This window comes from Escherichia sp. WS568 (assembly GCF_046486085.1).
Taxonomy (GTDB): Bacteria; Pseudomonadota; Gammaproteobacteria; order Enterobacterales; family Enterobacteriaceae; genus Escherichia; species Escherichia coli.
Genome location: NZ_JBJQMC010000017.1, coordinates 57,672 through 112,111 on the forward strand (window position 1 = coordinate 57,672; position 54,440 = coordinate 112,111).

Consider the following 54,440-nt stretch of genomic DNA (forward strand, 5'->3'; position numbering starts at 1 on the left):
TGGCCTGCATCGCTTTGTAGCGCACGCGCGGCATCGGCAATAAGATTCAGATACTCAGACTCTTCCGGGGCCTTCGCCAGCATAAAAGAGGAGGATGCTCGCGTATGCAGCAACTGCTCCAGCGCAAATTGCAGTCGCGGTTGAGTATCACTGAATAAAGGATCGTTTTCGTCAATCAAATGTGGCTGAGCAAATATTTCCTGATAGCTATCGGTATCAGGAACCAGGTCACGCCATGCAAGTTTCGTAATGGTCAAAGTTGATGTTTTTTAGTCTGTTGTCAAAGCCGCGATTATACCGTAACCGGCACTGCAGCACACGTAGAAAGCACCGACAATACTCCTGGCATGGGCGTTAAAGCTCACAGGATGGAGATTCTTTTCTTCACTGGCCCAAAAAGCTGATATTCTGTAAAGAGTTACACGGTAACATTGAGATCGCTATGAAATATCAACAACTTGAAAATCTTGAAAGCGGTTGGAAATGGAAGTATCTGGTGAAGAAGCATCGCGAAGGGGAGTTAATCACCCGTTACATAGAAGCCAGTGCCGCCCAGGAAGCCGTCGATGTGTTGCTCTCGCTGGAAAATGAACCCGTGCTGGTAAATAACTGGATTGATAAGCATATGAATCCGGAACTGGTCAATCGCATGAAGCAGACCATTCGGGCCAGACGGAAGCGCCATTTTAATGCGGAACACCAGCATACGCGCAAAAAATCGATCGATCTGGAATTTATTGTCTGGCAACGTCTGGCTGGTCTTGCGCAGCGTCGCGGTAAAACGCTTTCTGAAACGATTGTTCAGCTGATTGAAGATGCGGAAAACAAAGAGAAATACGCGAATAAAATGTCTTCTCTGAAGCAGGATCTGCAGGCATTGCTGGGTAAGGAATAACTGTCAAAAGTCACTTCAATTTACTAAAGGCGAAAAAAAACCCCGCAGCTGCGGGGTTTTTTACCAGACGAGAACTTAAGCCTGCGGCTGAGTTACAACGTCTTTGATACCTTTAACTTCGATCTCTACGCGACGATCCGGAGCCAGGCAGTCGATCAGTGCAGCACGCTGTTTCACGTTGTCACAGGTGTTGCCAGTAACCGGGTTGGATTCGCCCATACCACGTGCGGAGATTTTGTCTGCCGGGATACCTTTAGAGATCAGGTAATCAACAACGGACTGAGCACGACGCTCGGACAGAGCCTGGTTGTAAGCGTCAGAACCGATGCGGTCGGTGTAACCCAGAACAACTACGGAACCGTCTTTCGGATCCAGGTTGCTCAGCTGGCTGTACAGCTGATCCAGAGCAGCCTGACCTTCCGGTTTCAGGGTTGCTTTGTTGAAGTTGAACAGAACGTCAGACTTCAGAGTGAAGTGCTTGGTCTGTACTTCCGGTGCCGGAGCTGGAGCCGGAGCAACTACTGGAGCTGCTTCGCCCTGACCGAAACGGTAGGAAACACCCAGGCTCAGCATGCCGTTGTCCGGACGAGTACCGATGGTGTGTGCGTCACCGATGTTGTTGGTCCACTGGTATTCCAGACGGGTAGCGATTTCAGGAGTGATCGCGTACTCAACACCGCCAGCGAAGACCGGAGAAACGCCGGTGTCGTGGTCTTTAGTGGATGCGCCACCAGGTACGTTAGACTTGGTGTCTGCACGCCATACCATACCACCCAGACGAGTGTAAACGTCCAGATCGTCAGTGATTGGGTAACCCAGTTTAGCGGTCAGCTGAACGCCCTGAGCTTTGTATGCGCCGTTGATGTTGTCGCCTTTGTACGGCATACGACCTAACCAGTCGTAACCCATTTCAAAGCCAACATACGGGTTAACCTGGTAACCACCAAAAGCACCTGCACCCAGTTGGTTTTCGTGGGTCGGACCATTGTTAGGAATAAAACCAGTGTCATGGTACTGGGACCAGCCCAGTTTAGCACCAGTGTACCAGGTGTTATCTTTCGGAGCGGCCTGCGCTACGGTAGCGAAACCAGCCAGTGCCACTGCAATCGCGATAGCTGTCTTTTTCATTTTTTGCGCCTCGTTATCATCCAAAATACGCCATGAATATCTCCAACGAGATAACACGGTTAAATCCTTCACCGGGGATCTGCTCAATATTAACTCTACCGATATCTTCGGCTTATGCCGAGCACCCCTGGCGATGTAAAGTCTACAACGTAGTTGAAAACTTACAAGTGTGAACTCCGTCAGGCATATGAAAAAAAAGTCTTGTATAAGGTACGTTTAATCTTTTTTGTCAGCGACAATTTACAGAAGAAAATCGCGGAAACCGCTTCAGACAAGCCTCTGCAAGGAAAATTAGTCACGACTGAAAGCATTGGCTGGGCGACAAAAAAAGTTCCAGGATTAATCCTAAATTTACTTAATGATACAAATTAGAGTGAATTTTTAGCCCGGAAAGTTGTCTCGTTGCGTGAGAGGAAGCGCTTACCGGACGCATAATAAACCCCATAGCGTTACCTTCATTTGCCGCATCAACAAGTTCAGCATGCTCTTCTTCAGTCAAATCATCTGCCAACCAACCGATCACCACACTGTAATTGCCCGTGCGTAAAGCGCGAACCATTGACTCCACGGTGTGGCAAGGGGAGAGCTGGCTAATCTGCATTACTTTCGTTAAGGGTAGCCCAGATGCCTGAACCCATTCGCGACTCAGTTTTTGTTGCGGTGTTAACCAGAGTTGCCAGCGCGATTGCTGACCGAGTTGCTGTAACAATGGCAACAGTAGAAGTTGCGTCATCATGGGCTGATCTTCGCGATAGACAACTTCACTGATAAGCCCGGCTGTAGTGTTTTCCGTAGAGACACGCGCAATTTTACTTGCTGCGGATGAGAACGACGAAGAACGATGTGCATAGCCTGAAGTGTACATAATCAATCCAGCCCCTGTGAGTTACTGTATGAATGTACAGTACATCCAGTGACAACAAAGATCAACCCTATTTTCGGAAAGAGCCTCGCAAATTTTGTCGTTGGTGACGGGAAAACATAAATTAATCTTGCCCCTTAAGAATAAGTTGCCTATTTTCGTAGTTAACGGATCCGTTAATGTGAATCATTCTTTTATGTTATGATTTTAAAAGGAATTTTATGAAAAGCCTCTCCTATAAGCGGATCTATAAATCACAAGAATACCTGGCAACGTTGGGCACAATTGAATACCGATCATTGTTTGGTAGTTACAGCCTGACTGTTGACGACACGGTGTTTGCGATGGTTTCTGATGGTGAGTTGTATCTTCGGGCTTGTGAGCAAAGTGCACAGTACTGTGTAAAACATCCGCCTGTCTGGCTGACATATAAAAAGTGTGGCCGATCCGTTACCCTCAATTACTATCGAGTTGATGAAAGTCTATGGCGAAATCAACTGAAGCTGGTGCGTCTGTCGAAATATTCTCTCGATGCAGCGCTGAAAGAGAAAAGCACGCGCAATACCCGGGAAAGACTGAAAGATTTGCCCAATATGTCTTTTCATCTGGAAGCGATTCTCGGGGAGGTGGGGATTAAGGATGTACGGGCGTTACGTATACTTGGGGCAAAAATGTGTTGGTTGCGACTGCGGCAGCAAAACAGTCTGGTGACAGAAAAGATTCTGTTTATGCTTGAAGGGGCCATTATCGGCATTCATGAAGCTGCGCTCCCGGTGGCTCGCCGCCAGGAGCTTGCAGAATGGGCTGACTCTCTTACGCCGAAACAGGAGTTTCCTGCGGAACTTGAGTAATCTGGCGTTGCAGACGACCAATCTCTGGCAGTAATGCAATCAATAACCCAACTTGTTGTACGACCAGAGGTTCTTTGCTGTCTGCCCGTGGTTCAAGTTGCTGCATCCGCTGTTTCAGGCCAGCTAATGCCTGATTGACGCGTTCTTCATCAGCAGGTTGATGATGTAACGCGTCATCAACATAGCAAACTGCGTCATCAAGAAACGCCAGAATTTCAGGATTAGTTAACTGCTCCCGGTGAGCACCGAGGGCTGAGATATAGCTGGTAAACGTATGGTTAAGGCACAGCAACCGAAACGCGGCCTCGCGAATTTGCGGGGTAACGTTCGGCTCGCTGGACATATTTGATACCACCGACGCCAGTTCAGCATCACGGTTGTGTGCATCGCGGCGGGCAATACGATACGCCAGACGGTTATCACGCCCCTGATGGTATTGCTCCAGTATGGCATCGAGATAGCGACAGTTGGCCTCGGTGGCACGTTCGAGCATGCGCGGCAGATTGCGAAACTTCCAGTCAGGCCAGATGTAGCTCACCGCCGCCCACGCAATGGCACAACCAATCAGCGTATCGATTACGCGAGGTAACGCCACTTCAAAACCTTCACCCAGCAAGTTAAAACAAAGTAGCACCAAAAGTGTGATGAACATCGTTGCATGGGCATATTGCACGTTACGGAAGGCAAAAAAGAGCACGCCGGTAATAACCAGCAGCACCAGCTGCCCTTCCAGTGACGGCACAAACCACAGCACAGGAATGCCAATCGCGATACCTACCAGCGTACCAATAATCCTTAATTTCAGGCGGTGGCGCGTGGCGTTATAGTTTGGCTGGCAGACAAACAAACTTGTCAGCAAGATCCAATACCCGTGATGCAGTCCGGTTATCTGAATGATGGCGTAGCCGAAGCACAACACCAGCGACATTCTTACCGCATGACGGAAGAGGGCGGATTCCGGCGTGAAGTGACGGCTAAGACGCAGCCAGATATCACTCAATCCGTGCGGGCTGTCATCAGCGAGCTCATTTTCGTCATCATTATGGGGCAGTGCCTGGGCCTGTTCTGATTCAATTGTTGCCAGTTGGGCATCAATGGCACGTAAATTGTTCAGTAAAAATCCCAGTGTTTTGAGTAAATCAGCAGGCGCGCCGTTATCGCGCATCCGCTCCAGCGCAGCATCAATATGCGTAAAAGCGCGCTCAAAATGCGGATCATGTTGATAAGGCTGACGCAGCAAAATACAGCGTGACAGTTGCTGGCACGCCTGGCCCTGCATCGACATCAGCCGCTGAAAACGGAACAGCACGTCGCTGTGGCGAAAATGTTCACGCAATGTTTGATACTGAATATGAGAAGAGCTGGCACGCTCGTGAATATCCTGCGCGACAAAGTAATAATGCAGTGTGCGACGCGTTCCCCGTTGACCACGATCGCCACGTAAGCGGGTCAGCAGCGAGAGTTTCGTCTGATTCAATGTCGCCATCAGCTGACCGTTGGCGAGAGCCAAATCGTACAGCGGTGCCTGGCTTTCATCTTCAATATCAGGATCAAACATGCGCGACTTGAGCTCAAGATAACGCGCCAGTTGTTCATAGCAACGCGCCAGGTTGTCCTGCAGCGGGCGGACCGGGAACAGTAGATGACCAATAAGTGTCAGGACGTTGTACCAGACGGCACCGGCCAGCAGATACATCGGCTGCTGATACCAGTGCTCATACAGTGACGTCCCCAACATAGTGTAAATGGCGATCAGTAACGCACCGAAGGCAATTGTTGCATAGCGTTGACCCAGACCGCCGAGCAAAATGAAGCCGCTGGTTGAGAGCGTTAAGCCAATCGCAAATAGCCAGGGCCAGGGAAACAGCAGTTCTACTGAGGCCGAGGCGATAAAAAAGCAGAACAGCGTAATGATGAGGTTACGCAAACGTCCCGCCAGTCGGTCATCGAGATCGGTCAGCGCCGCTGCCACCATCCCCAGCGTCAGCGGAATCGTCAGTTTTACATCACCCAGCCACCACGGAAACGCTGTGGTTCCACAAAGCGCAATAAAAATACGCGCGTAATACAGCCAGGCGCTGTTCCAGGTATAGCGTTTGAGCAAAGGACTTAGCATAAAGGCCATATTAGTGGATTATTCAAAACGACGACGTGCATTGGCTTCACGCGCAGCTTGCGCTGTTTCTACCGATACCACGCGACGACCGACCGGCCATAGTGCAATAGCGGCAATTTTAAAGTTCGCAATGCCGACAGGAATGCCAATGATGGAAATACATTGTGCGATGCCCGTTGCAATGTGCATCAGGCATAACCACCAGCCAAAGAAAATCAGCCAGAAAATATTCAATACCGTACCGCCAGTATTTAGCAGCACATTTTTGCCAGCCGGGTTCAGTTCATCGACATGAATAGCTTCATTGCCATAAGGCACCAGAGACAGTTTAGTGATCTCCCAGCAGGATCGTGTCAGCGGTAAGGTAAAAATCAGCACAATACTGACCAGAGTCGCCAACAGCCAGCCCAGAGTGGTGGCAAATCCGCCAAGCACAAAGTTCAGAATGTTCAAAACGGTACGCATAAAACCTCGCTTTACTGTGGTTTTCAGTAATGGGCGGCAATTGTAACGTTTTTTTGGGCTGGAGCACGTTTTCTCTGACGGTTACACTGATAAGAAATCATTTCGTGTGGATCTACAGAGTCATGGAACTGAAAGCGACAACGCTTGGAAAACGTCTGGCACAGCACCCTTACGATCGGGCGGTGATCCTCAATGCCGGGATTAAAGTCTCCGGCGATCGCCACGAATACCTTATTCCTTTTAATCAATTACTGGCGATTCACTGTAAGCGCGGTCTGGTATGGGGCGAGCTGGAATTTGTACTGCCGGACGAAAAAGTGGTGCGTCTGCACGGCACCGAATGGGGCGAGACGCAGCGTTTTTACCATCATCTTGATACTCACTGGCGGCGGTGGAGTGGGGAGATGAGCGAAATTGCGTCTGGCGTTTTACGTCAGCAACTGGATTTGATTGCCACGCGCACCGGAGAAAATAAATGGCTGACGCGTGAGCAAACCTCTGGTGTGCAGCAACAAATCCGCCAGGCTTTGTCGGCGTTGCCGTTGCCGGTTAACCGACTGGAAGAATTCGATAACTGCCGTGAGGCGTGGCGTAAATGTCAGGCCTGGTTGAAGGACATTGAAGGCGCTCGGTTGCAGCATAATCAGGCGTATACCGAAGCCATGCTTACCGAGTATGCGGATTTTTTCCGCCAGGTCGAGTCTTCACCGCTGAATCCGGCGCAGGCCCGGGCAGTCGTTAATGGCGAGCATTCTTTGTTAGTGCTGGCTGGTGCAGGAAGCGGAAAAACGTCGGTGCTGGTGGCCCGTGCAGGCTGGTTGCTGGCACGTGGTGAAGCGTCCCCTGAGCAAATTTTATTGCTGGCGTTTGGTCGCAAAGCCGCTGAAGAGATGGACGAGCGTATTCGCGAACGGCTACATACCGAAGACATTACCGCACGCACATTTCATGCGCTGGCGCTGCATATTATTCAGCAGGGCAGCAAAAAAGTTCCGATAGTCAGCAAACTGGAAAATGATACCGCTGCCCGTCATGAACTTTTTATTGCTGAGTGGCGCAAGCAATGCAGCGAAAAGAAAGCGCAGGCGAAGGGCTGGCGGCAATGGCTGACGGAAGAAATGCAGTGGTCAGTGCCAGAAGGTAACTTCTGGGATGATGAAAAATTACAGCGTCGTCTTGCCTCACGCCTCGATCGTTGGGTAAGTCTGATGCGGATGCACGGTGGTGCACAGGCAGAAATGATTGCCAGTGCACCCGAAGAGATTCGCGATCTGTTCAGTAAACGTATCAAGTTGATGGCTCCGTTATTAAAAGCCTGGAAAGGTGCGCTGAAGGCAGAAAACGCTGTCGATTTTTCGGGCCTTATTCACCAGGCGATTGTGATTCTGGAGAAAGGTCGCTTTATCAGCCCGTGGAAGCATATTCTGGTTGATGAATTTCAGGATATCTCGCCGCAGCGCGCAGCGTTGTTAGCGGCATTACGCAAGCAAAACAGTCAGACGACGTTGTTCGCCGTTGGTGATGACTGGCAGGCGATTTATCGCTTCAGCGGTGCGCAAATGTCGCTCACCACCGCTTTCCATGAAAACTTTGGTGAAGGTGATCGCTGCGATTTAGACACGACTTACCGTTTTAACAGTCGTATCGGTGAGGTGGCAAACCGGTTTATTCAGCAGAACCCAGGCCAGCTGAAAAAGCCGCTAAACAGCTTAACCAATGGAGACAAAAAAGCCGTCACGTTATTGGATGAGAGTCAACTTGACGCTTTGCTGGATAAGCTCTCTGGTTATGCCAAACCGGAAGAGCGCATTCTGATCCTGGCGCGTTACCATCACATGAGGCCTGCCAGCCTGGAAAAAGCGGCAACACGCTGGCCGAAGTTGCAAATCGACTTTATGACCATTCATGCCAGCAAAGGGCAACAGGCGGATTACGTCATCATCGTTGGCTTGCAGGAGGGGAGTGATGGTTTTCCGGCTGCGGCGCGGGAGTCGATTATGGAAGAGGCGCTACTGCCACCGGTTGAGGATTTCCCGGACGCTGAAGAACGGCGGTTAATGTACGTGGCGCTGACCCGGGCACGCCATCGGGTATGGGCACTGTTTAACAAAGAGAATCCCTCTCCCTTTGTGGAAATACTGAAAAATCTGGATGTGCCGGTGGCGAGAAAACCGTAAGAAACAGGTGGCGTTTGCCACCTGTGCAATATTACTTCAGACGGTCCGCGAGATAACGCTGATAATCGGGGATCAGAATATCGACCGCGTCGTTGAAATGCGGCGACTGGATAATGAAGTCTGCCGTTGCCACGTTGGTGGCAACCGGAATGTTCCATACCGTCGCCAGACGCAGCAAGGCTTTCACGTCAGGATCGTGCGGAACGGCATTTAGTGGGTCCCAGAAGAAAATCAATACATCAATTTTCCCTTCTGAGATCAATGCGCCAACCTGCTGGTCACCCCCCATTGGGCCACTCAACATCGCGTTGACGTTCATGCCGGTTGCACGGGAAATCAAGTTACCGGTAGTGCCTGTTGCATACAGTACGTGTTGTTCCAGTAACGGTTGATGTCGTTCCACCCAGCTCATCAGCATTTGTTTGCAGTGATCGTGTGCCACCAGCGCAATATGTTTCCGCGCAGGTAAAGTGCGTGTCGTCAGTTCCATAATGTTACATCCGTAGTTAACTTTCCTACAGATTACTGTAAGCACTTATCGCTGCAAGATAAAGACCGAAAAAGCCTGCGCACAGGCACAAAAATCTCAGGAAGATGGTTGTTTTTCCGCCCATTGCAGGAAAGTATTTCGCGTTTGTGGGTCAGCCAGTTTAAACCAATACTTCAGCCGTTGTTCTGTGAGCACCTGAGACTGCGGTGGAATAGCATCCAGCTCGGAAACACCCGAAAGCAGCGTACTGTCATCTGCCATCATCGTGGCAAATTGCGGTAGTGAAGCGCGTTTCGCGGATTTGTTATAGCGTTCAACCTCGACCTCATAATCAATCGTTTTTGCCGTTGAGGTAATGGCGAGAATATCCAGCTTTACCGGAATCGGCGTCGCATCGCCATCCAACAATTCAAGGCGCGGCGCGGCATCAAAATGGTTAGCTTCCCGCTCATTCTCCAGACGAGGCAGGCGAAAATTGACCTGGTTGATGAGCTGGGTATTAAAACTGACCACCAGCGGTGGGGAGATATACAGCCGTTCTTCACTATTGGAAAGATGAATCGTCTTCTCAACGCGAAACACTAACTGATGCGGTCCGTTATCCAGTTCAATGCTGTCCGCACCGCGCAGCAGAGAGCTGGAAACCTTTTTACCGTCGAGTACCAGAAGATCGACATCGGTTGAAAGCCGCAGCGTGGTGGCAAAAACGGATACCGGCAAACATAATGCAATCAAGGTGGTCACGATGCCGGTTTTCATAGGTAGCTCCTGTCAAAAGACCGCCCGAATAATAATGTGTCAAAATTTTTCTTTAATCATACTTACTAACATATAGACATATTTCCCGCTTTTGCTCTCATTCATTCGTATTAGCTGCATGGTTGGCATGTCGGCTTTGTCGTACACTTTGTTAAACAGTCTGGAGGAAATAATGAAAGAAACCGATATTGCAGGCATTTTAACGTCCACTCACACCATTGCGCTGGTGGGGGCAAGCGACAAACCCGATCGTCCCAGCTATCGCGTGATGAAATATCTACTCGACCAGGGGTATCACGTCATTCCGGTTTCGCCAAAAGTTGCCGGCAAAACACTGCTGGGCCAGCAGGGGTATGGCACGCTGGCAGAAGTTCCTGAAAAAGTCGATATGGTCGATGTTTTCCGGAATTCAGAAGCGGCGTGGGGCGTAGCGCAGGAAGCTATTGCCATTGGCGCGAAAACCCTCTGGATGCAACTGGGGGTGATTAATGAGCAAGCGGCAGTACTGGCACGGGATGCCGGGTTAAATGTAGTGATGGATCGCTGCCCGGCTATTGAGATCCCTCGCCTGGGCCTGGCCAAATAAAAAATCCCCGGAAGGCAAAAACCTTCCGGGGATTTGTTCAGGGATTAGTTACGCAGACGCGGGGCCTGGAGTTGTTTGCGGATGGTCTGCGCCAGCTCATCCATGGATGGCTGTTCAGGATGTTCATCCTGCAATTCGCTACTTAGCTGGGCTTCAGCCAGGTAGGTATGAACCGGTAGGCCGTTATCGTCCTCCATCACCACGTGATACCACGGAGCGGCGCGAAGCTCGTCATTCACCGCCAGCTCATCAGGCGACGGTTCAGAGAGCGAATAAACCGGGTCGATATCCACGACCACTCCGAGATAACCTAACAGGGAATGGCGGACCTGCTGGCCGATACCGAATTTGCTGGCAATCATAGTCACCTCCCGGGAAATCTTTACCTTTGATATAAGGGTAAAATTCCACATTTCAAGTTACATGACGCGACAGGCAAACCCTTTCAGATATAGCCCTTCCGGATAGGTAGCGATCACCGGATGATCGGCTGCCTGACGGAACTGCTCTATAAATTGTACATCACGACCGGCATCAATTGCGGCATCTGCGATGATTTTCTGAAATAAATCGCTGGTCATCAGGCCAGAACAGGAGAAAGTCAGGAGAACTCCGCCTTCATTCAGCAACTGAATCGCCAGCATGTTGATGTCTTTATAGCCACGACACGCGCCCATCAACTGGCTTTTATTCTCAACAAACTTCGGCGGGTCCATCACGATAACGTCAAATTTTTCACCGCGATCGCGATAGGTACGCAGCAATTTAAAGACATCATCACGGACAAACTCAGCCTTGCTCAGATCCAGTTTGTTCAGCTCAACGTTCTGCCGTGCAATATCCAGGGCTTCCTGGGAGGTATCAACGCTGACAACCTGGCTGCAACCGCCCATCAGTGCCGATACGGCGAAACCACCGGTATAGGAGAAACAGTTCAGTACGCGTTTATTTTCAACGTAGCGGCGGGTAGCCAGGCGGCTATCACGCTGATCCAGGTAGTAGCCCGTTTTGTGTCCGTGCTGTATGTCCACCAGCAGCTTCATGCCGTGTTCTTCAATCGGCAGCAGGGCAGGCGGCAACTCGCCGGTGACGGGGCCCTGGGTCAGCTCCATCCCTTCTTTTTTACGTACCGCAACATCGCTGCGATCGTAAATCGCACATTCCGGGTACAGCGTTTGCAGGGCACTAATTAATGCCGCGCGCTGATACTCTGCGCCAGCACTCAGCAGTTGCAGCACCAGAAAATTACCGAAACGATCGATAGTAATACCCGGCAGGCCATCAGATTCTCCGGCGATTAAACGATAGCTGTTGAGGCCATCTTTTTGCGCCAGCCAGTCACGCCATTTTTGTGCTTGTTGTAAACGTCGGGTAAAAAAAGCAATGTCGATAGACTCAGACGGGTCAAACGTCCAGACGCGCGCCCGGATTTGCGAAGCTGGCGAATAAGCGCCGCGTGCTAACCATTTTCCCTGATGATCAACAATATCGATGGTTTCACCGAGGCTGGCTTTACCTTCCATGCGGGCAACGGCCCCGGAAAAGATCCACGGATGGCGACGAAGTAATGATTTTTCGCGCCCTTTGGCTAACACTAAACGTACACTCATAATTTACTTTTCTGTCGATGCAAAGAAATGGGCGTCATTGTCCGGAGTTTTCCATGGATTTGCAACGCGTCCATTAAGGATAAGGAGAGCAGCAATGTCGAAAGTCTGCATAATTGCCTGGGTTTACGGGCGAGTTCAGGGCGTAGGATTCCGCTACACCACGCAGTACGAAGCGAAAAAACTGGGACTAACCGGGTACGCCAAAAATCTTGACGATGGCAGCGTGGAAGTGGTTGCCTGCGGTGAAGAAGGGCAGGTAGAAAAATTAATGCAGTGGTTAAAAAGTGGCGGCCCGCGTTCTGCGCGTGTAGAACGGGTGCTCAGCGAGCCGCATCATCCCTCGGGGGAATTAACCGATTTTCGTATCCATTAAATACATTTTACCGGTTTTGGCAGGCCAGCAATTTTGGTGGCTTGCTTAGCCGGACCTTTCGGAAACAGTCGGTATAAATAGCGGCTGTTACCTTTTTCTTCGCCAAATTTATTCGCCATCGCTTTTACCAGCATACGAATCGCCGGAGAAGTATTGAATTCCAGATAGAAATCACGCACAAAACGCACCACTTCCCAGTGTTCTGGCGACAGCGCAATCCCTTCGTTCTCTGCAATCACCACCGCCAGTGGCTCACTCCACTGGCTGCTTTCTTTGAGATAGCCTTCGGTATCCGTTTCTATCTCTTTACCTTCGAAGATCAGCATAATTCTTTACTACCTTAATCAGACTGGCGGCAGTGTAACAAAAAACAAAGCCCCGCATAAAGCGAGGCTATGAAAGTGTTAGCGGGTGAGATTAATCGCGGCTGGCGAAGCCCAGAATGCTCAGCAGGCTGACGAAGATGTTGTACAGCGAAACATACAGGCTAACCGTGGCACGAATATAGTTCGTTTCACCGCCATGAATGATGTTGCTGGTTTCAAACAAAATAGCGCCAGAGGAGATCAGAATGAAGACCGCGCTGATCGCCAGATGCAGGGCAGGCAGCTGCAGGAAGATATTAGCAACCATACCAATCAGCACCACCACAATACCCGCCATCAGCATACCGCCAAGGAACGACATATCTTTGCGGGTGGTCAGCACATACGCAGAGCAGCAGAAGAACACTAACGCCGTTCCGCCCAGTGCCATAGCGATTACGTCACCCATTCCGGCAGACAGGTAGGTGTTCAGAATTGGTCCGAGGATATATCCCAGAAAACCGGTAAAGGCGAATGCGGAGATAATCCCGGTCGGCTTATTCGCCGTTTTATAGGTCAGGAACATCAAACCATACATACCCACCAGCGTCAGAATCAGACCCGGAGATGGCAGCATCAGCACCGTACTGGCAGTTGCGGTAATCGCCGAAAAGGCCAGCGTCAGGCTCAGCAGAAAATAGGTATTACGCAGCACCTTATGGGTGCTAAGCAGTGATGTACGGTCATGTGAAGAACTAACAATACGATCCATTGAGTCACTCTCTATGACAGATGTAATTAATTAAGCAGCATAATGATAATGCGTAAGGGCACCCAGAAGTTTTACCCATCTTTACGCATTTGATCTGGAACAGGTTTAACAGCGGATTATCAGGTCATTAAGCAAATATAACGCCCTGAGAATTTCGACAGGCAAAAGAAAAAGGGGTTAGCATTTAGCTAACCCCTTATCTTATTTGGCGGAAGCGCAGAGATTCGAACTCTGGAACCCTTTCGGGTCGCCGGTTTTCAAGACCGGTGCCTTCAACCGCTCGGCCACACTTCCGGAATGACGCGCACTATAAACATCCCGATGCGGCGTGTAAACCCCTAATTTGTTTGTTTGCCTGAAAAACAGCCAAAAGTGCATTGATAGCGTGAAATAACAGCAGATTGATCATTTCATCACCATGAATTCCTTCTCTTTTACTCGTTTGGCAACCGGCTAAACATCCCCACTGCCCGGCAAAAAGAAAAATAGGTCCATTTTTATCGCTAAAAGATAAATCCACACAGTTTGTATTGTTTCGTGCAAAAGTTTCACTACGCTTTATTAACAATACTTTCTGGCGACGTGCGCCAGTGCAGAAGGATGAGCTTTCGTTTTCAGCATCTCACGTGAAGCGATGGTTTGCCTTGCTACAGGGACGTCGCTTGCCGACCATAAGCGCCCGGTGTCCTGCCGGTGTCGCAAGGAGAAGAGACGTGCGATATGAATAACGAGGAAACATTTTACCAGGCCATGCGGCGTCAGGGCGTTACCCGGCGCAGCTTTCTCAAATATTGCAGTCTGGCTGCCACGTCGCTGGGATTAGGCGCGGGAATGGCACCAAAGATTGCCTGGGCGCTGGAGAACAAACCGCGCATTCCGGTGGTATGGATCCACGGTCTGGAATGCACCTGCTGTACCGAATCTTTTATCCGCTCCGCTCACCCGCTGGCAAAGGACGTCATCCTTTCCCTGATTTCCCTCGATTACGACGATACTTTGATGGCTGCCGCCGGAACCCAGGCGGAAGAAGTCTTTGAAGACATCATCACGCAATACAATGGCAAATATATCCTCGCAGTAGAAGGTAATCCGCCGCTGGGCGAGCAGGGGATGTTCTGTATCAGCAGCGGACGACCGTTTATTGAGAAACTCAAACGTGCCGCTGCCGGAGCCAGTGCGATTATCGCCTGGGGAACCTGCGCGTCCTGGGGCTGCGTGCAGGCCGCGCGACCCAATCCGACGCAGGCAACGCCTATCGACAAAGTCATCACCGACAAACCTATTATCAAAGTACCTGGCTGCCCGCCGATCCCGGATGTGATGAGCGCCATCATTACTTACATGGTGACCTTTGATCGCTTGCCAGATGTCGACAGAATGGGCCGTCCGTTGATGTTCTATGGTCAGCGAATCCACGATAAATGCTATCGCCGCGCCCACTTCGACGCCGGAGAGTTCGTCCAGAGTTGGGACGATGACGCTGCCCGCAAAGGTTACTGCCTGTACAAAATGGGCTGCAAAGGGCCTACCACCTATAACGCCTGTTCCTCCACACGCTGGAATGATGGCGTTTCTTTCCCAATCCAGTCTGGTCACGGCTGCCTGGGCTGTGCGGAAAATGGTTTCTGGGATCGCGGTTCGTTCTACAGCCGCGTGGTCGATATTCCGCAAATGGGTACTCATTCCACCGCCGATACCGTCGGCTTAACCGCGCTTGGCGTGGTGGCAGCGGCTGTTGGTGTGCACGCAGTCGCCAGCGCCGTTGACCAGCGCAGACGTCATAACCAGCAACCTACAGAAACCGAACATCAGCCAGGCAATGAGGATAAACAGGCATGAGCACTCAGTACGAAACTCAGGGATACACCATCAATAATGCCGGACGCCGCCTGGTGGTCGACCCGATTACGCGCATTGAAGGCCACATGCGCTGCGAAGTGAATATTAACGATCAGAATGTGATCACCAATGCCGTCTCCTGCGGCACCATGTTTCGCGGGCTGGAGATCATCCTGCAAGGGCGTGACCCGCGCGATGCGTGGGCGTTCGTTGAACGTATCTGCGGCGTCTGTACTGGCGTACACGCCCTGGCTTCGGTTTACGCCATCGAAGATGCCATCGGTATTAAAGTGCCGGACAACGCCAATATCATCCGCAACATTATGCTGGCAACGCTCTGGTGCCACGATCATCTGGTGCACTTCTATCAGCTTGCCGGGATGGATTGGATCGATGTGTTAGATGCGCTGAAAGCCGACCCGCGGAAAACCTCCGAACTGGCGCAAAGCCTCTCCTCATGGCCGAAATCATCCCCTGGCTATTTCTTCGACGTACAAAACCGCCTGAAGAAATTCGTTGAAGGCGGGCAGTTGGGGATCTTCCGCAATGGCTACTGGGGGCACCCGCAGTACAAACTGCCGCCAGAAGCCAACCTGATGGGCTTTGCCCACTATCTCGAAGCTCTCGATTTCCAGCGTGAAATTGTCAAAATCCACGCGGTCTTTGGCGGTAAAAACCCACATCCAAACTGGATTGTCGGCGGGATGCCTTGTGCCATTAACATTGACGAAAGCGGCGCGGTCGGGGCGGTCAATATGGAACGCCTGAACCTGGTGCAGTCAATCATTACCCGTACGGCGGATTTCATTAACAACGTGATGATCCCCGACGCCTTAGCCATCGGTCAGTTCAACAAGCCGTGGAGCGAAATCGGCACTGGCCTTTCGGATAAATGCGTTCTCAGTTACGGCGCGTTCCCGGATATCGCCAACGACTTTGGCGAGAAAAGTCTGCTGATGCCTGGCGGCGCGGTGATTAACGGCGACTTCAACAATGTGCTGCCAGTGGATTTGGTTGATCCGCAGCAGGTGCAGGAGTTTGTCGATCACGCCTGGTATCGTTATCCCAACGATCAGGTCGGGCGTCATCCGTTCGATGGTATTACCGACCCGTGGTACAACCCCGGCGATGTCAAAGGCAGCGATACCAACATTCAGCAGCTGAATGAACAGGAACGCTACTCGTGGATCAAAGCGCCACGCTGGCGCGGTAACGCGATGGAAGTGGGGCCGCTGGCACGCACGTTAATCGCTTATCACAAAGGCGATGCGGCGACCGTTGAGTCGGTCGATCGCATGATGTCGGCGTTGAACCTACCGCTTTCCGGCATCCAGTCAACGTTAGGCCGCATTTTGTGTCGCGCGCACGAAGCGCAGTGGGCCGCAGGCAAGTTGCAATATTTCTTCGACAAGCTGATGACCAATCTCAAAAACGGCAATCTCGCCACCGCCTCCACTGAGAAGTGGGAACCAGCAACCTGGCCGACAGAGTGCCGTGGTGTCGGCTTTACCGAAGCGCCGCGCGGAGCGTTAGGCCACTGGGCCGCCATTCGCGATGGCAAGATTGATCTCTACCAGTGCGTGGTGCCGACCACCTGGAACGCCAGCCCGCGCGATCCTAAAGGGCAAATTGGCGCTTATGAAGCGGCGCTGATGAACACCAAAATGGCGATCCCCGAGCAACCGCTGGAGATCCTGCGTACTCTGCACAGCTTTGATCCGTGCCTCGCCTGTTCAACACACGTGCTGGGCGACGACGGTAGCGAGCTGATCTCCGTGCAGGTGCGTTAACAGCGAAGGAGAATCATCATGCAACAGAAAAGCGACAACGTTGTCAGCCACTATGTCTTTGAAGCGCCAGTGCGTATCTGGCACTGGCTGACGGTGTTATGCATGGCGGTGTTGATGGTCACCGGTTACTTCATCGGCAAACCGCTGCCTTCGGTCAGCGGTGAGGCGACGTATCTGTTTTACATGGGCTATATCAGGTTGATTCACTTCAGCGCCGGGATGATTTTTACCGTGGTCTTGCTGATGCGGATCTACTGGGCTTTTGTCGGCAATCGCTACTCACGCGAGCTTTTCATCGTGCCAGTATGGCGTAAAAGCTGGTGGCAGGGCGTGTGGTATGAAATCCGCTGGTATCTGTTTCTGGCAAAACGTCCAAGTGCCGATATAGGCCATAACCCCATCGCCCAGGCGGCGATGTTCGGCTATTTCCTGATGTCAGTTTTTATGATCATCACCGGCTTTGCGCTGTACAGCGAACACAGCCAGTACGCTATTTTTGCGCCGTTCCGTTATGTGGTGGAATTTTTCTACTGGACGGGTGGCAACTCAATGGACATTCACAGCTGGCATCGGCTGGGGATGTGGCTGATTGGCGCGTTTGTGATCGGTCATGTCTACATGGCGCTGCGTGAAGACATCATGTCCGACGACACGGTGATCTCCACTATGGTCAACGGCTACCGTAGCCACAAATTTGGCAAAATAAGTAACAAGGAGCGTTCATGAGCGAGCAACGCGTGGTGGTAATGGGGCTGGGCAACCTGCTGTGGGCCGATGAAGGTTTCGGCGTGCGGGTGGCGGAACGGTTGTATGCCCATTACCACTGGCCCGAGTATGTGGAGATTGTCGATGGCGGTATTCAGGGACTGAACTTGCTGGGGTATGTCGAAAGCGCCAGCCATCTGTTGATTCTCGATGCCATTGACTACGGGCTGGAACCTGGAACGCTGCGAACCTATGCCGGAGAACGTATTCCGGCTTATCTCAGCGCGAAGAAAATGAGCCTGCACCAGAACAGTTTCTCCGAAGTGCTGGCGCTGGCAGATATCCGCGGACATCTGCCAGCACATATTGCCCTCGTCGGTCTGCAACCCGCAATGCTCGACGACTACGGCGGCAGCCTGAGCGAACTGGCACGGGAGCAACTGCCCGCAGCGGAACAGGCGGCGCTGGCGCAGTTGGCTGCGTGGGGAATTGTGCCGCAACCGGCTAATGAATCGCGCTGTCTCAATTATGACTGTCTGTCGATGGAAAATTACGAAGGCGTTCGCTTGCGCCAGTACAGGATGACGCTGGAGGAGCAGGAATGAGCAACGACACGCCATTTGATGCGTTGTGGCAACGTATGCTGGCGCGCGGCTGGACGCCGATCAGTGAATCCCGTCTTGACGACTGGCTTACGCAAGCGCCAGACGGCGTGGTGTTATTAAGTAGTGACCCGAAACGCACGCCAGAAGTCAGCGATAACCCGGTCATGATTGGCGAATTACTGCGCGAGTTTCCCGACTATACATGGCAGGTAGCGATTGCTGATCTTGAGCAGAGCGAAGCCATCGGCGATCGCTTTGGCGTCTTTCGCTTTCCCGCCACATTAGTGTTTACCGGCGGAAACTATCGCGGCGTGCTGAATGGTATTCACCCGTGGGCGGAACTGATAAACCTGATGCGTGGGCTTGTCGAACCACAACAGGAGCGTGCCTCATGAGCGAAACTTTTTTCCATCTGCTGGGGCCAGGAACGCAACCGAACGATGACAGTTTCAGCATGAATCCACTGCCGATCACCTGTCAGGTGAATGATGAACCGAGTATGGCGGCCCTGGAGCAATGTGCTCACAGCCCGCAGGTGATTGCGCTGTTAAACGAGTTACAACATCAACTAAGCGAACGCCAGCCGCCGTTGGGCGAGGTGCTGGCAGTCGATCTGTTAAATCTCAACGCCGACGATCGTCACTTTATCAATACGCTTCTCGGGGAAGGGGAAGTGTCAGTGCGCATACAGCAGGCTGACGACAGTGAAAGTGAAATACAGGAGGCGATCTTCTGCGGATTATGGCGGGTGCGCAGACGTCGCGGCGACAAGTTGCTGGAGGACAAACTGGAGGCTGGCTGCGCGCCGCTGGCATTGTGGCAGGCGGCAACGCAAAACGTCTTGCCGACAGATTCGCTGTTACCGCCGCCCATTGATGGCCTGATGAATGGCCTACCGTTGGCGCATGAGTTACTGGCGCATGTACGTAACCCCGACGCGCAGCCGCACAGCATTAATCTGACGCAATTACCCATCAGCGAGGCTGATCGGCTTTTTCTCTCACGTCTCTGTGGGCCGGGAAATATTCAGATTCGTACCATTGGCTATGGCGAGAGCTATATCAACGCCACGGGGTTACGCCATGTCTGGCATTTACGCTGTACGGACACCTTAAAAGGCCCGTTACTGGAAAGTTATGAAATCTGCCCAATACCGGAAGTGGTGCTGGCAGCGCCAGAAGATTTGGTCGACTCTGCGCAGCGGCTTAGCGAGGTATGTCAGTGGCTGGCGGAAGGTGCACCGACATAAAAAGACGGTAAGTATCGCTTTCAGTCTTATGAATATCGCAATCGGCGAATACCTCTGGTCGTAGAGTTTCAGGATAAAGAGGGAGATCTACCATTATCGGGTTATTTTTCTCTCTTCGCCTACAGGAGTGCGCATGTGGGATGTCATTGATTTATCGCGCTGGCAGTTTGCACTGACCGCGCTGTATCACTTTTTATTTGTACCCCTTACCCTGGGGCTGATTTTTTTGCTGGCTATCATGGAAACCATTTACGTGGTCACCGGCAAAACAATCTACCGCGATATGACGCGCTTCTGGGGTAAGCTCTTCGGTATCAACTTTGCTCTTGGCGTGGCTACCGGCCTGACCATGGAGTTTCAGTTTGGTACTAACTGGTCATTCTATTCCAACTATGTGGGCGATATTTTTGGCGCACCGCTGGCAATGGAAGCATTAATGGCCTTCTTCCTCGAATCCACCTTTGTCGGGCTGTTCTTCTTCGGCTGGCAGCGGCTGAATAAATACCAGCACCTGCTGGTGACGTGGCTGGTGGCGTTCGGTTCAAATCTCTCTGCATTGTGGATATTGAATGCCAACGGTTGGATGCAATACCCGACCGGTGCGCATTTTGATATCGACACCCTGCGTATGGAGATGACCAGTTTCAGCGAGTTGGTCTTTAACCCGGTCAGCCAGGTGAAATTTGTGCACACCGTAATGGCGGGATACGTGACCGGGGCCATGTTTATTATGGCGATCAGCGCCTGGTATTTACTGCGCGGACGGGAGCGCGATGTCGCATTACGCTCGTTTGCCATCGGTTCCGTCTTCGGTACTCTGGCGATTATCGGTACGCTGCAACTCGGAGACAGTTCTGCGTATGAAGTCGCGCAAGTACAACCGGTAAAACTGGCGGCGATGGAAGGGGAGTGGCAAACAGAACCTGCACCTGCACCGTTCCATGTGGTTGCCTGGCCGGAACAGGATCAAGAGCGTAACGCCTTTGCCATCAAAATTCCCGCGCTGCTAGGGATCCTCGCCACTCACTCATTAGATAAACCCGTGCCGGGTCTGAAGAATTTGATGGCTGAAACCTACCCACGCTTGCAACGCGGACGTATGGCCTGGCTGTTAATGCAGGAAATATCGCAAGGCAATCGTGAGCCGCATGTGTTGCAGGCATTCCGGGAGCTGGAAGGCGACCTGGGTTACGGCATGTTGCTCTCCCGCTATGCGCCGGATATGAATCATGTCACAGCCACACAGTACCAGGCGGCGATGCGTGGCGCGATACCTCAGGTTGCGCCGGTATTCTGGAGTTTCCGCATCATGGTAGGCTGTGGTTCCCTGCTGTTACTGGTGATGCTGATTGCGCTTGTCCAGACGCTGCGTGGCAAAATCGACCAGCATCGCTGGGTGCTGAAAATGGCGCTCTGGAGTTTGCCGCTTCCGTGGATTGCGATTGAAGCCGGATGGTTTATGACCGAGTTTGGTCGTCAGCCGTGGGCGATACAGGACATCTTACCGACATACTCCGCGCACTCCGCCTTAACCACAGGACAACTGGCTTTCTCACTGATCATGATCGTAGGGCTTTACACCCTGTTCTTAATCGCCGAAGTCTACCTGATGCAGAAATATGCCCGTCTGGGGCCGAGCGCGATGCAGAGTGAACAACCGACGCAGCAACAGGGGTAAAGGAGAAAATCATGTTTGATTATGAAACATTGCGCTTCATCTGGTGGCTGCTGATTGGCGTGATCCTGGTGGTCTTTATGATCTCCGACGGATTTGACATGGGGATTGGCTGTTTGCTGCCGCTGGTGGCGCGTAATGATGATGAACGCCGGATAGTGATAAACAGCGTTGGCGCGCACTGGGAAGGCAATCAGGTCTGGTTGATCCTCGCAGGTGGGGCATTATTTGCCGCCTGGCCCAGAGTGTATGCAGCGGCGTTTTCCGGCTTTTATGTGGCGATGATTCTGGTGCTGTGCTCGCTGTTCTTCCGCCCGCTGGCCTTTGATTATCGCGGAAAAATTGCCGATGCACGCTGGCGTAAAATGTGGGATGCCGGTCTGGTCATCGGCAGTCTGGTGCCGCCGGTAGTCTTCGGTATCGCCTTCGGCAACTTGTTGCTCGGCGTGCCGTTTGCCTTTACACCGCAATTACGCGTGGAGTATCTCGGCAGCTTCTGGCAACTGCTGACGCCATTCCCTTTATTGTGCGGATTGCTCAGCCTTGGGATGGTGATTTTGCAAGGTGGCGTCTGGTTACAACTGAAAACTGTTGGTGTGATTCATCTGCGTTCACAGCTGGCGACCAAACGCGCCGCACTACTGGTGATGCTGTGCTTTTTGCTGGCGGGTTACTGGCTGTGGGTCGGTATTGATGGCTTTGTACTGCTCGCCCAGGATGCTAACGGTCCTTCCAATCCGTTAATGAAACTGGTGGCAGTGCTACCTGGTGCCTGGATGAATAATTTCGTCGAATCGCCCGTTTTGTGGATCTTCCCGCTGCTGGGGTTCTTCTGCCCATTGCTGACGGTGATGGCGATTTATCGTGGTCGCCCGGGTTGGGGATTTTTGATGGCATCATTGATGCAATTTGGCGTGATTTTCACGGCAGGCATCACGCTGTTCCCCTTTGTCATGCCGTCAAGCGTGAGTCCAATCTCCAGCCTGACGTTGTGGGACAGCACTTCCAGCCAGTTGACGCTGAGTATTATGTTGGTAATCGTGCTGATATTTTTGCCCATTGTGTTGCTCTACACTCTCTGGAGCTACTACAAAATGTGGGGGCGCATCACGACAGAAACTCTCCGCCGTAACAAAAACGAGCTGTACTAAGGAGCAGGAACAATGTGGTATTTACTTTGGTTCGTTGGCATTTTGTTGATGTGTTCGCTCTCCACCCTTGTGTTGGTATGGCTGGACCCGCGATTGAAAAGTTAACGAACGTAAGTCTGATGCGGCGCATTAGCGTCGTATCAGGCAATCAATAATGTCGGATATGAAAAGCGGAAACATATCGATGAAAGCGATCTTGATCCCATTTTTATCTCTTCTGATTCCGTTAACCCCGCAATCTGCATTCGCTAAGAGTGAGCCGGAGCTGAAGCTGGAAAGTGTGGTGATTGTCAGTCGTCATGGTGTGCGTGCCCCAACCAAGGCCACGCAACTGATGCAGGATGTCACCCCAGACGCATGGCCAACATGGCCGGTAAAACTGGGGTGGCTGACACCGCGCGGTGGTGAGCTAATCGCTTATCTCGGACATTACCAACGCCAGCGTCTGGTGGCTGACGGATTGCTGGCGAAAAAGGGCTGCCCGCAGCCTGGTCAGGTCGCGATTATTGCTGATGTCGACGAGCGTACCCGTAAAACAGGCGAAGCCTTCGCCGCCGGGCTGGCACCTGACTGTGCAATAACCGTACATACCCAGGCAGATACGTCCAGTCCCGATCCGTTATTTAATCCTCTAAAAACTGGCGTTTGCCAACTGGATAACGCGAATGTGACTGACGCGATCCTCAGCAGGGCAGGAGGGTCAATTGCTGACTTTACCGGGCATCGGCAAACGGCGTTTCGCGAACTGGAACAGGTACTTAATTTCCCACAATCAAACTTGTGCCTTAACCGTGAGAAACAGGACAAAAGTTGTTCATTAACGCAGGCATTACCATCGGAACTCAAGGTGAGCGCCGACAATGTCTCATTAACCGGTGCGGTAAGCCTCGCATCAATGCTGACGGAGATATTTCTCCTGCAACAAGCACAGGGAATGCCGGAGCCGGGGTGGGGAAGGATCACCGATTCACACCAGTGGAACACCTTGCTAAGTTTGCATAACGCGCAATTTTATTTGCTACAACGCACGCCAGAGGTTGCCCGCAGCCGCGCCACCCCGTTATTAGATTTGATCAAGACAGCGTTGACGCCCCATCCACCGCAAAAACAGGCGTATGGTGTGACATTACCCACTTCAGTGCTGTTTATCGCCGGACATGATACTAATCTGGCAAATCTCGGCGGCGCACTGGAGCTCAACTGGACGCTTCCAGCTCAGCCGGATAACACGCCGCCAGGGGGTGAACTGGTGTTTGAACGCTGGCGTCGGCTAAGCGATAACAGCCAGTGGATTCAGGTTTCGCTGGTCTTTCAGACTTTACAGCAGATGCGTGATAAAACGCCGCTATCATTAAATACGCCGCCCGGAGAGGTGAAACTGACCCTGGCTGGATGTGAAGAGCGAAATGCGCAGGGCATGTGTTCGTTGGCCAGTTTTACGCAAATCGTGAATGAAGCACGCATACCGGCGTGCGCTCTCCATCAAGACAAATAAACATTTGCCGCTGTTGGTCCTCGCAGGCCATTTACGCGGCAAAATTCCACGCGTAATCCTGGTATAAGCACTTCCGCGTCGCGGGGAGTGAATGCGGAAATATGGACCTGGACTTCTTTACGACCGTCGGAGGGGATAATGAATCCTTTGCCGCTTTTGCGATCAAAGGTTTTGACAATTCCTGTCATTTTACGGGACAAACAAATTCCTTACTGAAAATACTGCGCTGCACTATACGGGGTTAATAAAATAAAGCCAGCGATATTTAAGACCGCCGGACGGCTAAAATAAAAATTGCTTAATCTCAATTATCATGCGTTAATAGCTGCGTCGGTTTGAAAGACAGACAGCATACAAAGTAGTTTACTAAAGCAGTTCTCATTATCAGGCATTATCCCCTTCTTTTGAGTCTCTCTCCTGAACACTAAGTAGTTTCTGTATTAAAGCCCTGTTTGCCGAAAGGCCCAAAATGAAGGAAGTAAAATATGTCTAATAAAATGACTGGTTTAGTAAAATGGTTTAACGCAGATAAAGGTTTTGGCTTTATCACTCCTGATGATGGCAGCAAAGACGTTTTCGTCCATTTCACCGCCATCCAGAGCAATGAATTCCGCACGCTGAACGAAAATCAGAAAGTTGAATTTTCTATTGAGCAGGGGCAACGTGGTCCCGCGGCAGCGAACGTTGTTACGCTCTAAGGTTGCCGTTATTACTCAACATCTCCATTTCCGCTGTCCATGTTGTCATGGTTCACAGTACCGCACATCGGCATTCGATGTGACGGAGCGAAATCCTTTAGGGGCAAAGTGTATTTTTTGTAAATCGACGATGATCACCTTTGATAACGTCGCGCTGCAAATACGCACTGAGCATGCGCCGCTGGATTTCACAAAATAATATCAGGCTCCCTCGTGGAGCCTTTTTTATATCTGCCTTATTTTTCTTCAACGCTGTATGTATAGTAAGCGATAACCTGTTGATTATTGAATCTTTCGGGGAGATGGCTTATAACATTTCTTACCTGACCAGGGTACCGGGAACCAACACCTTACTGGCGTGTTGCTGTCTTTCAAGACCAGACGAGGTTAACAGTGAATATTGAAGAGTTAAAAAAACAAGCCGAAACGGAAATCGCCGACTTTATCGCGCAAAAAATCGCCGAGCTGAACAAGAATACAGGGAAAGAAGTCTCTGAAATTCGCTTCACCGCACGGGAAAAAATGACCGGGCTTGAAAGTTATGATGTCAAAATCAAAATAATGTGATTTTGTGAACATCACCCCGTGCGAGGTGATGTTCCGCTTGTTGCTAATTTAGTGACCAATCATTGGCGCTTGTGGAATTATGCGTCGGTACAATTCCTGCGGTACCGGGCTTTGCCATACTCCCGCATACATTGCGTAACCAATCACCGCAAACATAATCCCCAGAACCAGTAGTGTCATTAACCAGCCAGACAACGCAAAAGCTTTTTTATTTGCCGCAGGTTTTTGCAGTGAAAAGGTCAATGTTGAGGCTACCGGACATGACTCTACGCAAGTCATACAGCCGGTACATTCCACTGTTCGTACCTGAATTAATTTATCGACCGGGATCCGCGATGGGCAATTTTTTGCGCATTTGCCACAGTCGATACAACTTTCGGCATTGCGACGAATCTTAAACGGTGATAATAGCGAAACCACGCCCATCAGCGCGCCATATGGGCAAAGATAACGACACCAGGCATGGCGAATAAACAGGCTGGCAATCAGCAAAACGGTCACGCTGATTAATGTCGCGGTCCCCATATGGCGAAAGAAATCGAGCATTTTAACGTCCATCACCACGCTGTAGGGCGACAACATAAAATAGTGAATCGCCTGAGCGGGCATCAATAACGCGATATAGAGAAAAAAACTCAACAGCAAATACTTCACGCCACGCAGAGGAATATCCAGACAGCGGGGAAGGACACATTGCCGACCAAACAGTTTGTTACCGAGATCGCCGATTAATTCAGAAAGCGTACCAACCGGGCATAACCATGAGCAAAAGGCCTTTTTGAGTAATAGACTGATGACGATAAAAGCGACCAATAACAGCATCGCGGCGGCGTGGACGGACGGTAACTGGCCTGTTGCAAGGCTATATTTCAGATTCATCAGACCGGCAATCGGTAGCCAGCCTTCGATGCCTCCTGGCCTGGCGACAAATGTCGTACTACCTGCCGTTTCGTAATAGCGCACCCAATACCAGAACGTGATGGCAATATAAATATTCATTGCCAACAGTAATAATTGCGTCGCTTTACGCCAGGTCGTGGCATTGCGCCAGTCATTCCACGGTAATTTGCCGCCCGTCGTGCCTGGCCGCCGCTGCCAGCGGGTTCTTTTTTTCTCTGCCATGATTTTGACAGTCCGTTAAGTTGCATACCAAATGCCACTATTCTAGTTGTTCTTAACTGGCTGATATTGATTCAAATCGCGTTCAGGTCTTTCTTATTAACCATGCTTCCAGAGCGGCAACACTGCGTGTAATTTCTTCGTGTGGAAGGGGGGCAGATAATGGCTGCTGCTCCAGTTGTGCGCAAAGCTGGCTGGCGCTACGCATTCCCAGACTTGAGCAACTGCTTTTTAGCTGATGTGCGGCACGCTTTATTTTTTCGCTGTTCTGGCTGGCGCGGGCAATGTCGATGTCATCGAGAAGCGGCAGGGCATGTTGTTTAAATAATATCAGCCATTCGTGGATCTTCTCCGTCCCCATCAACTGAGCATCTTCATTGAGTTGCGATACATCCAGCGGTTGATCGTTATTGACTTGCAGTTGGAGATAGTGCGCCAGTAATTGACCGAGCACTTCACGCGGCACCGGTTTAGGGATAATCCCGCGAAATAGCGAACTGGTACGCTGTCGCAGTGTTTCGTCAATGACATGGGCGCTAAAGCCAATCAAAACCAGCGACGGATATTGCTGTGCCAGTTGTCGGGCAAGCGTAATGCCGTCGATATCCGGTAGATCAAAATCCACCAGTGCGGCAGCAAACGGTTCGCTATTTTGCAGTGTCTCTAAAGCCTGCGCGGCATTGCCAACAGCAACAACCTGCGCACCACTGGTGTTCAGCATCTCAACGGTAATTCGCTGGGTTAGCGGGTTATCTTCAATTAACAGCAAACGTAAACCGTCCAGACGCACCGCCTGATTGACTGTTTTTGGCACGGGAGCAGTGGCAACACGTAACGGCAAGCGTAAACAAAAACAGCTTCCAACCTCCGGCGTGCTGGTGGCGCTCAGTTCGCCGCCCATCGCCTGGGCCAGACGGCTACTGATAGTCAGCCCCAGCCCGGTGCCGCCGCGTTTGCCGCTTACCTGCACAAATGGCTGGAAGATTTCTGCCAGTTTCGCGGGATCAATACCGCAGCCGCTGTCTTCCACTTCGACCAGCCATTGCTCGCCATCAGTGCGGCTACGTAAAACGATCTGCCCTTCGTCAGTAAAACGCAGGGCGTTGCTCAACAGGTTGGTTATAACCTGACGAATACGTCGCGGATCGCCCATTAACGCGGTCGGTACATCGTCGGCAATTGCTGTTGCCAGGTGAATCGGGCGACCTTTAACCCGTCCGCTCATTAATTGCAGGGTACTTTCCAGCAGCGGGCGCGGTTCAAAGGGCTCATCGCTGACCGAAACATTCTTGCCACCCGCTTCGATAGCCGAATAATCGAGAATATCGTTGAGGATGGTCAGCAACGATTCGCCAGAATCAGTAATTGCCCGCAAATCATCACGCTGGGTGTTAAGTGCCGGGTTATCTGCCAGCAGTTGCGCGGTGCCGAGAATACCGTACAGCGGTGTGCGGATCTCATGGCTCATCGCCGCCAGAAACGCCGATTTTGCCTGGCTGGCTTTTTCTGCTTCCGCCCGTGCCTGTCGGTGTTCTATCACCAGTTCCTGCAATTCAGCTGTACGCGCTTTGACCTGCGCCGCCAGCTGTTCACGGTGGCGATTCAGTGCATGAACACTGCTGCGAAACGCATCCATCAGCCGCCCGATGGTATCCAGCTCCCGTACGCCAGCGGTTTCCGGGAAAGGGGAGTCGATATCACCGTCCAGCAGCCGTTGCAGCGCCTGCGTTTGTTCGGCAAGTGGACGCGTGACTGAGCGATAAACCACGCGCCAGAGGATCAGAATCAGTGCGCAAAGTGAAACCATCCCCAGCAATAACAGGCTGTATTGCCCGCGTGCACTGGCTTTTTCCAGATGCGCCAGTCCGTGCTGATTACGCAGCTCAATGGTGTCGACCAGCTGACTGACTTCGCTACTAAACTGCGCGAACTGGGCGATGTTATTTTGGGCGAGAGTTTGCAGGCGATTGCTGATTTCACTGTCCTGCTGATACAGCGCCAGCAAATCGCTATATTGGCTAACGGTAGTTAACGTTGTTGCGACCTGAGCACGAACTCCCGGATCTTCAATGCGTATTTGCCGACGTTGCAGAATTTTCACCGCATTATTGAGCTGGTGTTCCAGCGTTGCTGCATTTTTCTGGATCTGCTCCAGCCCCAGATTCATCACCATTTGCTGCACCCGCAGGGCGCTAAGGCGCAGTTCATTCATCTGGTTAACATACTCAAGATCGATATCAATCAGCCGATCGAGTGCACTTTCTGCGGCCTGACGCTGATCTTGTTCGATCAAATCGTAAATCCCGGCCTGGGTCGCTCCGGCGGAGGTTGCCGCATTATTCGCCTGACCTTGTGCCAGGCGTGCGATTTCATCGGCGGCGGCGACTATCTGCTGACTGAGTTGCTGTTGTTGCTGGCGAAGTTGCAAACGCTGTCCCACCAGTTCCCCTTGCTGACGTAACGAACGGGAGATCTCCTGCTCCTGTAGTTCAATAGCGGTGGTGTCAAAACCTTGTTCCCGTAACGCTTGCAGCAACGCATTAATCTTCAGGCTTTGTGCGGTGAGCATTCGCCCCTGCGCCTGCCACATCTTTTCGTTATCGGCACTGGTCAGGTTCTGCGCGGCGAAAAGTTCCCAGGCGCTGGCTTCGCTCAACTGGCGCGCCATATTCATGGTAGGAATCAATGCCTGAGTGTTGTCTTTTTCCACCTGGCTGATAAAGCGCAGGTTGTACCATCCCACCAGGGTACTGGTCAGGGTTAACAGCGCCATCAGGGCAAAGCCCATCCAGAGTCTTCGGGTCAGGGTTAAATTCACGGTCGGTGCACTTAAGGTGAAAAAGGTTGAGTCGCAAAGCGGAATGCATCTAGCATAAAGCCTTATTATTGATGAGGCTATCATGCGCGCACTGCTATTGTTACTTCTTTCCCTTTTCATGTTATCGGCATTTTCGGCTGATAACCTGTTGCGCTGGCATGATGCGCAGCATTTCTCGGTGCAAGCCTCTATGCCGCTTAAAGCCAAACGCGCATGGAAACTGTGCGCGCTTTATCCCAGCCTGAAAGATTCATACTGGTTATCGTTGAACTATGGTATGCAGGAGGCTGCTCGCCGCTACGGTGTGGATTTAAAAGTGCTGGAGGCAGGCGGCTACAGCCAGTTGGCTACCCAGCAAGCACAAATCGACCAGTGTAAACAGTGGGGCGCAGAGGCCATCTTGCTCGGAAGTAGCACGACGTCATTTCCCGACCTGCAAAAGCAGGTAGCAAATCTGCCGGTGATCGAACTGGTGAATGCTATTGATGCTCCCCACGTGAAAAGCCGCGTTGGTGTGCCCTGGTTTCAGATGGGCTATCAACCAGGACGATATCTGGTGCAATGGAGCCACGGTAAACCACTGAACGTGCTGTTGATGCCCGGCCCCGATAACGCCGGGGGCAGTAAGGAGATGGTAGAGGGTTTTCGCGCAGCCATTGCCGGAAGTCCGGTACGTATTGTTGATATTGCGCTCGGTGATAACGATATTGAAATCCAGCGTAACCTGTTGCAGGAGATGCTGGAGCGCCATCCAGAAATCGACGTCGTTGCCGGAACGGCCATTGCGGCAGAGGCGGCAATGGGGGAAGGGCGTAACCTGAAAACACCGCTTACCGTGGTGTCGTTTTATCTTTCACATCAGGTGTATCGCGGGCTGAAGCGGGGAAGAGTGATTATGGCTGCCAGCGATCAAATGGTCTGGCAGGGGGAACTGGCGGTTGAGCAGGCCATCAGGCAATTACAGGGGCAATCGGTGTCTGATAATGTCAGCCCACCGATTTTAGTTCTGACGCCGAAAAATGCCGACCGCGAACATATCCGCCGCTCGCTGTCACCGGGGGGATTTCGTCCGGTCTATTATTATCAGCACACATCAGCGGCTAAGAAATAACCTTCGCCATGTTGTGTCACCAGTAAATCCGCGCTGAGTTTATGGCGTAAACGACGAATTAACACATCGACGGTGCGCAGGTCAGGGTTTTCCACCCGACGCGCAGAAAGCATACGCAGCAGACGTTCACGGCTGAGAATTTCGCCCGGATTAGTCACAAATGCCACCAACATTTCATACTCTGCGCGGGTCAGTTTAATCGGCTCGCCATCTCGCTCCAGCGTATGGCGCGACACATTCAGGCAATAACCCGCAAAGCGATAGCAGTTGTCCTGAGTGTGCGGTTGCGCCTGCCGCGCGAGGTCGATTCGCCAGAGCAGATTTTTCACTCGTACCACCAGTTCGCGCAGTTCCAGCGGTTTGGTGACGTAATCGTCTGCGCCCATTTCCAGCCCAACAATACGGTCAATCCGATCGCTGCGTCCCGTAACCAGAATAATCCCCACCGTTGAGCGTTCTCGCAGGGCGCGGGTTAACATCAGGCCATTTTCATCGGGCAAATTGATATCCAGCAGAATTAAATCCACCGGCTGATTCTGCATAATTTCCCGCAGCCCGGCACCGCTCGCCGTAACGGAAACGGTATACCCCTCCTGAGTGAAGTAGGATTGTAATCGCGCCTGGGTAACCGGTTCATCTTCAACAATAACAATGTGATGTGGCATCAGAGGGTTTTACTCATTCTGTTCATATCTGTTCATATTCTGCCGTAAGCCGTTCATCCTGACCAGTGCCGCTGTTCATATTTGCTCATTAAGATCGCTTCACTAAACCATAATTTTACAGGGGCTATTATGCGGAAACTCTGGAACGCGTTACGCCGACCCAGTGCTCGTTGGTCGGTACTGGCGCTGGTCGCTATTGGGATTGTGATTGGCATTGCGCTGATTGTATTGCCACACGTTGGGATCAAAGTCACCAGCACAACCGAATTTTGTGTCAGTTGCCACAGTATGCAACCGGTGTATGAAGAATATAAACAGTCGGTGCATTTCCAGAACGCCTCCGGCGTGCGAGCTGAATGCCATGACTGTCATATCCCGCCGGATATTCCAGGCATGGTGAAGCGCAAACTGGAAGCGAGCAACGACATTTACCAGACCTTTATTGCCCACTCCATTGATACACCAGAGAAATTTGAAGCCAAACGCGCGGAACTTGCCGAGCGTGAATGGGCGCGAATGAAAGAAAACAACTCGGCAACCTGCCGCTCCTGCCATAACTACGACGCGATGGATCATGCGAAGCAGCATCCTGAAGCGGCACGTCAGATGAAGGTGGCAGCGAAAGATAATCAATCCTGTATCGACTGTCATAAAGGTATTGCCCACCAGTTACCGGATATGAGTAGTGGCTTCCGTAAGCAGTTCGATGAGCTGCGCGCCAGTGCTAATGATAGTGGTGACACGCTGTACTCCATTGATATTAAGCCGATTTATGCGGCGAAAGGCGATAAAGAAGCCTCTGGTTCTCTGCTGCCTGCTTCGGCAGTGAAAGTCATTAAACGTGACGGCGACTGGCTGCAAATTGAAATCACTGGCTGGACGGAAAGTGCAGGACGTCAGCGTGTACTCACCCAATTCCCAGGTAAACGCATCTTTGTTGCCTCGATTCGTGGTGATGTGCAGCAGCAGGTGAAAACGCTGGAGAAAACCACCGTTGCCGACACCAATACCGAGTGGAGCAAGTTGCAAGCCACTGCGTGGATGAAGAAAGGCGACATGGTAAACGATATCAAACCGATCTGGGCTTATGCGGATTCGTTGTACAACGGCACCTGTAACCAGTGCCACGGCGCACCGGAAATCTCTCACTTTGACGCTAACGGTTGGATCGGCACGCTCAACGGCATGATTGGCTTTACCAGCCTCGATAAACGTGAAGAACGCACCTTGTTGAAATATCTGCAAATGAATGCGTCTGATACCGCAGGTAAGGCTCACGGCGATAAGAAGGAAGAAAAATAATGAACAATAACGATCTCTTTCAGGCATCACGTCGGCGTTTTCTGGCACAACTCGGCGGCTTAACCGTCGCCGGGATGCTGGGGCCGTCATTGTTAACGCCGCGCCGTGCGACTGCGGCGCAAGCGGCGACTGAGGCTGTCATCTCGAAAGAGGGCATTCTTACCGGGTCGCACTGGGGGGCTATCCGCGCGACGGTGAAGGATGGTCGCTTTGTGGCGGCAAAACCGTTCGAACTGGATAAATATCCGTCGAAAATGATTGCCGGATTGCCGGATCACGTACACAACGCGGCGCGTATTCGTTACCCGATGGTACGCGTGGACTGGCTACGTAAGCGCCATCTGAGCGACACTTCCCAGCGCGGTGATAACCGTTTTGTGCGCGTGAGCTGGGATGAAGCCCTCGACATGTTCTATGAAGAACTGGAACGCGTACAGAAAACTCACGGGCCGAGTGCCTTGCTGACCGCCAGTGGTTGGCAATCGACGGGGATGTTCCATAACGCTTCGGGGATGCTGGCGAAAGCTATTGCCTTGCATGGTAATAGCGTTGGTACGGGCGGAGATTACTCTACCGGTGCTGCGCAGGTGATCCTGCCGCGCGTGGTTGGCTCAATGGAAGTGTATGAACAGCAAACCTCCTGGCCGCTGGTATTGCAGAACAGCAAAACCATTGTGCTGTGGGGCTCTGATTTGCTGAAAAACCAGCAAGCGAACTGGTGGTGCCCGGATCACGATGTTTATGAATATTACGCGCAGTTGAAAGCGAAAGTCGCCGCCGGTGAAATTGAGGTCATCAGCATCGATCCGGTTGTCACATCCACCCATGAGTATCTGGGGCGCGAGCATGTGAAGCACATTGCTGTTAACCCGCAAACTGACGTGCCACTGCAACTGGCGCTGGCGTATACGCTGTACAGTGAAAACCTGTACGACAAAAACTTCCTCGCTAACTACTGTGTGGGGTTTGAGCAGTTCCTGCCGTATCTGCTGGGTGAGAAAGACGGTCAGCCGAAAGATGCCGCATGGGCTGAAAAACTGACCGGCATTGATGCCGAAACCATTCGTGGGCTGGCGCGGCAGATGGCGGCGAACAGAACGCAGATTATTGCTGGCTGGTGCGTACAGCGTATGCAGCACGGTGAACAGTGGGCGTGGATGATTGTCGTTCTGGCGGCGATGCTGGGGCAAATTGGCCTGCCAGGTGGTGGCTTTGGTTTTGGCTGGCACTATAACGGCGCAGGCACGCCGGGGCGTAAAGGCGTTATTCTGAGTGGTTTCTCCGGCTCTACGTCGATTTCGCCTGTTCACGACAACAGTGATTACAAAGGTTACAGCAGCACCATTCCGATTGCCCGTTTTATCGATGCGATCCTCGAACCGGGGAAAGTGATCAACTGGAACGGTAAATCGGTAAAACTGCCGCCGCTGAAAATGTGTATTTTTGCCGGAACTAACCCGTTCCATCGCCATCAGCAGATCAACCGCATTATTGAAGGCTGGCGCAAGCTGGAAACGGTTATCGCCATAGATAACCAGTGGACCTCAACCTGCCGCTTTGCCGATATCGTACTGCCTGCGACCACGCAGTTTGAGCGTAACGATCTCGACCAGTACGGTAACCACTCTAACCGTGGCATTATCGCCATGAAACAGGTCGTGCCGCCGCAGTTTGAGGCGCGCAACGACTTTGATATTTTCCGCGAGCTGTGCCGTCGCTTTAATCGCGAAGAAGCCTTTACCGAAGGGCTGGACGAAATGGGCTGGCTGAAACGCATCTGGCAGGAAGGTGTACAACAGGGCAAAGGACGCGGCGTTCATCTGCCAGCGTTTGATGACTTCTGGAATAACAAAGAGTATGTCGAGTTTGACCATCCGCAGATGTTTGTTCGCCACCAGGCATTCCGCGAAGATCCGGATCTCGAACCGCTGGGCACGCCGAGTGGCCTGATTGAGATCTACTCGAAAACCATCGCCGATATGAACTACGACGATTGTCAGGGGCATCCGATGTGGTTTGAGAAAATCGAACGCTCCCACGGCGGGCCCGGCTCGCAGAAGTATCCGTTGCATCTGCAATCTGTGCATCCGGATTTCCGACTTCACTCGCAGTTATGTGAGTCGGAAACTCTGCGTCAGCAATATACGGTAGCGGGTAAAGAGCCAGTGTTCATTAACCCGCAGGATGCCAGCGCGCGCGGTATTCGTAACGGTGATGTGGTACGCGTCTTTAACGCTCGCGGTCAGGTGTTGGCTGGGGCAGTGGTTTCTGACCGCTATGCACCCGGCGTGGCACGAATTCATGAAGGGGCATGGTACGATCCAGATAAAGGCGGCGAGCCTGGTGCGCTGTGCAAATACGGTAATCCCAACGTGTTGACCATTGACATCGGTACTTCGCAGTTGGCGCAGGCGACCAGTGCGCACACTACGCTGGTGGAAATTGAGAAGTACAACGGAACAGTGGAGCAGGTAACGGCGTTTAACGGCCCCGTGGAGATGGTGGCGCAGTGTGAATATGTTCCCGCGTCGCAGGTGAAATCATGACCACGCTGACAGCACAACAGATTGCCTGTGTTTACGCCTGGCTGGCGCAGTTGTTCTCCCGTGAACTGGACGATGAACAACTGACGCAAATCGCCAGTGCGCAGATGGCTGAATGGTTTTCGTTGCTGAAAAGTGAACCGCCGCTCACTGCGGCGGTGAATGAGCTGGAAAACCGTATTGCAGCCCTGACCGTACGTGACGATGCCCGTCTGGAACTGGCCGCTGACTTTTGCGGCCTGTTTCTGATGACCGACAAACAAGCTGCGCTGCCGTATGCATCGGCCTACAAACAGGACGAGCAAGAGATTAAACGCTTGTTAGTTGAGGCAGGGATGGTAACCAGCGGCAATTTCAACGAACCGGCAGATCATCTGGCGATCTATCTCGAGTTGTTGAGTCATCTGCATTTTTCGCTGGGAGAGGGGAGCGTTCCTGCGCGAAGAATCGACAGTTTGCGGCAAAAAACACTGACGGCACTGTGGGAATGGTTACCAGAGTTTGCTGCGCGTTGTCGTCAGTATGATAGCTTTGGTTTTTACGCGGCACTAAGCCAGTTATTGCTGGTGTTAGTGGAGTGCGACCACCAAAACAGATAACGTCGTTTGTGCGCCTGAAAAGACGCGTTTAGCGTCGCATCAGGCATTAGGGCACCGCCGCCGGATGCGGCGTGAACGCCTTAACCGACTCACAGGAAAAGTACTCTTTGTGGACCGGTTAAGATGCGTCATCACATCCGGCAAACACACATCATGGATGAGCTACAAACCGGGAAAGCCGCTGGCGCAGCAGGCGGTTTTCCTGCTTCAGGTGCGCAATATCATCCATTAACGTCAGCGCCACCGCGATCCCCGGCCAGTCCAGAGCCAGTTCATGACGCAGGCGTACCGCACGTTGCACCACAATGGCGGCATGGTCGTCAAATACCCAGGTTGTTTCCTGGATCTCACGCGGTTCAACCACCCCCAAACCGACAATTTCATTCAACTCCTCTTCAGAGATGCCGGTATGCAGGCAAAATTCGGTAATAGTAAAAGTCACCGTAACATTAGCCATTATGCTTTCCCCCAATCTTTACGTGGTTCAAAAGACGACTGGGCGTCTGCCAGTTGCTGCCACAGCGCGGCAGTGTTTTCATCCGGTTTCGGCGGCATCACGATTTTCAGTACCGCATACAGATCGCCGGTCTGTTTTTTGCTCACCAGACCTTTGCCTTTAACGCGCAATCGTTGCCCGGCCTGGCTGCCAGGCGGGATAGTCAGCAAAATGCTTTCTTTCAGTGTTGGAACGGTGACTTTAGCACCCAGCGCCGCTTCCCACGGGCTAACCGGCACCACAATTTCCAGATCCTGGCCGACAATATCAAACAGCGGATGTGGCGCAATATGAATCACCAGCCACAAATCGCCATTTGGACCGCCGTTTTCGCCCGGCGTCCCCTGGCCTTTCAGGCGGATACGTTGACCATTGCCGACCCCTGCCGGGATCTTCACTTTCAGCGTTTTCGGAATTTCCTGTTCGATCATGCCAAAGGCGTTATAAACCGGCAGGTTATAGCTGATGGTACGCTTATGCTCAGTAAGCGTTTCTTCGAGGAATACCGCCACTTCGATTTCAATATCGTGGCCGCGTGTGGCGGGGCGTTGACGGCTCTGGCGGGCATGCTGACCGAAAATTGACGAGAAGATATCGTCAAAATCTTCGGCGTTAAAACTCTGACCGTCGCCATGCTGGAACTGACGGCTAAATTGCGGATCGTTGCGATGTTGCCACATCTGATCATACTCAGCGCGACGTTGTTCATCACTCAACACTTCCCAGGCTTCAGCGACCTCTTTGAAGCGGGCTTCGGCATCCGGTTCTTTGCTGACATCAGGATGGTATTTGCGGGCCAGTCGACGATAGGCGGTCTTGATTGTCTTGAGATCGTCCGTCGGTTTCACGCCCATGATGGCGTAATAATCCTTTAATTCCATAGCGTTATCTCGCGTAAATCAACACAAATTGAAGGAACCCCTGTAAGGTAACTCCTATAAGTGTAGGGTAATCCTCAAAATTTCATATGCCAACACAGAATATGTTATTGAAATCATCGCGGAGAGGAGGTCGCCTCAAGGTGGGGTGCTGAACATATTTTAAACAGGTGAAAAAGGGTGAGCGATTTTTGATAGTTGAACCAGGCACGTTAAGTTTTACTAGTGCGTCATTATTTATTAAATTTTATAGGCGCTATATATGGGTAGTAATATACATGGAATTAGTTGCACTGCAAATAATTATTTGAAACAAGCCTGGCACAATATAAAAAAAGAGCACGAAAAAAATCAAACATATTCAATCACGCTTTTTGAAAACACACTGGTGTGTTTTATGCGGTTGTATAAAGAAATCAGACGTCAAAAAGCTGAAGACTACATTCCATGCCTGGAATGCGAATCACTAGAAAAAGAATTTGAGGAAATGCAGAATGATAATGATCTATCATTATTTATGAGAACATTGCGTACTAATGATACACAAATTTATTCAGGGGTTTCAGGAGGTATTACATATACTATACAATATGTTCGAGATATTGACATTGTTAGAGTGTCCTTGCCGGGCAGAGCTTCAGAGTCTATCACAGATTTTAAAGGTTATTATTGGTATGGCTTTATGGAATATATTGAAAACATTAATGCGTGTGATGATGTTTTTTCTGAGTATTGTTTAGATGATGAAAATATAAGTGTCCAGCCAAAACAGATAAATACGCCGGGAATATCTGATTTAGATACTGGTATTGATTTGTCTGGTATATCTTTTATTCAGAGTGAAATTAATAAAACTTATGAATTAAAATACGCTCCAGTAGATGGCGATGGATATTGTCTGTTAAGAGCCATACTGGTTTTAAAACAACATGATTATTCATGGGCGCTGGGCAGTCATAAGACGCAAAAGGAAGTATACGAAGAGTTTATTAAAATTGTTGATAAACCAACAATCGAGGCTCTTGTTGATGCTGCATTTTGTGATCTCAGGGAAGATGTTAAGACATTATTTGGCGTTGATCTGCAATCTGACAACAAAATTCAGGGTGTGGGTAGTCATATGTCATGGAGCTTTCTGTTTTTTAAAAAACAATTCATTGATAGTTGCTTGAATAACGAAAAATGTATCCTGCATTTACCCGAGTTTATATTTAAAGATAACAAGAAGTTGCTTGCTTTAGATACCGACGCTTCGGATAGGATTAAAGCGGTGAAGAATTTTCTTGCTGTTCTTTCAGATAGCATTTGCTCATCGTTTATTGTTACCAGTAATGTGGCATCAATCTCCTTGGGGAACGAATCATTTTCAACAGATGAAGACCTTGAGTGTGGTTATTTAATGAATACTGGCAATCATTATGACGTTTACCTTCCTCCTGAACTTTTTGCTCAGGCTTACAAGTTAAACAATAAGGAAAGGAATGCGCAACTCGACTATTTAACTCGTTATGCAATTTAATGACAAAGGCGTATGCTATAAACCATTGTTATTAGTCTCACACTTTTTTATTGGTAAATATTGTTTCTGTATTGGTAACGCCGCAGATATTCTGTTTAGCCACAGGTGCAATTATCAGCGGCGTACGCGAGGCAGGGGCTAATCAGGCATAGTTTGCGTCAAACCTTGCCTGTTTTTGAAGATGTATATAGAAAAACAGGTTTTCAACAAGCCATTTTGCGAACCTGTTCCCGGAAAAAAGTCATATTTCTGTCACACTCTTTAGTGATTGATAACAAAAGAGGTGCCAGGAATGAACAAAACGCTAATCGCCGCAACTGTGGCAGGGATAGTTTTACTCGCTTCAAATGCTCAGGCACAAACCGTACCGGAAGGCTATCAGCTACAGCAAGTGCTCATGATGAGCCGCCATAACTTACGTGCGCCGCTGGCGAACAATGGCAGTGTGCTGGAGCAGTCGACGCCGAATAAATGGCCTGAATGGGACGTCCCCGGTGGGCAACTCACCACCAAAGGTGGCGTGCTCGAAGTGTATATGGGCCATTACATGCGTGAATGGCTGGCAGAGCAGGGGATGGTAAAATCGGGGGAATGCCCGCCGCCGGACACCGTTTATGCCTATGCCAATAGTCTGCAACGTACCGTTGCGACTGCACAGTTCTTTATTACCGGCGCATTCCCGGGGTGCGATATTCCTGTGCATCACCAGGAAAAAATGGGCACTATGGACCCAACCTTTAATCCGGTGATCACCGATGATTCCGCCGCATTCAGTGAACAGGCGGTGGCGGCAATGGAGAAAGAGCTCAGCAAACTCCAGCTTACCGACAGCTACCAGCTACTGGAAAAAATCGTTAACTATAAAGATTCCCCTGCGTGTAAAGAGAAACAACAATGTTCGCTGGTGGATGGCAAAAATACCTTTAGCGCGAAGTATCAACAAGAACCGGGCGTTTCCGGGCCGCTGAAAGTCGGCAACTCGCTGGTAGATGCGTTTACTTTGCAATACTACGAAGGTTTTCCGATGGATCAGGTGGCCTGGGGAGAAATCAAATCTGACCAGCAGTGGAGGGGGTTGTCGAAGCTGAAAAACGGTTACCAGGACAGCCTGTTTACCTCACCGGAAGTGGCGCGCAATGTTGCGAAACCGCTGGTCAGTTATATCGACAAAGCCCTGGTCACCGATCGCACCAGCGCTCCGAAAATCACGGTGTTAGTTGGGCATGACTCCAACATTGCCTCTCTGTTAACGGCGCTGGATTTCAAACCGTATCAGTTGCATGACCAGAACGAACGCACGCCGATTGGCGGCAAAATCGTTTTCCAGCGTTGGCATGACAGCAAAACCAATCGCGACCTGATGAAAATCGAGTATGTGTACCAGAGTGCAGAACAGTTACGTAATGCTGACGCGTTAACCCTTCAGGCACCTGCGCAGCGCGTGACGCTGGAATTAAGCGGTTGCCCGATAGATGCCAACGGTTTCTGCCCAATGGATAAGTTTGATAGCGTGTTGAATGAAGCGGTGAAATAACAGAAAACTCCCCCGTTCGCTACGGGGGAGTCGCTGGTTAAACGTTTTTACGTTCGATGGTCTGTTCGCCCCAAAAAAGCGAATCTTTGTCGGTCTTAGCAAAGGCTTTGACTAACACTTCATCGCTACCTTCTTCCCAAATCTTTTCCGCCATTTTTTCGTCGTACCCGGCGACTTCGAAAATGGCCTCGGCTATTTCCGGCGACGTATTGCGCAGAGATGCCCATTCACCGACGTGATGAGCTTTCGCTTCTTGAGTTGGCATGCGTATCCTCCTGTTGAAGATTAGCCGTTAAGTTTAACTGCCAGACCTGCGACATATTCCCCTTGATAACGAGCAATAGACAGTTCTTCCTGGCTGGGCTGGCGTGAACCGTCACCGCCTGCGATGGTGGTTGCGCCGTACGGCGTACCGCCGCGAACCTGTGAAACGTCAAATAATTCCTGCGCTGCGTAGCCAATGGGGACAATCACCATGCCGTGATGCGCAAGGGTCGTCCAGGTGGATGTGATGGTTTGTTCCTGACCGCCGCCAGTACCGGTGGAACTAAAGACGCTCGCCAGTTTTCCGTATAGTGCGCCGGAAGCCCACAGGCCGCCCGTCTGGTCGAGGAAGGTACGCATTTGACCGGACATGTTGCCAAAGCGGGTAGGTGTACCAAAAATAATGGCGTCGTAATCGGCCAGTTCTTGCGGGGTTGCAACCGGTGCAGTTTGCGTTTTACCACCTGCTTTTTCAAATAATTGCGGCGGCATGGTTTCCGGTACACGCTTAACGACAACTTCTGCGCCATCCACTTTGCTTGCACCCTCAGCGACTGCGCGTGCCATCGTTTCAATATGTCCGTACATGGAATAATAAAGCACCAGAACTTTAGCCATTTCTAACCACTCCTCGTGTTATCTCTATTCCGTAGCGATTCGCTACCACTTATTTAAAGATAAGACGTCCTTTTCAGAGTGCAAATTTCACAACCACTTATTTGATTTATAACAACTTTCACAAGCACGTAATTTTGTCGCAAAATGACACATTTTTATCTCATCGCGTTTTTTTAATCATAAGAGCGGCTTATGGATAATTATTGGAGATGATATCTATTCTCGCTAAGAAGCTGTTGCAGGATATTACCAAACGCAGGTCTGCCCACGTCAGTTCACTAAGCTTAGTCCCACGTAGCGAAAATATGGCAGCCGCCATACGCCGCGTTAATTCTATGCAATATGATGTCTATACCCAGACGGAGGTCAGTAATGGCAAACCATCGAGGCGGTTCCGGCAATTTTGCAGAAGACCGCGAAAGAGCATCAGAAGCAGGTAAAAAAGGTGGACAGCACAGCGGGGGTAATTTCAAGAATGACCCGCAGCGCGCATCTGAAGCAGGTAAAAAAGGTGGCAAGAGCAGTCACGGCAAAAGCGACAACTAGCCGGGCTAATCAATGACGAATGCATTTTTTTCTTAAGCTCGTCAAAAAGCCATCACCGCCGGTAACCCCGGCGGTTTTCTGTTTATGGCTCCTGATGAATAACTTCTGGCGGTGGAACGTCAACCAACCTTCTGCTTAATAACGCATTGAGTAAAATCGCGCCAAAGGTTGCTGTACCGATCCCTCCCAACGTAAAACCGCCCAGCGTGAGAGCAAAATCACCCGCGCCCAGCACTAAGGTTACTGCGACCATAATCAAATTACCGTTCTGGCTTAAATCGATACGGTTTTGTACCCAGATCCTTGCGCCTGCGACGGCAATCAGCCCGAACACAACAATTGATGCACCACCAATCACCGCGGCCGGAATGGTATGGATCAGCGCGCCAAATTTCGGCGAAAAGCCCAACAGCATGGCGATGACGGCAGCAGCAACAAACACCAGCGTCGAGTAGACTTTGGTCACGGCCATCACACCGATATTTTCAGCATAGGTGGTGACGCCGCTACCGCCGACAGAGCCGGAAAGCATCGTTGCCAGACCATCACCGACGAATGCCCGTCCCATATACGGATCCATATTGCGTCCGGTCATCCCGGCGACCGCCTTGAGATGACCTAAGTTTTCCGCCACCAGAATCACCGCCACGGGCGCAATCAACATCATCGCCTGGCTATTAAAACCAGGAGTGGAAAAATGCGGCAGACCGAACCAGGCAGCATGGCTGACGAGAGTAAAATCGACGGCTTTTCCCAGCCCTAAAACGTTGGTCATCACGCCATACAGCAGACAGGCGACAATTAATCCTACGAGAATCAATAACCGCTGGATCATGCCACGGGTAAATACCGCTACCAGCCCAATACACAGCACCGTCATTACCGCCATCCAGCTATCAAAGGCCGAAGCCGATACACTTTTCACTGCGATAGGCGCTAAGTTCAGGCCAATCGCCATCACCACCGCACCCGTCACCACCGGCGGCATTAGCCGTTCAATCCAGCGCGTACCGATTTTCATCACCACCAGGCCAATGACGGTATAAACCAGCCCACAGGCGATAATCCCGCCCAGCGCAATGCTGATATTCGGGTTAATGCCCTGACCGTTAAAGCCCGTCGCGGCAATCACCACGCCGACAAAAGCCGCGCTGGAGCCGAGATAACTGGGGACGCGCCCGCCGGTAATAAAGAAAAACAGTAACGTGCCGATCCCCGACATCAAAATGGAAAGATTGGGATCCAGCCCCATCAGAATAGGCATTAACACCGTCGCGCCAAACATCGCCACCGCGTGTTGAACGCCCATTATTGCCGTCTGAGCAAACGGCAATCGTTCATCCGGCGCGACCACGCCGCTCTCTGTAGAGGTCGATTTTAACTGCCAGTGAGGAAAACCGAACATTGCCATCAGCTGTCTCCTTAAGGAGGTTAACAAGCAGGGCGCATCAGCGCGTGATAACTGCGATCAAACCACACCAGCCCGTAGGGGGTGGCGTGACGATGAATCGCTTCGATGGCGCAAAACAGAATGTCGTGGGTGCCGACGCTCACCACCTGGCTGATACGGCAGTCAAACGAAACCAGTGCTTCTTCCAGTTGCGGGCATCCGGTCACACCCGTCTGCCAGCGGGCGGCGGCAAAGCGGTGTTCCATGGGCGTTTTGCCGCCAAAAAGGTTTGAAAGCGGCTCCTGCCCGGCGCTAAGTGTATTTACACACAGCGTTCGATTTTCATTGAATACCGGCCAGACGGACGCCCCACGATTCAGGCACACCAGTAATGTGGGCGGCGTATCGGTCACGCTGCAGACGGCGCTGGCGGTGAACCCGGCGCGCCCGGCTGGACCGTCCGTGGTGATGATATTGACCGCCGCGCCCATGCAGGACATCGCATCGCGAAAAGTTTGTTGATCGACAATGTTCATAGTTTGCTCCTTACAACAGCCCGCAGGCTTCCTCAAAGGACAGACGTGGCAGGCGCGCATAAAGCTTGCTGCTATCGCCATAGCCGATATTAATCAGCAGATTGCTCTTCAGCGTGCTGCCTGCAAAAAAAGCGTCGTCTACGTGTTGACGGTCAAAACCCGACATCGGGCCGGTATCCAGCCCCAGCGCACGGCAGGCGACGATCAGATAGGCCGCCTGCATGGAACTGTTGCGAAACGCTGTTTCTTCGGCAAGTTGTGGGCTGGAGGTAAACCAACTGCGGGCATCGCCGTGAGGAAACAGCTGTGGTAACCGTTCATAAAATTCACTGTCCCAGGCGACGATAGCGGTGACGGGCGCGGTCAGGGTTTTTTGCAGATTGCCGCTGGAAAGCGCCGGGCGCAGACGTTCTTTTCCTTCTGCAGTGCGGATAAACACGAACCGTGCCGGAGAACAGTTAGCTGATGTCGGCCCCCATTTCATCAGGGCATAAAGCTCCCGTAACGTCTCATCGCTGACGGGTGTCTCCCGCCAGCCGTTGTGAGTGCGGGCATCGGTGAACAGGGTGCTAAGCGCACCAGGGCTAACGGCTTCGTTCATAGCAATTCCTTACAGGCGGCTTCACGGTGATGTAACAGGCTGGCAAGCCCGTTGAGTAACAGAGCATTAAACGTTTCGGGATCGGTCACGTTGCAGGCGTGTCCGCCATAGCGCATCACCATTTTCTGGCTATCGGGCAGGGCGGCATGAAGTTCACTGGAACATGCTGTTGGCACCAGAAGATCATCACTGGCGCAGATGATTTGCACCGGGCAGCGGATGCGATCCGCATGGCGACTAAAGTCAGCGCGTTTGAGGGCGTTAAGTCGACGCAGTAAATTATTTTTGCCCTGAAAATGCGCCAGTGCCAGCGCGTCTTCAGCTTCCAGGCGAGGTGCGCGGGCCGCCATCCAGTCGGCGGGATAGAGGAACAATGGCTGCGCTTCCACCCATGCCTGCGCGCCGCCGCTATGTAGTAACTGCTCGCGAACCTGAAAACAGCGGCGCGTATGGGCGTTTATTCGTAGCCAGCCGTTAACGCTGACCAGCACAGTTACCGACGCGGGATAATCCAGCGCCAGCTGCATTCCCACCAGCGCACCGAGCGCATGGCCGACCACCGCGTAACGCTCAATCCCTGCGGCTACCAGCGCCTGATGCAGTTCCGCTGCCATCTGGGCGATACTGTAATCTTCTGCCAGCGTGTCGGGATTATTGCCGGTGCCGCGCTGGTCGTAACAGACTACCTGATACTCCTGCTCCAGCACCGCCAGTTGCGGTAACCAGTAACTGCCGCTACCGCCAAGACCCGAAATCAACACCACTACGGGCGCATCAGCATAAGGGGGAGGTGAGAGTGAAAGTTTCATCGCGGCCTCACTTGGCGATATGCGCAATTGTGGCGATTTCCACCAGTGCGTCAGGTTTTACCAGTCCGCACTGAATGCAGAATCGCGCCGGTTTATCACCCGGAAAAAACTCGGCGTAGATTTCGTTAATCGCGGCGTAATTTTTCCAGTCGGTAATAAAGATGCTGTTGAAGGTCACATCCGCCATTGTGCCACCCGCCGTCTCGATCACCTTGCGGATGGTTTCCAGAACGTGGCGGGTTTGCGCCTTTGGGTCATCGGCAAACAGCACGTTATTATGTTGATCAAAAGCCAGCGTACCGGAGACATACACCACGCCATCAGCCAGCGTGCCGGGAACGAAGGGGGCCAGCGGTGCGCTGCTGCCAGCGGGAATAATTACGGATTTTGGCATCGTTAAACTCCTTAAGCGATACGAGCAAAGGACGTGGGAGAAAGCGCGTCGCAGAACGTTTCGACGTCGCTGACCCAGCCAAAAAAGGTTTCGATATTGAACAACGCAGCTTTCTGTGCAAATTCCGGCCCCGCCTGGTGTGTTGCGTCTTCCAACACCACGCCGAAATACTCCAGAAAAAAGCCATCGCGTAGCGTCGATTCGACGCAGACGTTGGTAGCGATACCGGTGAAAACCAGATGGCGTATTCCACGGCTGCGCAAAATGCTGTCCAGCGGCGTATTGAAGAAACCGCTGTAGCGCGGCTTCGGCAGCACAATATCGCCAGGCTGCGGCACCAGTTCATCCACCAGTTGATAATCCCAGGAGCCTTTCGCCAGCAATTTCCCCTGCAGCTGCGGCTGCTTACGCATGGTTTTCAGGGCGTTCGATTTATGAAAATTCGGTGAGCCGGGGCCGCCAGCCTCGACATACTGTGCATCCCAGCCATTTTGAAACCAGATGATCAGCATCCCTGCCGCTCGCGCTGCGGTCACGGCGGTTTGAATGTTGGCAATGACCGGGCGAGTGGTTGAGACATCAAACCCGGCGAGATCTAAGTAGCCGCCTGGCGTGGCATAAGCGTTTTGCATATCCACCACGATCAGCGCAGTTTGCTGCGGATCGAAGGTAATGGCTTCCGGTCGAGCGGTTAAGGTCGTCATCATGCCACCTCCTGAGTCAGCGCAGGGAGATGGGCGCGGCACTGCATCAGTGGTTGAATGCGCTCGCCGAAGTTTTCGATTCCCGACAGAAAATCATCGAAGGTCAACAGCACGCCTTCGGCACCAGGCACGGTTGCGACTTCATCTAACATGCGCGCGACACTGGCGTAAGAACCGACTAACGTCCCCATATTGATGTTTACCGCCGAAGTGGGATCGGCCATCTGACGGACGTTGGTGTCTGTACCGGAGCGGGTATCTTTCTGACTTTGTTCGGTTAGCCAGCTTAAGGCCTCTTCATCCGCGCCCGCTTTGTAGTGTTCCCATTTTGCACGAGCGGCATCGTCGGTTTCGTCGGCAATCACCATAAACAACACATAAGAGCCAACGTCGCGTCCGGTTTGCTCTGCGGCCTGTTTCATCCGCGCAGCGGTCGGGGCGAAAGCCGTGGGTGTATTTACGCCTTTGCCGAAACAGAAGTTAAAATCGGCATACCGGGCGGAGAACGCCATGCCAGCGTCGCTTTGCCCGGCGCAGATCACTTTCATGGGGACACTCGGTTGCGGACTGACGCGACAATCATCCATAGTGAAAAAATCGCCTTTAAAATCGCTTTTCCCCGAGCCCCACAGGTCGCGCAGCACCTGAACATATTCGGTGAGATAGTCGTAACGACGGGAGAAATAGTCATCGCCAGGCCAGATCCCCATCTGCTCATACTCGGGCTTTTGCCAGCCAGTCACGAGGTTGACGCCAAAACGCCCGCCAGAGATGGAGTCGATGGTTGCGGCCATACGGGCGACGATTGCCGGAGGTAACGTTAAGGTGGCAGCTGTCGCGTAAATCTGAATGCGTGAGGTCACGGCTGCCAGACCCGCCATCAAGGTGAACGACTCAAGGTTGTGATCCCAGAACTCAGTTTTGCCGCCAAAGCCACGCAGTTTGATCATCGACAGGGCGAAGTCGAAATGGTAGTGCTCCGCTTTTTGCACAATGGCTTTATTCAGTTCAAAGGTCGGCATGTACTGCGGCGCGTGGGTCGAAATGAGCCAGCCGTTGTTGCCAATAGGTACGAATACGCCAATTTTCATCATCAACCTCTCTTCGTCTCGTAAAGTGAAAGTCAGACGGGGCGCTGCATCCTGCATATCCTTTTCAGCCGCGTAATGGCTTGTTTGCAAAGCGGATGCCAGTTTTTAAAAAGCGAATGTTATTAATGTGTTAATGTTTGGTTGTCTGAAATATCTGGAAAAAAGTGGACTAAACGGTCAAAACAGTTGCACATAAAACATGCATCCGTGCGCGATGAGAGTGCAGAAGGTCGAGGCCGGGCGGGGGTTTTGCTATCCTGTTGCCAATCTACAAGAGGGGAGAGCGCATGACGCAAGGCGCAGTGAAAATAACGGGTAAACGTTCGCGCGCAGTAAGCGCGAAGAAAAAAGCGATTCTTAGCGCAGCACTGGACACTTTTTCACAATTCGGTTTTCACGGCACAAGGCTGGAGCAGATCGCAGAGTTGGCAGGCGTTTCAAAAACCAATCTGCTGTATTACTTCCCGTCAAAAGAGGCGCTGTATATAGCCGTACTGCGGCAGATTCTCGATATCTGGCTGGCACCGTTAAAAGCGTTTCGTGAAGATTTCGCCCCGCTGGCGGCGATCAAAGAGTACATCCGTCTGAAGCTGGAAGTCTCACGCGATTATCCGCAGGCTTCACGTCTGTTTTGTATGGAGATGCTGGCAGGCGCGCCGTTGTTAATGGATGAACTGACGGGCGATTTGAAGGCATTAATTGATGAGAAATCGGCGCTGATTGCCGGTTGGGTAAAAAGCGGCAAACTCGCGCCGATTGATCCGCAGCATTTGATTTTTATGATTTGGGCTTCCACTCAACATTACGCCGATTTCGCCCCTCAGGTGGAGGCGGTGACAGGCGCGACGTTGCGCGATGAGGTATTTTTCAATCAAACGGTTGAAAACGTGCAGCGGATTATTATTGAGGGGATTCGACCACGTTAAAGATGCCGGAGGAGGTTGTAACATCCTCCGGCTACCTGTTTAACCGATCGTCATTAAACTGGCGTTACCGCCAGCGGCAGCGGTATTCACACTCAGCGAACGCTCGATATACAGCCGTTCCAGAAGGATATTGCTTTCGCCACGGGCAAAACCCTGCACCGAAACAATTGCACCATCCCGCGCGGCAACGGCTTCACACAATGCGCGAAGCTGATCCGAATCACCGTGGAAGATCACCGCATCAAAGGGTTGAGCGGTTATATTTTCCGCTTTCGCCAGTTGAATACGTTCGCTGACTGCCGATGGCAATGCCTTCACTAACTGATGATGCAGCGTGTCATCCGGCCACAGTACCTGGCTGCCCACCGCCAGCACGGCGGCGAGCTGAGTCAGCGCATCCTGTTCATCATCCGCGATACACAATACGCGCTCACGCGGCAGCAGCGTCCAGGTGTTGCGTTCACCCGTCGGCCCTGGCAGCAATCGTTGTGTTCCTGCCTGCGCCAGCTCGCCATATTGCGTACATAACGCCTGCAATTCTGGACGGTTTGCCGCCCATTCCCGCAGTGCATTTAGCGGCTGAGTCAATGCGGCTTTCAACTGCGCATCGACCGGATACTCTGCGTCCTGACGCGCGAGCGTCACTGCCAGCGCACTTTCTGGGCGATTCGCCAGCAGACGGTAGAGATAGAGCGGACCGCCTGCTTTCGGCCCGGTGCCGGACAACCCTTCGCCGCCGAATGGTTGCACCCCAACCACTGCGCCCACCATATTACGGTTAACGTACAGATTACCGACATGCGCCGAGCCAGTGACCTGGGCGATGGTTTCATCAATGCGCGTATGGACGCCAAGCGTCAGACCATAACCGGAAGCGTTAATCTGCTCGATCAGCGCCGGCAGCTGGTTACGGTTGTAACGCACCACATGCAGCACCGGACCAAAGACCTCTTTTTGTAATTCGGCAAAGTCATCCAGTTCGATCAGCGTCGGAGCGACAAAGGTGCCGCTTTGCCATTCACGGGTATCTTCGCTGTTTTCCCGCACCGCCTGGAACACCTGACGGCCTTTACTACGCATGGTCTGAATATGACGCTCGATATTGGCTTTCGCTTCGCTATCAATCACCGGACCGATATCGGTGGTCAGGCGACCCGGATTACCCATCCGGCATTCGGCCATTGCGCCGCGCAGCATTTTCAGCGTGTGGTCGGCAATCTCATCTTGCAGGCACAGCACGCGCAGTGCCGAACAACGCTGACCTGCACTGTCGAACGCCGAGGCCAGCACATCTATTACGACTTGTTCGGTCAGTGCTGAAGAATCGACAATCATCGCGTTCATGCCGCCGGTTTCAGCGATGAGCGGAATAGGGCGACCCTGAGCGTCCAGGCGGCTGGCGATATTGCGCTGCAGTAACGTAGCGACTTCGGTTGAACCGGTAAACATCACCCCGCGCACGCGATCATCACCCGTCAGTTGCGCGCCCACGGTTTCACCCCGACCGGGCAGCAATTGCACCACGCCTGGCGGTACACCCGCTTCCAGCAAAATGGCGATCCCTTGCGCGGCAATCAGCGGCGTTTGTTCTGCCGGTTTTGCCAGCACGCTGTTACCTGCCGCCAGTGCGGCAGCGATCTGTCCGGTGAAAATCGCCAGCGGGAAGTTCCACGGACTGATACATACCACAGGCCCTAATGGACGGTGGGTTTCGTTAGCGAAATCATCCCGCACCTGTCCGGCATAGTAGTGGAGAAAATCGACCGCTTCGCGCACTTCGGCAATGGCGTTACTGAAGGTTTTTCCGGCTTCACGCACCAGAATACCAATCAGTTGCTGCATCTGGCTTTCCATTAGCACGGCAGCGCGATGCAAAATTGCCGCGCGTTCAGCCGGAGGCGTGGCAAACCAGATTGGCGCGTTATTAACCGCACTTTCCAGCGCCTGTTCTACTTCACGCGGCGTGGCTTCACGCACATAGCCCACAATATCTTTCGGTTCCGCAGGGTTAATAACGGGCGACATCTCACCTGCCGCTACCGGTTGTTCCAGCATTGGCAAGGACTGCCATTTTTGCAGTGCACTATTGAGCAGGGCTGAAGAGAGCGAGGCCAGACGGTGTTCGTTAGCGAGATCCAGCCCTGCCGAGTTGTCGCGCCCGTGACCGTAAAGATCGCGCGGCAGGGGAATTTTCGGATGCGGTAATCCAGTTTGCCCTTCCTGTTGTGCCAGTTTTTCTACAGCAGTGACTGGATCGGCGACCAGTTCATCCAGTGGCAAAGAGGTGTCGGCAATACGGTTAACAAACGAGGTGTTAGCACCGTTTTCCAGCAGGCGGCGCACCAGATACGCCAGCAGCGTTTCATGTGTACCGACCGGAGCATAAATACGACACGGACGGTTAAGTTTGCCGTCGGCAACTTTCCCGGTGACCTGCTCATACAGTGGTTCGCCCATACCATGCAGGCACTGGAACTCGTACTGACCCGGGTAGTAGTTTTGACCCGCCAGTTGATAAATCGCTGCCAGCGTATGGGCGTTGTGCGTCGCGAACTGCGGGTAGATTAAATTCGGCACCGCCAGCAGTTTTTTCGCACAGGCAAGATAAGAAACGTCGGTATACACCTTGCGGGTATAAACCGGATAACCTTCAAGGCCGTCCATCTGTGCACGCTTGATTTCACTATCCCAGTACGCGCCTTTCACCAGGCGAATCATCAGACGGCGACGGCTGCGGGTGGCGAGATCAATCAGGTAATCGATCACCAACGGGCAGCGTTTTTGATAAGCCTGAATAACAAAACCGATGCCGTTCCAGCCTGCCAGTTCCGGCTCGAAACAGAGTTTTTCCAGCAGATCGAGGGAGATCTCCAGACGATCGGCCTCTTCGGCATCGATGTTAATACCAATATCGTACTGACGCGCCAGCAGGGTGAGTGATTTCAGACGTGGGTAAAGCTCTTCCATTACCCGGTCATACTGGGCGCGGCTGTAACGCGGATGCAGCGCCGACAGCTTGATTGAAATGCCTGGACCTTCATAGATGCCACGACCATTGGACGCTTTACCAATGGCGTGAATCGCCTGTTGATAGGAAACCATATACGCCTGTGCATCTGCGGCAGTCAGCGCGGCTTCGCCCAGCATATCGTAAGAGTAACGGAAACCTTTCTCTTCCAGCTTGCGGGCATTGGCTAACGCTTCCGCGATGGTTTCGCCAGTGACGAACTGCTCTCCCATCAGGCGCATCGCCATATCCACACCTTTGCGGATCAGCGGTTCACCGCTCTTACCGATAATGCGGTTCAGCGAGCGGGAGAGACTGGCTTCGTTATGGGTGGAAACCAGTTTGCCGGTAAACAGCAGCCCCCAGGTGGCGGCATTAACAAACAAAGACGGGCTACGACCAATGTGTGACTGCCAGTTACCGTTGCTGATTTTGTCGCGAATTAACGCGTCCCGGGTGGCTTTGTCGGGAATACGCAACAACGCTTCTGCCAGACACATCAGCGCCACGCCTTCCTGCGATGACAGCGAAAACTCCTGCAATAACCCCTGGACCATACCTGCGCGACCACTGGCATTTTTTTGATTACGCAGTTTATCGGCCAGTTGATACGCCAGTTTATGCGCCTGTTCAGCAACTGGTTGCGGCAGGCGGGCTTGTTCCAGCAGCATCGAAACCGCTTCGGTTTCCGGGCGGCGATAGGCCGCGGTGATCGCGGCGCGGGAAACCGACTGGGGCAAAATTTGCTCGGCAAAGTCGAGGAATGGCTGGTGTGGTTCCTCTGCCGGAGTCGGTGCTTCATCGCTCTCATTGGCCGCGCCAGAAAGCAGCGCAGGTAGCTCCGGCAGAGTATCGCTGTTTTCCAGTTGTTCAAGATAAGAAAAAATCGCCTGCTTAATTAACCAGTGTGGCGTGCGATCGATACGTGTCGCGGCAGACTTAATACGCTCACGCGTCGCGTCGTCCAGCTTAACCCCCATGGTGGTGGTTCCCATGCCATTACTCCTGTTGTTCTGAAAGGTGCAACTTAACGTTATCGTGAAATATCCATGATGTTGCAACTTTGTGCAACCATGTTAAATGTGACCTGCGTAGCAAGCTTAAAAATGAATGAAATGTTAATAAAAGAAATCGATATGACAGGGATTAAAAAAATAACTCAGACTTTTTCTCTGCGGCAGTTAACATTTTTGAAAGGTGCAACCGCAAAAAATGTGAGAGAGTGCAACCTGATGAAAAATAGTGTCGCTGAGCACTAAAATTTAATGTAAATGGTGTGTTAAATCGATTGTGAATAACCAGCGCTTCCGGCAGGATACGGTCGCCCTGGTAAAACATAAACTCTGTTACCCCGTTCCGGTGGCAGATATAACGGCAAGTTTCGACATTGCCGATAATAATTTTTTGGAGACTTTAGATGGCTATTAGCACACCGATGTTGGTGACATTTTGTGTCTATATCTTTGGCATGATATTGATTGGGTTTATCGCCTGGCGATCAACGAAAAACTTCGACGACTATATTCTGGGCGGTCGTAGTCTTGGGCCATTCGTGACGGCATTATCGGCGGGGGCGTCGGATATGAGCGGCTGGCTGTTAATGGGGTTGCCAGGCGCTGTTTTTCTTTCCGGGATTTCCGAAAGCTGGATCGCCATTGGCCTGACATTAGGCGCGTGGATCAACTGGAAGCTGGTGGCCGGGCGGTTGCGTGTGCATACCGAATACAACAATAACGCCTTAACATTGCCGGATTATTTCACCGGGCGCTTTGAAGATAAAAGCCGCATTTTGCGCATTATCTCCGCGCTGGTTATTTTGCTGTTCTTCACCATTTATTGCGCTTCGGGCATTGTGGCAGGCGCGCGTCTGTTTGAAAGTACCTTTGGCATGAGCTACGAAACGGCTCTGTGGGCGGGGGCTGCGGCGACGATCCTTTACACCTTTATTGGCGGTTTCCTCGCGGTGAGCTGGACTGACACTGTACAGGCCAGCCTGATGATTTTTGCCCTGATCCTGACGCCGGTTATCGTAATCATTAGCGTTGGTGGGTTTGGCGACTCTCTGGAAGTGATCAAACAAAAGAGCATCGAAAACGTGGATATGCTCAAAGGGCTGAACTTTGTCGCCATTATCTCACTGATGGGCTGGGGACTGGGTTACTTCGGGCAGCCGCACATCCTGGCGCGTTTTATGGCGGCGGATTCTCACCACAGCATTGTCCATGCGCGTCGTATCAGTATGACCTGGATGATCCTCTGCCTGGCAGGGGCGGTGGCTGTCGGCTTCTTTGGTATTGCTTACTTTAATGAGCACCCGGCGGTAGCAGGTGCGGTAAATCAGAACGCTGAACGCGTGTTTATCGAACTGGCGCAAATTCTGTTTAACCCGTGGATTGCCGGGATTCTGCTGTCGGCGATTCTGGCGGCGGTAATGTCAACCTTAAGCTGCCAGCTGCTGGTATGTTCCAGTGCGATTACCGAAGATTTATACAAAGCGTTTCTGCGTAAACATGCCAGCCAGAAAGAGCTGGTGTGGGTAGGGCGTGTGATGGTGCTGGTGGTGGCGCTGGTGGCGATTGCGCTGGCGGCAAACCCGGAAAACCGCGTGCTGGGCTTAGTGAGCTACGCGTGGGCAGGCTTTGGCGCGGCGTTTGGTCCGGTGGTGCTGTTCTCGGTGATGTGGTCACGCATGACGCGCAACGGTGCGCTGGCGGGGATGATCATCGGTGCGCTGACGGTTATCGTCTGGAAACAGTTCGGCTGGCTGGGACTGTACGAAATTATTCCGGGCTTCATCTTCGGCAGTATCGGGATTGTAGTGTTTAGTTTGCTGGGTAAAGCGCCGTCAGCGGCGATGCAAAAACGCTTTGCCGAGGCCGATGCGCACTATCATTCGGCTCCGCCGTCACGGTTGCAGGAAGGGTAAGAGAAGGCGTTTTACCGAAAATTTCACGTCATAACAGGAAGCAGGCAGAGGGCAATCAGTGATTGCCCTCTGCGTTTTTTCTCAAAATATTTTTACATCTTCTCATCATTATCACTACATTCCACTTGTATTTTTCTTCATCGTAATGATAATCGATATCACTGCGATTTACTTTTCTTTGCATAGATTGACTCAGAAAAACGTTTAAGGGTGGGTGGCATGTTTGTTCCGTTTCTCATTATGTTGCGCGAAGGACTTGAAGCCGCGCTGATTGTCAGTTTGATTGCCAGCTATCTTAAGCGTACCCAGCGAGGCCGATGGATTGGTGTGATGTGGATTGGCGTGTTGCTTGCCGCTGCGTTGTGCCTGGGCTTGGGTATCTTCATTAACGAAACCACCGGCGAATTTCCGCAAAAAGAACAGGAACTGTTTGAAGGTATCGTGGCGGTGATCGCCGTGGTGATCCTTACCTGGATGGTTTTCTGGATGCGCAAAGTGTCGCGCAACGTCAAAGTACAACTGGAGCAGGCAGTCGACAGCGCATTGCAGCGTGGAAATCATCATGGCTGGGCGCTGGTGATGATGGTCTTTTTTGCCGTTGCAAGGGAGGGGCTGGAGTCGGTCTTTTTCCTGCTGGCGGCGTTTCAACAAGATGTCGGGATCTGGCCGCCGCTGGGTGCAATGCTCGGTCTTGCTACAGCCGTGGTGCTCGGCTTCCTGCTCTACTGGGGCGGTATTCGCCTCAATCTTGGTGCATTTTTTAAATGGACCACCTAGATTCTACGTCAGTACTTCAAAAAGCATAATCAAAGCCTTGATAAATATGCATTCCTTCGAAATTCAGCTTTCACCCATTGGGTGAAAGAAAAGTGCTCAAAAAT

Annotated in this window: 55 protein-coding genes, 1 tRNA gene and 2 pseudogenes (1 of these 58 only partly in view); 30 read left to right on the forward strand and 28 right to left on the reverse strand. The window is 51.9% G+C overall.

Annotation, left to right across the window (positions count from 1 at the left end):
* Positions 1-257, reverse strand: partial view of a Lon protease family protein gene (locus tag ACJHWR_RS17830; RefSeq protein ID WP_000156473.1) — the beginning only. It extends 1,504 nt beyond the left edge of the window; only the first 257 of its 1,761 coding nucleotides appear in the window; it begins with the start codon at positions 255-257; its stop codon lies off the left edge, out of view.
* 185 nt (positions 258-442) lie between these two features.
* On the opposite strand from ACJHWR_RS17830, the gene matP reads away from it, so the two are divergent.
* Positions 443-895: a macrodomain Ter protein MatP gene (gene matP / locus ACJHWR_RS17835; protein WP_000877166.1), complete on the forward strand. Its 453-nt coding sequence runs from the start codon at positions 443-445 to the stop codon at positions 893-895.
* Positions 896-970: 75 nt separating this feature from the next.
* Here the strand turns inward: matP and ompA are convergent, their stop codons facing one another.
* A complete protein-coding gene (gene ompA / locus ACJHWR_RS17840) occupies positions 971-2,023 on the reverse strand; it encodes a porin OmpA (protein ID WP_024175778.1) in 1,053 nt (350 codons plus the stop codon).
* Positions 2,024-2,378: 355 nt separating this feature from the next.
* Positions 2,379-2,888, reverse strand: a complete 510-nt coding sequence (sulA, locus tag ACJHWR_RS17845) for an SOS-induced cell division inhibitor SulA (protein WP_000288710.1) — start codon at positions 2,886-2,888, stop codon at positions 2,379-2,381.
* Positions 2,889-3,106: 218 nt separating this feature from the next.
* Between sulA and sxy the strand changes: the two genes are divergently transcribed.
* The gene (sxy, locus tag ACJHWR_RS17850) at positions 3,107-3,736 is read left to right on the forward strand and encodes a CRP-S regulon transcriptional coactivator Sxy (protein WP_000839153.1); all 630 of its coding nucleotides are present in this window, start codon (positions 3,107-3,109) and stop codon (positions 3,734-3,736) included.
* Here sxy and yccS read toward each other — a convergent pair.
* Together yccS and ACJHWR_RS17860 are read right to left on the reverse strand one after the other, a co-directional pair.
* Positions 3,699-5,861: a YccS family putative transporter gene (yccS, locus tag ACJHWR_RS17855; RefSeq protein ID WP_000875033.1), complete on the reverse strand. Its 2,163-nt coding sequence runs from the start codon at positions 5,859-5,861 to the stop codon at positions 3,699-3,701. The two genes, sxy and yccS, sit on opposite strands and share 38 nt — an antisense overlap.
* A gap of 9 nt (positions 5,862-5,870) precedes the next feature.
* Positions 5,871-6,317 (reverse strand): YccF domain-containing protein, encoded by a 447-nt coding sequence (locus ACJHWR_RS17860; protein WP_001261235.1) that lies wholly within the window; start codon positions 6,315-6,317, stop codon positions 5,871-5,873.
* Positions 6,318-6,439: 122 nt separating this feature from the next.
* On the opposite strand from ACJHWR_RS17860, the gene helD reads away from it, so the two are divergent.
* On the forward strand, positions 6,440-8,494 hold the full coding sequence (helD, locus tag ACJHWR_RS17865; protein WP_012311774.1) for a DNA helicase IV: 2,055 nt from the start codon (positions 6,440-6,442) through the stop codon (positions 8,492-8,494).
* A gap of 31 nt (positions 8,495-8,525) precedes the next feature.
* Here helD and mgsA read toward each other — a convergent pair whose 3' ends face one another.
* Complete coding sequence (gene mgsA / locus ACJHWR_RS17870; protein ID WP_000424181.1) at positions 8,526-8,984, reverse strand: methylglyoxal synthase; 459 nt, start codon at positions 8,982-8,984, stop codon at positions 8,526-8,528.
* Positions 8,985-9,080: 96 nt separating this feature from the next.
* Positions 9,081-9,743: a DUF2057 family protein gene (locus ACJHWR_RS17875; RefSeq protein WP_000847791.1), complete on the reverse strand. Its 663-nt coding sequence runs from the start codon at positions 9,741-9,743 to the stop codon at positions 9,081-9,083.
* A gap of 172 nt (positions 9,744-9,915) precedes the next feature.
* Here ACJHWR_RS17875 and ACJHWR_RS17880 point away from each other — a divergent pair, with 172 nt between their 5' ends.
* Positions 9,916-10,329 (forward strand): CoA-binding protein, encoded by a 414-nt coding sequence (locus ACJHWR_RS17880; protein ID WP_000665218.1) that lies wholly within the window; start codon positions 9,916-9,918, stop codon positions 10,327-10,329.
* Positions 10,330-10,373: 44 nt separating this feature from the next.
* Here ACJHWR_RS17880 and hspQ read toward each other — a convergent pair whose 3' ends face one another.
* Both hspQ and rlmI read right to left on the reverse strand, forming a co-directional pair.
* Positions 10,374-10,691, reverse strand: coding sequence for a heat shock protein HspQ (hspQ, locus tag ACJHWR_RS17885; RefSeq protein WP_001295356.1), 318 nt, complete (start codon positions 10,689-10,691; stop codon positions 10,374-10,376).
* 57 nt (positions 10,692-10,748) lie between these two features.
* Positions 10,749-11,939: a 23S rRNA (cytosine(1962)-C(5))-methyltransferase RlmI gene (gene rlmI, locus ACJHWR_RS17890; RefSeq protein ID WP_000116270.1), complete on the reverse strand. Its 1,191-nt coding sequence runs from the start codon at positions 11,937-11,939 to the stop codon at positions 10,749-10,751.
* Between the two features lie 94 nt (positions 11,940-12,033).
* On the opposite strand from rlmI, the gene yccX reads away from it, so the two are divergent.
* The gene (yccX, locus tag ACJHWR_RS17895) at positions 12,034-12,312 is read left to right on the forward strand and encodes an acylphosphatase (protein ID WP_000048235.1); all 279 of its coding nucleotides are present in this window, start codon (positions 12,034-12,036) and stop codon (positions 12,310-12,312) included.
* On the opposite strand, the gene tusE is transcribed toward yccX, so the two are convergent.
* The 3 genes from tusE to ACJHWR_RS17910 all read right to left on the reverse strand — a co-directional run bounded on the left by tusE (position 12,309) and on the right by ACJHWR_RS17910 (position 13,683).
* Entirely contained in the window at positions 12,309-12,638 is a 330-nt protein-coding gene (tusE, locus tag ACJHWR_RS17900; RefSeq protein WP_000904439.1) for a sulfurtransferase TusE, read from the reverse strand. The two genes, yccX and tusE, sit on opposite strands and share 4 nt — an antisense overlap.
* A gap of 91 nt (positions 12,639-12,729) precedes the next feature.
* Positions 12,730-13,389, reverse strand: a complete 660-nt coding sequence (yccA, locus tag ACJHWR_RS17905; RefSeq protein WP_000375136.1) for an FtsH protease modulator YccA — start codon at positions 13,387-13,389, stop codon at positions 12,730-12,732.
* Positions 13,390-13,595: 206 nt separating this feature from the next.
* Positions 13,596-13,683, reverse strand: a tRNA-Ser gene (locus tag ACJHWR_RS17910).
* Positions 13,684-14,109: 426 nt separating this feature from the next.
* On the opposite strand from ACJHWR_RS17910, the gene hyaA reads away from it, so the two are divergent.
* The 10 genes from hyaA to appA all read left to right on the forward strand — a co-directional run bounded on the left by hyaA (position 14,110) and on the right by appA (position 23,898).
* Positions 14,110-15,228, forward strand: coding sequence for a hydrogenase 1 small subunit (gene hyaA / locus ACJHWR_RS17915; RefSeq protein ID WP_001058323.1), 1,119 nt, complete (start codon positions 14,110-14,112; stop codon positions 15,226-15,228).
* On the forward strand, positions 15,225-17,018 hold the full coding sequence (hyaB, locus tag ACJHWR_RS17920) for a Ni/Fe-hydrogenase large subunit (protein WP_000107384.1): 1,794 nt from the start codon (positions 15,225-15,227) through the stop codon (positions 17,016-17,018). Before hyaA ends, hyaB begins: the two co-directional genes overlap by 4 nt.
* A gap of 18 nt (positions 17,019-17,036) precedes the next feature.
* Positions 17,037-17,744, forward strand: coding sequence for a Ni/Fe-hydrogenase b-type cytochrome subunit (gene hyaC, locus ACJHWR_RS17925; protein ID WP_001186413.1), 708 nt, complete (start codon positions 17,037-17,039; stop codon positions 17,742-17,744).
* Positions 17,741-18,328 carry a hydrogenase 1 maturation protease gene (gene hyaD, locus ACJHWR_RS17930; RefSeq protein WP_000003654.1) on the forward strand — a complete coding sequence of 196 codons (588 nt, stop codon included), beginning with the start codon at positions 17,741-17,743 and terminating at the stop codon, positions 18,326-18,328. Before hyaC ends, hyaD begins: the two co-directional genes overlap by 4 nt.
* On the forward strand, positions 18,325-18,723 hold the full coding sequence (gene hyaE, locus ACJHWR_RS17935; protein ID WP_000063961.1) for a hydrogenase-1 operon protein HyaE: 399 nt from the start codon (positions 18,325-18,327) through the stop codon (positions 18,721-18,723). Before hyaD ends, hyaE begins: the two co-directional genes overlap by 4 nt.
* Positions 18,720-19,577 (forward strand): hydrogenase expression/formation protein, encoded by an 858-nt coding sequence (locus ACJHWR_RS17940; protein ID WP_000004894.1) that lies wholly within the window; start codon positions 18,720-18,722, stop codon positions 19,575-19,577. Before hyaE ends, ACJHWR_RS17940 begins: the two co-directional genes overlap by 4 nt.
* 133 nt (positions 19,578-19,710) lie before the next feature.
* Complete coding sequence (appC, locus tag ACJHWR_RS17945; protein ID WP_000263565.1) at positions 19,711-21,255, forward strand: cytochrome bd-II oxidase subunit 1; 1,545 nt, start codon at positions 19,711-19,713, stop codon at positions 21,253-21,255.
* 11 nt (positions 21,256-21,266) lie between these two features.
* Positions 21,267-22,403, forward strand: coding sequence for a cytochrome d ubiquinol oxidase subunit II (gene appB, locus ACJHWR_RS17950; RefSeq protein ID WP_000460802.1), 1,137 nt, complete (start codon positions 21,267-21,269; stop codon positions 22,401-22,403).
* Positions 22,404-22,415: 12 nt separating this feature from the next.
* On the forward strand, positions 22,416-22,508 hold the full coding sequence (gene cbdX / locus ACJHWR_RS17955; RefSeq protein WP_000270305.1) for a cytochrome bd-II oxidase subunit CbdX: 93 nt from the start codon (positions 22,416-22,418) through the stop codon (positions 22,506-22,508).
* Positions 22,509-22,587: 79 nt separating this feature from the next.
* On the forward strand, positions 22,588-23,898 hold the full coding sequence (gene appA, locus ACJHWR_RS17960; protein WP_012311802.1) for a bifunctional acid phosphatase/4-phytase: 1,311 nt from the start codon (positions 22,588-22,590) through the stop codon (positions 23,896-23,898).
* On the opposite strand, the gene cspH is transcribed toward appA, so the two are convergent.
* The gene (gene cspH, locus ACJHWR_RS17965) at positions 23,886-24,098 is read right to left on the reverse strand and encodes a cold shock-like protein CspH (protein WP_000087763.1); all 213 of its coding nucleotides are present in this window, start codon (positions 24,096-24,098) and stop codon (positions 23,886-23,888) included. The genes appA and cspH overlap by 13 nt on opposite strands.
* A 285-nt stretch (positions 24,099-24,383) precedes the next feature.
* Between cspH and cspG the strand changes: the two genes are divergently transcribed.
* Genes cspG through ACJHWR_RS17985 form a run of 4 tightly spaced genes read left to right on the forward strand, consistent with a single transcriptional unit; the run spans position 24,384 to position 25,163 of the window.
* The gene (gene cspG / locus ACJHWR_RS17970) at positions 24,384-24,596 is read left to right on the forward strand and encodes a cold shock protein CspG (RefSeq protein ID WP_000066490.1); all 213 of its coding nucleotides are present in this window, start codon (positions 24,384-24,386) and stop codon (positions 24,594-24,596) included.
* A gap of 10 nt (positions 24,597-24,606) precedes the next feature.
* Positions 24,607-24,795 carry a cold-shock protein gene (locus tag ACJHWR_RS17975; RefSeq protein WP_071528143.1) on the forward strand — a complete coding sequence of 63 codons (189 nt, stop codon included), beginning with the start codon at positions 24,607-24,609 and terminating at the stop codon, positions 24,793-24,795.
* Positions 24,770-25,000 carry a protein YmcE gene (ymcE, locus tag ACJHWR_RS17980; protein WP_001323678.1) on the forward strand — a complete coding sequence of 77 codons (231 nt, stop codon included), beginning with the start codon at positions 24,770-24,772 and terminating at the stop codon, positions 24,998-25,000. The genes ACJHWR_RS17975 and ymcE overlap by 26 nt, the downstream gene beginning before the upstream one ends.
* Positions 24,990-25,163, forward strand: a complete 174-nt coding sequence (locus tag ACJHWR_RS17985) for a GnsA/GnsB family addiction module toxin (protein ID WP_001019197.1) — start codon at positions 24,990-24,992, stop codon at positions 25,161-25,163. Before ymcE ends, ACJHWR_RS17985 begins: the two co-directional genes overlap by 11 nt.
* A 48-nt stretch (positions 25,164-25,211) precedes the next feature.
* Here the strand turns inward: ACJHWR_RS17985 and ACJHWR_RS17990 are convergent, their stop codons facing one another.
* Both ACJHWR_RS17990 and torS read right to left on the reverse strand, forming a co-directional pair.
* Entirely contained in the window at positions 25,212-26,285 is a 1,074-nt protein-coding gene (locus tag ACJHWR_RS17990; protein ID WP_000818467.1) for a 4Fe-4S binding protein, read from the reverse strand.
* A gap of 71 nt (positions 26,286-26,356) precedes the next feature.
* Positions 26,357-29,100 (reverse strand): annotated as a pseudogene (gene torS, locus ACJHWR_RS17995) (TMAO reductase system sensor histidine kinase/response regulator TorS).
* Between the two features lie 82 nt (positions 29,101-29,182).
* Here torS and torT point away from each other — a divergent pair.
* Complete coding sequence (torT, locus tag ACJHWR_RS18000; protein ID WP_001202134.1) at positions 29,183-30,211, forward strand: TMAO reductase system periplasmic protein TorT; 1,029 nt, start codon at positions 29,183-29,185, stop codon at positions 30,209-30,211.
* Here torT and torR read toward each other — a convergent pair.
* Positions 30,184-30,876 (reverse strand): two-component system response regulator TorR, encoded by a 693-nt coding sequence (gene torR / locus ACJHWR_RS18005; RefSeq protein WP_001120112.1) that lies wholly within the window; start codon positions 30,874-30,876, stop codon positions 30,184-30,186. The genes torT and torR overlap by 28 nt on opposite strands.
* A 129-nt stretch (positions 30,877-31,005) precedes the next feature.
* Between torR and torC the strand changes: the two genes are divergently transcribed.
* The 3 genes from torC to torD are packed head-to-tail and all read left to right on the forward strand — an operon-like array spanning position 31,006 to position 35,320.
* The gene (torC, locus tag ACJHWR_RS18010) at positions 31,006-32,178 is read left to right on the forward strand and encodes a pentaheme c-type cytochrome TorC (RefSeq protein ID WP_012311663.1); all 1,173 of its coding nucleotides are present in this window, start codon (positions 31,006-31,008) and stop codon (positions 32,176-32,178) included.
* Positions 32,178-34,724: a trimethylamine-N-oxide reductase TorA gene (gene torA, locus ACJHWR_RS18015; protein WP_001063131.1), complete on the forward strand. Its 2,547-nt coding sequence runs from the start codon at positions 32,178-32,180 to the stop codon at positions 34,722-34,724. Before torC ends, torA begins: the two co-directional genes overlap by 1 nt.
* Entirely contained in the window at positions 34,721-35,320 is a 600-nt protein-coding gene (gene torD, locus ACJHWR_RS18020) for a molecular chaperone TorD (protein ID WP_000209892.1), read from the forward strand. The genes torA and torD overlap by 4 nt, the downstream gene beginning before the upstream one ends.
* A gap of 151 nt (positions 35,321-35,471) precedes the next feature.
* Here the strand turns inward: torD and cbpM are convergent, their stop codons facing one another.
* Together cbpM and cbpA are read right to left on the reverse strand one after the other, a co-directional pair.
* Complete coding sequence (cbpM, locus tag ACJHWR_RS18025; protein WP_000024560.1) at positions 35,472-35,777, reverse strand: chaperone modulator CbpM; 306 nt, start codon at positions 35,775-35,777, stop codon at positions 35,472-35,474.
* A complete protein-coding gene (gene cbpA / locus ACJHWR_RS18030; RefSeq protein ID WP_023141571.1) occupies positions 35,777-36,697 on the reverse strand; it encodes a curved DNA-binding protein in 921 nt (306 codons plus the stop codon). The genes cbpM and cbpA overlap by 1 nt, the downstream gene beginning before the upstream one ends.
* A gap of 259 nt (positions 36,698-36,956) precedes the next feature.
* Here cbpA and ACJHWR_RS18035 point away from each other — a divergent pair, with 259 nt between their 5' ends.
* Both ACJHWR_RS18035 and agp read left to right on the forward strand, forming a co-directional pair.
* The gene (locus tag ACJHWR_RS18035; RefSeq protein ID WP_000535337.1) at positions 36,957-38,213 is read left to right on the forward strand and encodes a YccE family protein; all 1,257 of its coding nucleotides are present in this window, start codon (positions 36,957-36,959) and stop codon (positions 38,211-38,213) included.
* A 292-nt stretch (positions 38,214-38,505) separates the two neighbouring features.
* Positions 38,506-39,747, forward strand: a complete 1,242-nt coding sequence (agp, locus tag ACJHWR_RS18040) for a bifunctional glucose-1-phosphatase/inositol phosphatase (RefSeq protein ID WP_001044309.1) — start codon at positions 38,506-38,508, stop codon at positions 39,745-39,747.
* Positions 39,748-39,784: 37 nt separating this feature from the next.
* On the opposite strand, the gene ACJHWR_RS18045 is transcribed toward agp, so the two are convergent.
* On the reverse strand, positions 39,785-40,012 hold the full coding sequence (locus tag ACJHWR_RS18045; RefSeq protein WP_001143120.1) for a YccJ family protein: 228 nt from the start codon (positions 40,010-40,012) through the stop codon (positions 39,785-39,787).
* 20 nt (positions 40,013-40,032) lie between these two features.
* A complete protein-coding gene (wrbA, locus tag ACJHWR_RS18050; RefSeq protein WP_001151437.1) occupies positions 40,033-40,629 on the reverse strand; it encodes an NAD(P)H:quinone oxidoreductase in 597 nt (198 codons plus the stop codon).
* A 372-nt stretch (positions 40,630-41,001) separates the two neighbouring features.
* On the opposite strand from wrbA, the gene ACJHWR_RS18055 reads away from it, so the two are divergent.
* Positions 41,002-41,175, forward strand: coding sequence for a general stress protein (locus ACJHWR_RS18055; protein WP_001273658.1), 174 nt, complete (start codon positions 41,002-41,004; stop codon positions 41,173-41,175).
* A gap of 82 nt (positions 41,176-41,257) precedes the next feature.
* Here the strand turns inward: ACJHWR_RS18055 and rutG are convergent, their stop codons facing one another.
* Genes rutG through rutA form a run of 7 tightly spaced genes read right to left on the reverse strand, consistent with a single transcriptional unit; the run spans position 41,258 to position 46,700 of the window.
* The gene (rutG, locus tag ACJHWR_RS18060; protein ID WP_001240615.1) at positions 41,258-42,586 is read right to left on the reverse strand and encodes a pyrimidine utilization transport protein G; all 1,329 of its coding nucleotides are present in this window, start codon (positions 42,584-42,586) and stop codon (positions 41,258-41,260) included.
* 20 nt (positions 42,587-42,606) lie between these two features.
* A complete protein-coding gene (gene rutF / locus ACJHWR_RS18065; RefSeq protein ID WP_001028095.1) occupies positions 42,607-43,101 on the reverse strand; it encodes an NADH-dependent FMN reductase RutF in 495 nt (164 codons plus the stop codon).
* 10 nt (positions 43,102-43,111) lie between these two features.
* The gene (locus ACJHWR_RS18070) at positions 43,112-43,702 is read right to left on the reverse strand and encodes a malonic semialdehyde reductase (RefSeq protein ID WP_001001181.1); all 591 of its coding nucleotides are present in this window, start codon (positions 43,700-43,702) and stop codon (positions 43,112-43,114) included.
* Complete coding sequence (rutD, locus tag ACJHWR_RS18075) at positions 43,699-44,511, reverse strand: pyrimidine utilization protein D (protein ID WP_000777660.1); 813 nt, start codon at positions 44,509-44,511, stop codon at positions 43,699-43,701. The genes ACJHWR_RS18070 and rutD overlap by 4 nt, the downstream gene beginning before the upstream one ends.
* A 7-nt stretch (positions 44,512-44,518) precedes the next feature.
* Entirely contained in the window at positions 44,519-44,905 is a 387-nt protein-coding gene (rutC, locus tag ACJHWR_RS18080; RefSeq protein WP_001126780.1) for a 3-aminoacrylate deaminase, read from the reverse strand.
* Positions 44,906-44,916: 11 nt separating this feature from the next.
* Entirely contained in the window at positions 44,917-45,609 is a 693-nt protein-coding gene (gene rutB, locus ACJHWR_RS18085; protein WP_024175781.1) for a peroxyureidoacrylate/ureidoacrylate amidohydrolase RutB, read from the reverse strand.
* Complete coding sequence (gene rutA, locus ACJHWR_RS18090) at positions 45,609-46,700, reverse strand: pyrimidine utilization protein A (protein ID WP_012311618.1); 1,092 nt, start codon at positions 46,698-46,700, stop codon at positions 45,609-45,611. Before rutA ends, rutB begins: the two co-directional genes overlap by 1 nt.
* Positions 46,701-46,987: 287 nt before the next feature.
* Between rutA and rutR the strand changes: the two genes are divergently transcribed.
* Complete coding sequence (gene rutR, locus ACJHWR_RS18095; RefSeq protein ID WP_001571240.1) at positions 46,988-47,626, forward strand: HTH-type transcriptional regulator RutR; 639 nt, start codon at positions 46,988-46,990, stop codon at positions 47,624-47,626.
* A gap of 39 nt (positions 47,627-47,665) precedes the next feature.
* Here the strand turns inward: rutR and putA are convergent, their stop codons facing one another.
* Positions 47,666-51,628, reverse strand: a complete 3,963-nt coding sequence (gene putA / locus ACJHWR_RS18100) for a trifunctional transcriptional regulator/proline dehydrogenase/L-glutamate gamma-semialdehyde dehydrogenase (RefSeq protein ID WP_001571241.1) — start codon at positions 51,626-51,628, stop codon at positions 47,666-47,668.
* A gap of 54 nt (positions 51,629-51,682) precedes the next feature.
* On the opposite strand from putA, the gene ACJHWR_RS18105 reads away from it, so the two are divergent.
* The 3 genes and pseudogenes from ACJHWR_RS18105 to ACJHWR_RS18115 form a co-directional block, all read left to right on the forward strand.
* Positions 51,683-51,892: a hypothetical protein gene (locus ACJHWR_RS18105; protein WP_000979516.1), complete on the forward strand. Its 210-nt coding sequence runs from the start codon at positions 51,683-51,685 to the stop codon at positions 51,890-51,892.
* Between the two features lie 158 nt (positions 51,893-52,050).
* Positions 52,051-53,559: a sodium/proline symporter PutP gene (putP, locus tag ACJHWR_RS18110; protein ID WP_001018485.1), complete on the forward strand. Its 1,509-nt coding sequence runs from the start codon at positions 52,051-52,053 to the stop codon at positions 53,557-53,559.
* 219 nt (positions 53,560-53,778) lie between these two features.
* Positions 53,779-54,333, forward strand: a pseudogene (locus ACJHWR_RS18115) (FTR1 family protein); the annotation flags it as partial.
* Positions 54,334-54,440: the final 107 nt, after the last annotated feature.

What these genes read in the sequence shown, in the direction of transcription:
- hyaA (WP_001058323.1), top strand. Translation starts at nt 14,110, where the DNA reads ATGAATAACGAGGAAACATTTTACCAGGCCATGCGGCGTCAGGGCGTT.
- ompA (WP_024175778.1), bottom strand. Translation starts at nt 2,023, where the DNA reads ATGAAAAAGACAGCTATCGCGATTGCAGTGGCACTGGCTGGTTTCGCT.
- rutF (WP_001028095.1), bottom strand. Translation starts at nt 43,101, where the DNA reads ATGAACATTGTCGATCAACAAACTTTTCGCGATGCGATGTCCTGCATG.
- rutC (WP_001126780.1), bottom strand. Translation starts at nt 44,905, where the DNA reads ATGCCAAAATCCGTAATTATTCCCGCTGGCAGCAGCGCACCGCTGGCC.
- hyaE (WP_000063961.1), top strand. Translation starts at nt 18,325, where the DNA reads ATGAGCAACGACACGCCATTTGATGCGTTGTGGCAACGTATGCTGGCG.
- sulA (WP_000288710.1), bottom strand. Translation starts at nt 2,888, where the DNA reads ATGTACACTTCAGGCTATGCACATCGTTCTTCGTCGTTCTCATCCGCA.
- cbpA (WP_023141571.1), bottom strand. Translation starts at nt 36,697, where the DNA reads ATGGAATTAAAGGATTATTACGCCATCATGGGCGTGAAACCGACGGAC.
- ACJHWR_RS18070 (WP_001001181.1), bottom strand. Translation starts at nt 43,702, where the DNA reads ATGAACGAAGCCGTTAGCCCTGGTGCGCTTAGCACCCTGTTCACCGAT.
- hyaC (WP_001186413.1), top strand. Translation starts at nt 17,037, where the DNA reads ATGCAACAGAAAAGCGACAACGTTGTCAGCCACTATGTCTTTGAAGCG.
- rlmI (WP_000116270.1), bottom strand. Translation starts at nt 11,939, where the DNA reads ATGAGTGTACGTTTAGTGTTAGCCAAAGGGCGCGAAAAATCATTACTT.
- ACJHWR_RS18055 (WP_001273658.1), top strand. Translation starts at nt 41,002, where the DNA reads ATGGCAAACCATCGAGGCGGTTCCGGCAATTTTGCAGAAGACCGCGAA.
- appB (WP_000460802.1), top strand. Translation starts at nt 21,267, where the DNA reads ATGTTTGATTATGAAACATTGCGCTTCATCTGGTGGCTGCTGATTGGC.
- rutG (WP_001240615.1), bottom strand. Translation starts at nt 42,586, where the DNA reads ATGGCAATGTTCGGTTTTCCTCACTGGCAGTTAAAATCGACCTCTACA.
- hspQ (WP_001295356.1), bottom strand. Translation starts at nt 10,691, where the DNA reads ATGATTGCCAGCAAATTCGGTATCGGCCAGCAGGTCCGCCATTCCCTG.
- torR (WP_001120112.1), bottom strand. Translation starts at nt 30,876, where the DNA reads ATGCCACATCACATTGTTATTGTTGAAGATGAACCGGTTACCCAGGCG.
- rutA (WP_012311618.1), bottom strand. Translation starts at nt 46,700, where the DNA reads ATGAAAATTGGCGTATTCGTACCTATTGGCAACAACGGCTGGCTCATT.
- rutD (WP_000777660.1), bottom strand. Translation starts at nt 44,511, where the DNA reads ATGAAACTTTCACTCTCACCTCCCCCTTATGCTGATGCGCCCGTAGTG.
- tusE (WP_000904439.1), bottom strand. Translation starts at nt 12,638, where the DNA reads ATGCTGATCTTCGAAGGTAAAGAGATAGAAACGGATACCGAAGGCTAT.
- yccA (WP_000375136.1), bottom strand. Translation starts at nt 13,389, where the DNA reads ATGGATCGTATTGTTAGTTCTTCACATGACCGTACATCACTGCTTAGC.
- torA (WP_001063131.1), top strand. Translation starts at nt 32,178, where the DNA reads ATGAACAATAACGATCTCTTTCAGGCATCACGTCGGCGTTTTCTGGCA.
- ymcE (WP_001323678.1), top strand. Translation starts at nt 24,770, where the DNA reads ATGCGCCGCTGGATTTCACAAAATAATATCAGGCTCCCTCGTGGAGCC.
- mgsA (WP_000424181.1), bottom strand. Translation starts at nt 8,984, where the DNA reads ATGGAACTGACGACACGCACTTTACCTGCGCGGAAACATATTGCGCTG.
- ACJHWR_RS18045 (WP_001143120.1), bottom strand. Translation starts at nt 40,012, where the DNA reads ATGCCAACTCAAGAAGCGAAAGCTCATCACGTCGGTGAATGGGCATCT.
- ACJHWR_RS17860 (WP_001261235.1), bottom strand. Translation starts at nt 6,317, where the DNA reads ATGCGTACCGTTTTGAACATTCTGAACTTTGTGCTTGGCGGATTTGCC.
- ACJHWR_RS17880 (WP_000665218.1), top strand. Translation starts at nt 9,916, where the DNA reads ATGAAAGAAACCGATATTGCAGGCATTTTAACGTCCACTCACACCATT.
- hyaD (WP_000003654.1), top strand. Translation starts at nt 17,741, where the DNA reads ATGAGCGAGCAACGCGTGGTGGTAATGGGGCTGGGCAACCTGCTGTGG.
- torD (WP_000209892.1), top strand. Translation starts at nt 34,721, where the DNA reads ATGACCACGCTGACAGCACAACAGATTGCCTGTGTTTACGCCTGGCTG.
- rutB (WP_024175781.1), bottom strand. Translation starts at nt 45,609, where the DNA reads ATGACGACCTTAACCGCTCGACCGGAAGCCATTACCTTCGATCCGCAG.
- ACJHWR_RS18105 (WP_000979516.1), top strand. Translation starts at nt 51,683, where the DNA reads ATGATGTTGCAACTTTGTGCAACCATGTTAAATGTGACCTGCGTAGCA.
- agp (WP_001044309.1), top strand. Translation starts at nt 38,506, where the DNA reads ATGAACAAAACGCTAATCGCCGCAACTGTGGCAGGGATAGTTTTACTC.
- wrbA (WP_001151437.1), bottom strand. Translation starts at nt 40,629, where the DNA reads ATGGCTAAAGTTCTGGTGCTTTATTATTCCATGTACGGACATATTGAA.
- appA (WP_012311802.1), top strand. Translation starts at nt 22,588, where the DNA reads ATGAAAGCGATCTTGATCCCATTTTTATCTCTTCTGATTCCGTTAACC.
- yccX (WP_000048235.1), top strand. Translation starts at nt 12,034, where the DNA reads ATGTCGAAAGTCTGCATAATTGCCTGGGTTTACGGGCGAGTTCAGGGC.
- matP (WP_000877166.1), top strand. Translation starts at nt 443, where the DNA reads ATGAAATATCAACAACTTGAAAATCTTGAAAGCGGTTGGAAATGGAAG.
- cbpM (WP_000024560.1), bottom strand. Translation starts at nt 35,777, where the DNA reads ATGGCTAATGTTACGGTGACTTTTACTATTACCGAATTTTGCCTGCAT.
- rutR (WP_001571240.1), top strand. Translation starts at nt 46,988, where the DNA reads ATGACGCAAGGCGCAGTGAAAATAACGGGTAAACGTTCGCGCGCAGTA.
- hyaB (WP_000107384.1), top strand. Translation starts at nt 15,225, where the DNA reads ATGAGCACTCAGTACGAAACTCAGGGATACACCATCAATAATGCCGGA.
- torT (WP_001202134.1), top strand. Translation starts at nt 29,183, where the DNA reads ATGCGCGCACTGCTATTGTTACTTCTTTCCCTTTTCATGTTATCGGCA.
- sxy (WP_000839153.1), top strand. Translation starts at nt 3,107, where the DNA reads ATGAAAAGCCTCTCCTATAAGCGGATCTATAAATCACAAGAATACCTG.
- cbdX (WP_000270305.1), top strand. Translation starts at nt 22,416, where the DNA reads ATGTGGTATTTACTTTGGTTCGTTGGCATTTTGTTGATGTGTTCGCTC.
- yccS (WP_000875033.1), bottom strand. Translation starts at nt 5,861, where the DNA reads ATGGCCTTTATGCTAAGTCCTTTGCTCAAACGCTATACCTGGAACAGC.
- ACJHWR_RS17875 (WP_000847791.1), bottom strand. Translation starts at nt 9,743, where the DNA reads ATGAAAACCGGCATCGTGACCACCTTGATTGCATTATGTTTGCCGGTA.
- putP (WP_001018485.1), top strand. Translation starts at nt 52,051, where the DNA reads ATGGCTATTAGCACACCGATGTTGGTGACATTTTGTGTCTATATCTTT.
- ACJHWR_RS18035 (WP_000535337.1), top strand. Translation starts at nt 36,957, where the DNA reads ATGGGTAGTAATATACATGGAATTAGTTGCACTGCAAATAATTATTTG.
- putA (WP_001571241.1), bottom strand. Translation starts at nt 51,628, where the DNA reads ATGGGAACCACCACCATGGGGGTTAAGCTGGACGACGCGACGCGTGAG.
- appC (WP_000263565.1), top strand. Translation starts at nt 19,711, where the DNA reads ATGTGGGATGTCATTGATTTATCGCGCTGGCAGTTTGCACTGACCGCG.
- ACJHWR_RS17990 (WP_000818467.1), bottom strand. Translation starts at nt 26,285, where the DNA reads ATGGCAGAGAAAAAAAGAACCCGCTGGCAGCGGCGGCCAGGCACGACG.
- cspG (WP_000066490.1), top strand. Translation starts at nt 24,384, where the DNA reads ATGTCTAATAAAATGACTGGTTTAGTAAAATGGTTTAACGCAGATAAA.
- torC (WP_012311663.1), top strand. Translation starts at nt 31,006, where the DNA reads ATGCGGAAACTCTGGAACGCGTTACGCCGACCCAGTGCTCGTTGGTCG.
- helD (WP_012311774.1), top strand. Translation starts at nt 6,440, where the DNA reads ATGGAACTGAAAGCGACAACGCTTGGAAAACGTCTGGCACAGCACCCT.
- ACJHWR_RS17940 (WP_000004894.1), top strand. Translation starts at nt 18,720, where the DNA reads ATGAGCGAAACTTTTTTCCATCTGCTGGGGCCAGGAACGCAACCGAAC.